This window comes from Streptomyces sp. NPDC021012 (assembly GCF_044333355.1).
Lineage (GTDB): Bacteria > Actinomycetota > Actinomycetes > Streptomycetales > Streptomycetaceae > Streptomyces.
The window spans coordinates 1-54551 of record NZ_JBIRQU010000017.1; the positions used below are offsets into that span (position 1 = coordinate 1).

Below are 54551 nucleotides of genomic sequence, written 5' to 3' on the forward strand. Positions count from 1 at the left end.
GGTGCGGGTCCAGGCCCGGAACGCGGAGGCGCCGCTAAGGGCGCCGTCCCGTGTGCCCACCCGTCCCGCCCCAGCGGGACGATTGCCCACACGGGGGGGGGCGGGTGCGGGCCCCAGACGGGCGCGGGCCCACACGGGCGGCGTGGGCGAAGCCCCGGGCGGAGCGCACCGCCCCGCGCGGGCGCGGCCCCGCACGGGCAGCGGGTGCGGGCCCCACACGAGGGGGGCGAAGCCCCAGGCGAAGCCCCACGCGAAGCACGCCGCCCCGCCGGGCGCGGGCCACAGGAGGCGGGGCGAAGCCCCACGCGGGCGCGCTGCCCGGCCGGGCGCGGGCCCCACGCGGGTGGGGGGCGAAGCCTCATACGGGCGCAGGTGTTGAGCCCTGCTGGTGGGCCCCTTTCCGGGTGTGGAAAAGGGGCCGCCCGACGGCCGGGGGAACGGACGTCGGGCGGCCCCTGCGGGTCACGGTTCAGGCGGTGACCTTCTCGCCCTGCGGGGCGGGGGCGGCGGCGGGCGCCTTGTCGCTCTTCATGAGGAGGAGGGTGACGACACCGCCGACGGCGGCGACGATCGCGGCGCCGATGAAGGCGGAGGAGAAGCCGTCGGTCAGCTTCGGGAGGTTGCCGAGCTGGTCGGCGCCCTGGGACATGGCGACGGCGGTGAGCGCGGCGAGGCCGAGCGCGGAGCCGACGTTGTAGGTGGTGTTGACGATGCCGGAGGCGAGACCGGCCTGCTCCTGCGGGGCGTTGGCCATCGCGCTCATCATCGTCGGGATGTAGGCGAGGGACATGCCGAGCGCGGCGACGAGCGAGGCCGGCAGGACGTCGACGAGGAAGGTGCCGGTGGGCTCGACGGCGGAGAGCCAGACCAGTCCGGCCGCGAGGACGAGCAGACCGCCCGCGATGAGCGGCTTGGCGCCGACCTTCATCATGAGCCGGGCCGTGATGGCCGTCATGAAGATCATGAGGAGCACGGTCATCGGGAGGAGTGCGGCACCGGACTCGAAGGCGCCGTAGCCGAGGACCTGCTGGAGGTACAGGTTGAGGAAGTACCACATCGGGATCCAGGCGGCACCGAGCAGCGTCATGGCCAGGTTGGCGGAGCCGAGGCGCGGGACGCGCCAGACGCCGAGCGGCATGAGGGGCTCCCGGATGCTCTTCTGGACGACGAAGAAGAGGATCAGGAGGACGACGGCGCCGGCCAGTTCGAGGATGGTGGCGGTGGCGCCCCAGCCGACCTCGGGGGCGCGGACGACGGCGAAGACGGCGAGCGCGAGACCGGCGGTGACGGCGACGGCGCCGAGGATGTCGACGGAGCCGCGGCGGGACCCGACGTCCGGGAGGAGCTTGGTGGCGGCGAGGGTCGCGAGGCCGATCGGGATGTAGACGATGAAGACCCACTGCCAGCTCACCCACTCGGTGAAGACACCGCCGAGGAAGACGCCCGCGGTGCCGCCGGCGGGGGCCGCGGCGCCGTAGAGCGCCATCGCCTTGCCGAGCTCCTTCGGGTCGTGCATGAAGAGCATCATGAGCAGGGTCATGGCGGAGGGCGCGATGAGCGCGCCGCCGACGCCCTGGACGGCGCGGCCGACGATCTCGACCCAGGCGGTCTGCGCGGCGGCGGCCACGACGGAACCGGCGATCATGACGGCCCAGCCGGAGACGAAGATCCTGCGGGCTCCGACGAGGTCGGAGAGGCGTCCACCGAGGAGCAGCAGGCCGCCGAAGACGATCACGTACGCGTTGAAGATCCACTGGAGCTCGCTCTGCGAGAAGCCCAGGTCCTTCTGCATCTCGGGGAGCGCGACCCCGATGATCGAGGTGTCCATGATGACCATGAACTGAGCGGCCGCGAGCACGACAAGTGCCCACCAGCGCCGGGGATTGACGGTTGACATCGCCCTGACCCTTCACTTGCTGCTGCATACCCCTGGGGGGTACATGTGCGGAGCACCGTAACATACCCATGGGGGGTATGTAAGAGTGAGAGGGGGGCGCGGACGGAAGCGCGGCCGGGGACGCGTGGGAAGTACTCCCTCCACACCCCCGGCCGGGCAGAATGCCCCCATGACCGCAGACCAGGACCCCGCGACCGCAGAGCTGCTCCGACGCTGGAACACCACCCTGATCGCCGCCCGCGCCGGCCGCGAGGGCCCCGACCCCGCCCCGTACGGCCGGAACCTGCTGTCCCGCTGGGCCGAACCGCAGCGCCGCTACCACACGGTCGACCACCTCCGGGCGGTCCTGGACCGCATCGACGAGCTCGCCGACCAGGGCGGGGAGGGCGGCGAGCTGGAACTCGTGCGGCTCGCCGCCTGGTTCCACGACGCCGTCTACCGGCCGGACCGCTCGGAGAACGAGGAGCGCTCGGCGGCCCTGGCCGAGAAGGCCCTCACCGAAGCGGGCCTCACCCAGCACGAGGTGACCGAGGTGGCCCGCCTGGTCCGCCTCACCACCACGCACGACCCGGCTCCGGGCGATCTCAACGGCGAGACGCTCTGCGATGCCGACCTGGCGATCCTGGCCACCGACCTCGATACGTACCGGGGGTATGCGGCGGCGGTCCGCGAGGAGTACGGCTTCGTCCCGGAACCGGCCTTCCGCGAGGGCCGCGCCGCCGTCCTCCGCCAGCTCCTCGGCCTCCCCCGCCTCTTCCGCACCCCGTACGGGGCGGCCGTCTGGGAGGGACGGGCCCGGGAGAACCTGGAGCGGGAGCTGGCGGAGCTGACCGCCGGAGGGTGACCGTCTCGTATCCCGAGAAGGCCCGCGCCCATGGAATGACAGGCACAAACCACAGGTTGACGCATGTCATGCCGTCTCCCTCAGCCGAGCACCCGACCACCACCCCCTCCGCCCCTTCCTCCACCCCGGACGCGATACCCCCCACCCGTATGCCCCTGGCCGTCTACATCCTCGGCCTGTCCGTCTTCGCCCTCGGCACCAGCGAGTTCATGCTCTCCGGGCTCCTGCCGCCCATCGCGGAGGACATGAACGTCTCCATCCCCCGGGCCGGACTGCTCATCTCCGCCTTCGCGATCGGCATGGTCGTCGGGGCGCCGCTCCTGGCCGTGGCGACGCTCCGCCTCCCCCGCAAGACGACGCTGGTCACGCTCATCACCGTCTTCGGCCTCGGCCAGATCGCGGGCGCGCTGGCCCCGAACTACGCGGTCCTCTTCGCGTCCCGGATCGTCAGCGCGCTGGCCTGCGCGGGCTTCTGGGCGGTCGGCGCGGCCGTCGCCATCGCGATGGTGCCGGTCGGCTCGCGCGCCAAGGCGATGGCGGTCATGATCGGCGGCCTGTCCATCGCCAACGTCCTCGGCGTCCCGGCCGGCGCGTTCCTCGGCGAACACCTCGGCTGGCGCTCGGCGTTCTGGGCGGTCGGCGCGGCCTCCGCGATCGCCCTCGTGGGCGTGGTGACCCGCATCCCGCACATCCCGCTCCCCGAGACCAAGCCCCGGCTCAAGCGCGAACTCACCATCTACCGCGACCGGCAGGTCCTCCTCGCCGTCGTGATCACCGCCCTCGCCGCCGGCGGCGTCTTCTGCGCCTTCTCCTACCTCGCCCCGCTCCTCACCGACGTCTCCGGCCTCGACGAGAGCTGGGTCTCGGCCGTCCTCGGCCTCTTCGGCATCGGCGCGCTCGTCGGCACGACGATCGGCGGCCGCGTCGCGGACGCCCACCTCTTCGGAGTACTGCTCAGCGGCATCGCCGCGTCGACGGTCTTCCTGGTGGCCCTGGCTCTCCTCGCCCCGAGCCCGGTCGCGACGATCGTCCTGACCTTCCTCCTCGGCGTCTCCGCCTTCTACACCGCCCCGGCCCTCAACGCCCGCATGTTCAACGTCGCCGGCGCCGCCCCCACCCTCGCCGGCGCCACCACCACCGCCGCCTTCAACCTCGGCAACACCGGCGGCCCCTGGCTCGGCGGCACCGTCATCGACGCCGACCTCGGCTACGCCTCCACCGCCTGGGCAGGCGCCGCCATGACGGCCCTGGGCCTGGCCACGGCAGCGGTCGCCCTCAAGCTCCACAGGTCCACCTCCCGCGTGGTCGCTTCGGGCGCCCCCCCCCCGGCAGAAGGAACAGCCCGCCGAAGCGCCCTGCTGAGGCACGAAGGAAATCAGATGCGGGTCGCCACCGCGCCGCCTAGGGTGGCGCGGTGGCGACGCGGATGATCATCCTCAATGGCGGGTCCAGCTCGGGAAAGACCGGGATCACACGGTGCCTGCAGGCCGTACTGCCGGACCCCTGGCTGGTGTTCGGGATCGACTCGTTCGTCGACGCCCTTCCCCCGATAATGCGGGACTCCGACGGCGGCATCGCCTTCGACCCCGACGGCACGGTCAACGTCGGCGCGGACTTCCAGGCCCTTGAGGCCGCCTGGGCCGCCGGGATCGTCGCGATGGCCCGGGCCGGCGCCCGGATCGTCGTCGACGACGTCTTCCTCGGCGGGGCCGCCTCCCAGCAGCGCTGGCGCGAGGCCCTCGGCGACCTGCCCGTGCTGTGGGTCGGCGTCCGGTGCGACAGCGCGGTCGCCGAGGGACGCGAGATCGCCCGGGGCGACCGCGTCTCCGGCATGGCCGCCCGGCAGGCCCTGCTCGTGCACGAGGGCGTCACGTACGACATCGAGGTGGACACCACCCGCACCGAGTCCCTGGAGTGCGCCCGCGCCATCGCCGGCAAGCTGGGCTGAGACCCGCGGCACGGGCCCGGCTCGCCCGGCGCTCAGGCGACCGGCCAGTCCTCCGGGCGCCCCTTCGGCCGTCGCAGTCCCGCCTTCGTGAGGTGGCGGAGCAACTCCTTCGAGCCGACCTCGATCGCGCCCGCGGCGACCGCGTCGCCGTACCGGTCGGAGGGGATGTCGTAGTGGTCGCGCTCGAAGGCGCGGGGAGGGGCGCCTATGGAGGCGGCGAAGGCATGCAGCTCCTCGAACGAGACGTCGCTGACCAGGTGCGACCACATGCGGCCGTGGCCCGGCCAGGTCGGGGGGTCGATGTAGAGGCTCACGCGAGGTCTCCGCTCACTTCAGGCCGCCCACCGGGGCCACCACCACGCCCTGCTTGCCGCAGACCCAGTGCGGGTCGGGCCCGAGCTCGGGCTCCACGTCGAGGGCGTGCGGGTCCCCCGAGGCGCAGACCGGGCAGAGCGGCCAGCGTCCGTACCGTTCGAGCAGGGCGTCCTGTACGTCCTGGGCGACGAGCCCCGCCACGTACGACACCCCCTCGGGCCACTGCTCGACCCACCAGCGCCGGTGGGTCACCGCGTCCTCCACCATCGACACCACCTCTGCGGCGGCGACCTCCCGGGCCACCAGGTCGGCCAGTACCAGCGCGCGAGCGGCGTGCAGCGCCTGCTCCACGGGGTCGATGTCGTCCATAGGACTCATTGTCACCCGACTGACGCAAAGGCCGAAGGTCCCGGCCCGATCCGGGACCGGGGACCCGGGAGCGAAGAAGGCCTACGGGGTCTTGTCGCCCCCCGTTGCCGAAAGTATCTTTCAGGTGTGACCAATGATGTGAAGGAAAGTTTCACCAGCGACGCGCCGCCCGCCCCCGCCGCCCTCGCCGCCAAGGTGCGCACCCTCGCGCCGTCCATGACCCGCTCCATGCAGCGGGTCGCCGAGGCCGTCGCCGGAGACCCGGCCGGCTGCGCCGCGCTCACGGTCACCGGCCTCGCCGAGCTCACCGGCACCAGCGAGGCGACGGTCGTCCGGACCGCCCGGCTCCTCGGCTACCCCGGCTACCGCGACCTGCGGCTCGCCCTCGCCGGTCTGGCCGCCCAGCAGCAGTCCGGCCGCGCACCGGCCGTCACCGCCGACATCGCCGTCGACGATCCCGTGGCCGACGTCGTCGCCAAGCTGGCCTACGACGAGCAGCAGACCCTCGCCGACACCGCCGCCGCGCTCGACACCGTCCAGCTCGGCGCCGCCGTCGCCGCCCTCGCCACCGCCCGCCGCATCGACATCTACGGCATCGGCGCCTCCGGCCTCGTCGCCCAGGACCTCGGGCAGAAGCTGCTCCGGATCGGCCTGATCGCGCACGCCCACAGCGATCCGCACCTCGCCGTCACCAACGCCGTGCAGCTCCGCTCCGGCGACGTCGCCATCGCCATCACCCACTCCGGCTCCACCGGCGACGTCATAGAACCGCTCCGGGTGGCTTTCGACCACGGCGCGACCACGGTCGCGATCACCGGCCGCCCGGACGGGCCCGTCACCCAGTACGCCGACCACGTCCTCACCACCTCCACCGCCCGCGAGAGCGAGCTGCGCCCCGCGGCCATGTCGTCCCGCACCAGCCAACTCCTGGTCGTGGACTGCCTGTTCACCTGCGTCACGCAGCGCACGTACGAGACGGCGGCCCCGGCCCTCGCCGCCTCGTACGAGGCCCTCGCGCACCGCCACTCGCCCCGCACCCGCTGACCGAACCCGCCGAGAACCGGCGCCGAAGACGCCGCCGTACCGAAAGAGTCCCCGTGTCCACCTCGTACTCCGAACTCCGCGCCCAGCTGGCCACCCTCACCACCGAGGCCTTCCGCCCCGAGCTCGCCGAGATCGACCGGCTCCCCACCCTGGACATCGCCCGCCTCATGAACGGCGAGGACCGGACCGTCCCCGAGGCCGTCGCCCGGCAGCTCCCCGCGATCGCCGCCGCGATTGACGCCACCGCCGAGCGGATGGCCCGCGGCGGCCGGCTGGTCTACATGGGCGCCGGCACCGCGGGCCGCCTCGGCGTCCTCGACGCCAGCGAATGCCCGCCGACCTTCAACACCGACCCCTCGCAGGTCGTCGGCCTCATCGCGGGCGGCCCGACCGCCATGGTCAAGGCCGTCGAAGGCGCGGAGGACTCGCGCGAGCTCGCCGCCGCGGACCTCGACGCCCTCGGCCTCACCGCCGACGACACCGTCGTCGGCGTCTCCGCCTCCGGCCGCACCCCGTACGCCATCGGCGCCGTCGAGCACGCCCGCGCCCTCGGCGCGCTCACCATCGGCCTCTCCTGCAACGAGGACAGCGCCCTCGCCGCCGCCGCCGAGCACGGCATCGAGGTCGTCCCCGGCCCCGAACTCCTCACCGGCTCGACCCGGTTGAAGGCGGGAACGGCACAGAAGCTCGTCCTCAACATGATCTCGACCATCACGATGATCCGCCTCGGCAAGACCTACGGGAACCTGATGGTCGACGTCCGCGCCTCCAACGACAAGCTCCAGGCCCGCTCCCGGCGCATCGTCGCCCTGGCCACCGGCGCCCCGGACGAGCAGATCGAGACCGCGCTCGCCGCCGCCGACGGCGAGGTCAAGAACGCCATCCTCATGATCCTCGCCGACATCGACGCCCCCGCGGCGGCCGCGCGCCTGACCGCCTCCCAGGGCCACCTGCGCGCGGCGCTGCATGCGTAGGCCGTCGCGTCACCGGCAGAGCACGTCCTCCGCCGGCCGCACGCCCTCCGTCAGGAAGCGGGTCACCGCACGGTCGCCGCATGCGTTCCCGTTGCCGAGGTAGACCGCGTGGCCGCCCCTGTCGACCGAGACGAGGCGCGCCCGGTCGCCGAAGGCCTCGCGCATCCTGAGCCCGGCGGAGTGCGGGGTGGAGGGGTCGCGCAGGTTCTGGATCATGAGGACGTTGGACGGGCCCCGGTCGGTGATCCGGGTCGGCTTCTCCACCGCGCCGCCCTTCCAGAAGGCGCAGGGCGTGATGTTCGCGGGCATACCGGCGGTCAGCGGGTGGCGCGCGCGGTCGGCGGCGACGGCCCGCTCGTACGCCGGTACGGAGCGGGGCCAGTCCACGTCGTTGCAGATCACGCCCACGCTGACGGTCGCCGCCTCGTCGGGCATCGGCCCGGCCAGCTCCGGCGGCAGCACGGGCACGCCGGCCGGGTCGAGGGCCTGGGACATCAGGCGGGCGAAGGCCGGGAAGGACGCGTCGGAGTACAGCGCCTGCTGGAGCGCCTGCCGCAGCACCGTGCCCGTCAGCGGCACACCGGGGGTCGTCGTCGTACGCGGCTCGCGGTCGAGCCGTGCGGCGAGGTCGAGGAACAACGGCCGCACGTCCTCGGCCCGTTCGGCGATCCGCCCGTCGCGGGCGGCCCAGGCCGCGAAGTCCGGGAAGCGGTCCTCGGCACCGCGCGCCATGCCCGCGAGCCACCCCTGCGCGACGCGCTTCGGGTCGGGGTCGGCACTGCTGTCGAGGACCCATCGGTCGGTGCGCTCCGGGAACTCCTGGGCGTAGACGGCGGCCACGTACGTCCCGTACGACACGGCCCACGCCGACAGCTTCCGCTCACCGAGCGCCTGCCGCAGCCGGTCGAGGTCCCGCACCTGGTTGGCGGTGGTGAGCCCACGCACCATCGCGCCCCCGTTCCGGGCACAGGCCTCGGCCATCCGCCGCGAGCGGGCCACGTTCTCGCCGATGCCCCCGTCCGCGGCGGGCCAGGACCGCAGGGTCACCAGGCGCCGGTCGTCCTCGTCGAAGCCGCACCGGGCCTTCGCCGAGCCGCCGACCCCGCGCGGGTCGAAGGCGACGAGGTCGTACGCGCCCTCCGTCTCCTTCGCGAGGGCGGCCCCCTTCTGCCCGAGCCGCTGCACCCCGGAACTCCCCGGCCCGCCCGGGATCACCATCAGCGTCCCGCGCCGCGCCTCGGGCCGGGCGCTCCGCAGCCGGGCGACGGCCAGCCCGATCCGCTCGCCCTCCGGGTCCGCGTAGTCGAGCGGCACGGAGAGCGTGGCGCACTGCTGCCCCGGCAGCGGCTTCACGGCGGGGTCGCAGTCGCCCCACACCAGCCCGGTCGCGGCGGCGGGTGCGGCCCCGCCCCCGACGAGTCCGACACCGGCCACCGCGGCGACGGAGAGAGCGAGCATCAGGGCCTTGCGTCCACGGTTCGTTGTCATGCGCACAGCCTCGCGGACCGGGCCTCCGGTCCCCATCCGGCAGGCGGGCGGATCGGAGGTGGGGGCAACCCCCGTACACCCGGGCGGAATCGAGGCCCATCCAGTCGTGGGCCCGGGAGGGCGATCCGCTGGCGCCGACGCCGCCCCCGGGAGATCATCCCCGCCATGACCACCACCACGGACAAGACCACCGCCCCCCACGCCTCCGACTCCGGCACCTGGACCCTCGGCGGGGACCTCGCCGTCAACCGTGTCGGGTTCGGCGCCATGCGGCTGCCCCAGCACGGCGAGGCGCTCGTCGCGAACGCCGTGCCGAGGGACCGCGACCACGCGATAGCCGTACTCCGCAAGGCGGTCGACCTCGGCGTCAACCACATCGACACGGCCGCCTTCTACTTCTCGCCGCTGCGCTCCGCGAACGAGCTGATCAACAGCGCCCTCGGCGGCCCCTACCCCGACGACCTCGTCATCACCACCAAGGTCGGTCCGGCCCGGGACGCCTCCGGCGCCTGGAGCGAGCACGCCCGCACCCCCGCCGCGCTGCGCGCCCAGGTCGAGGAGAACCTGCGGCAGCTCGGCCGCGACCACCTCGACGTCGTCAACCTCCGTGTCGTCGGCACCGATTCGGTCGCCGAGCGCTTCGGCGCGCTCGCCGAGCTCCGCGAGGCGGGCCTCATCCGCCACCTCGGCCTCTCCAACATCACCCCGGCGCACCTCGCCGAGGCGCGGGAGATCGCGCCGGTGGTCTGCGTGCAGAACATGTACGGGATCGGAGTCCGCCCCGAGTACGACGAGTTCGTCCGCCACTGCGGCACGCAGGGCATCGCGTTCGTGCCCTTCTACGCGATCGCCGCCGCCGGACGCGAGACGGGGGCGACCGCCCCGGAGAGCGAGGAGGTCCTCGCCGTCGCCGCGGCCCACGACGCCACCCCCGCCCAGGTCCGCATCGCCTGGACCCTCCACCAGGGCCCCCACCTCCTCGCCATCCCCGGCACCGGCGACCCCGCCCACCTGACCGCCAACGTCGCCGCCGGAGCCCTCCGCCTCACCCCCGAGGAGCTGGGGCTCCTCGACCGCCTCCACCGGAACGCCGAGGCCTAGACTCCGCCCCATGACGACCGCTCCGAAGTCCCTCGCCTCCGACCTCGCCCCCACCGGCACCCTCCGCGCCTCGATCAACCTCGGGAACCCCGTGCTCGCGCAGGGCACTCCCGAGGCCCCGGCCGGGATCACCGTGGACCTCGCACGGGAAATCGCGGCCCGGCTCGGCGTCGGCGTCGAGCTGCTCTGCTTCGACGCGGCGCGGAAGTCCTTCGACGCGATGGCGGACGGCCGCGCCGACCTCTGCTTCCTCGCCGTGGACCCGGCCCGGGAGACGGAGGTCGCGTTCACCGCCCCGTACGTCGTCATCGAGGGCGTGTACGCCGTACCGCGCGACTCGGCTCTCACCACCGTCGAGGAGGTGGACGCGCCGGGCGTCCGGATCGGCGTCAAGAAGGGCTCCGCCTACGACCTGTTCCTCTCCCGGAACCTCGCCCACGCGACCGTGGTGCGCGGCGAGGAGGGCGTCGACGTCTTCCGGACCGAGGGCCTCGAGGTCGGCGCGGGCATCCGCCAGCCCCTCACCGCGTACGCCGCCGCGCACCCGGACGTGCGCCTGGTCGAAGGCCGGTTCATGGAGATCCGACAGGCCGTCGGGACGACGATCGGCCGCCGCCCCGAGACCGTCGCCTTCCTCCGCGACACGGTCGAGGAACTGAAGGCGAACGGCTTCGTCGCGGAGTCGCTGCGGCGGTCGGGGCAGGAGGAGGAGCTGGTGGCGCCGGGGGCCTGACGACCTTTCGGGGATGCCCGAGAACCACCCTGGCCCCGCAGGCCCTCCCGGCGGCCGGACCGTACGCTCACGCGCGTCGAAGGCGCCAGAAACCTGCCTGGGCGACCCCCTGGAAGGCCCCTTCCCGGGCCTTGGAGCGGTCTTCCGGGGGTCACCGCACCGCCCCCCGCCCCAGGAGGTCGCTCCCCTCTCCGCAGGCGCCCGGGGCCCCGTACAGAGAATCCACACACCGGCTCTGACCTGGGCTTTTGCTGCAACTCCCCTTATTCTTGAGGGACTCGGAGGGGAGATCCGCATGGACGCCACAGACCGCAGCATCCGCACGATCGACGACGTACTCGCCCTGCTCGACGGCCTGTTCGCGCCGGGGGCCGACCGGTGGACGGAGGGTGGGGCCGGGTGGTGGGACGGGTTCTACGCGGACCGGGACAAGCCCGTGCCGTTCTTCGTCGCGAAGCCCGACGAGAACCTGGTCTCGTACGTCGAGCGGGGCCTGCTCCCGGCCGGCGGCAAGGTCCTGGACCTCGGGTGCGGGCCCGGACGGAACGCGCTGTACCTCGCGTCGGCCGGGTACGAGGTGACCGGCATCGACCTCTCGCCCACGGCCGTCGCATGGGCGGAGGAGCGGGCCGCCGCGGCGGGCGCCGGGAACGTCCGGTTCGTGTGCGGGGACGCCTTCACGGCCGCCCTCGACGGGCCGTACGACCTGGTCTACGACTCCGGCTGCTTCCACCACCTGCCCCCGCACCGCCGGATCAGCTACCTCGCCCTCCTCGACCGCGTCCTCGCGCCCGGCGGCCACCTCGCCCTCACCGCGTTCGCGGCCGGCGAGGGCGGCATGGGCTCCGAACTCCCGGACGCCGACTTCTACCGCGAGGGCCGGCTGCACGGCGGGCTCGCGTACACCGACGCCTCGCTCCGCACGATCTTCACCGACCTGACAGAGATCGAGCTCCGCCGCATGCACGGCCGGGCCGCCGACTCCCCGGCCTTCGGCGAGTCCTTCCTCTGGACGGGGCTCTTCCGGCGCTGACACCGCTTGCCACCGGCTCAGCGCATCCCCGCCAGATGCTCCGCCAGCCTGTCGTACTGCTCCCTCACCCCCGCCTCCATGCCCGCCGCCAGCGCCTGGTCCCTGGCCTCGTTCGAGGGCCAGAGGGAGGTGCTGGTCAGGGCCGTGCCGCCGTCGGGGGTGGCGTCGAAGGTGAGGGTGACGCGGACCGGTTCGGCGTCCGGCATCTGCTCGAAGAGCTCCGTGTAGTCGAGCCGTTCCACCGGGACGACGTCCTCGTACGTGCCGGAGAAGACGATCTGCTGGCCGTCGGGCCCGGTCTGGCCCCAGCGCCAGGCGCCCCCGGCCCGCAGGTCGATGTCGACGACGGAGGTGGTCAGCCCGGCCGCCCCGTACCACTGCCGCACGTGCTCGGGCCGCGTCCAGGCCTCCCAGACCCGGGCCGGCGGGGCGTCGAAGGTGCGGGTGATGACCAGTTCGCGGTCGGCCGGCGTCGTCAGGAGGATGACCATCGCTGCGAATCCCTTCACGAAGGGGCCATTCCAGGATCACCCCGGCGTCCCGCCCCGGCATCCCCGTAAACCGAATGAACACGTTCAACAGGTGAGCGCTAAAGTTCTGCCCACGCGGCCGCCCGGCTGAGGGCACGGCCGCGATCTCAGACCTGTGGGGGGTCCCTTTGCCGCGCTCAACGCGCCGGCTTCCGCACGCCTTCGTCCGTGCGGCCGCCGTCTTCGCTCTCTCCGCGGGCGTCCTCACGCCCGCCGTCATCCACGCCCCGGCCGCGCACGCGGACGCGGCCAACACCGCCGACACCACGCTCGACGACGGGCGCTACAGCGTCGGGCTGCTCGGCGACGCGCTCTGGGTCAAGGTCAGCGTGCTGGCCTCCACCGCCCCGGACGCCCCGGTCCTCGCCTCCACGGAGGAACTGACCCTGCGCTACGGGAACTGGACCACCGACGCGCCCATCACCCTCCCCGGGGGAACCGCCCTCGGGGACTACCCGGTCCGGATCGACTACCGGCGCCCCGGCGGCACCACCACGTACCGGGCGGGCGCCGCCTACAGCCACAAGCCGCACGTCGGCGTCGACAAGATCACCGCCGACCGCGCGACCACCAGCTACGAGCATCCCCAGGTGGTCCTCTCCGGCACCACCACCAGCTGGAACCCGGCCACCGGCGAGCGCTCCACCGCGCCCGAGGGCACCCGGGTGCAGTTCTGGTTCCAGACCTACGGCATCGCCGGATACGTCGACCGCACGGGCACCGCGACCGTCCGCGCCGACGGCACCTTCTCGGTGACGGTCGACCCCCAGGGCCGGCTCACCGGCGGCACGGCGACCGTCGTCCCGAGCCCCGGCATCGACCCGGACGAGCCCAACCGCGGCGTGCCGGACGTGCCCGTCGAGCAGACGCGGTACCGGATCACCGCCGACGGCGACAAGTACCGCGTCCGCGCCGGCACGGACCTCCGCGTCACCGGACTCGTCGAACGGTTCACGAACGACGGCTGGAAGCCCTTCGCCGGCGCGCCCGTCGTCGCCACCGGGACCCAGCCCGGGTGGTCCGAGGCCAACGCGGTCAACGTGCTCGGCTCGGCCACCTCCTCGGCGACCGGCACCTTCTCGCTGCCCGCGCGGGTCCAGTACTCGACCGACTACGTCTACGCCTCGCTGCGGCCCTCCCCGTACTTCGCGGGCGACCCCCGGCCCTACGACAAGATCGACGTCGTCGTCCCGCAGCAGTTCACCTTCTCGCCGTACAACGCCACCCTCGACGAGTTCGGCAGGCTCGACGTCACGGGCAGCCTCAGCAGCGGCTACTCCTGCTACGAGACCCAGCCCGTGACGCTCCAGGCCTCCCTGGACGGCGGACGCAGCTGGTTCAACCTGCGCTCCGGCCGGACCGACACGGGCTGCTCGTACACGTTCACGCTCCAGGGCTACGAGTCCGCGCTCTACCGGGTGCAGCACCCGGAGACGAACCAGTTCGTCGCCAAGACCGGCCCGAGCCTCAAGCGGGGCCGCACGCCCACCCGCTTCTCCGCCTTCACCATCAGCCCCACCCGGCCCACGGTGAACGGCAAGATGACCGTCTCCGGCACCGTCCAGCGCAAGGTCGGCGGCGTCTGGAAGCCGCTCGCCGGAGCCAAGCTGACCCTGGTCTACAAGCCCAAGAACAGCAGCCAGTGGTACTGGGTGTCGCAGAGCATCACCACCAACAGCTACGGCAACTTCAGCTACCGCGCCACCGCCTACGACGACGGCTCCTGGGCGCTCTACCTCAACACCACGGGCAGCTACTTCTACAGCGAGACGAATGCGAAGTACATCGATGCGCGCTGACCTCCGCCTCTCCCTGACGGCCGCCGTCGCGGCCGTGGCCCTGGCCGCTCCGGCCGCCCCCGCCCTCGCCGAGGAGACCCCGGCGGGCAGCCCGCTCGTCGGCATCGGCCGCGCCGTCACCGACGACACCCAGCGCGGCGTCTTCGAGGTGACCGCCTGGACCGACGCCCCGCAGGCCAAGGTCACCGCCGTCTCGGCCCGGGTCCGGCAGGGCGACACCGTCGTCGCCGACATCCCGGCGCTCGTCCCCGGCGACTCCTGGGACCCCAGGCTCGCCAACACCTTCCGGCTGCCCGCCGAGGCGACCCTGAAGCTGGTCGAGGACGGCGGCACCATCCCGTCCCTCGGGACGTACGCCATCGACGTCACCGCCACCGACTCCCTCGGCAACAAGCTCACCCGCGCCGACGCGGGCCGACTCGACTTCCGGCTTCGGCCGGAGCTCGTCTCCTTCGGCGTGGGCGTCCCCGCCTGGGACGACCGCAACGCCCGCCCCCAGGGCAAGCTGAGCGCCGTCCAGCCCGGCTCCGGGGACGTCGTGCCGCTCCCCGACCGCACGGTCACCGTCCGGCGCGACGGCGCGGCCGCCGGCGAGGCCCCCCGGGCCCTCGTCACCTCCGCCGCCGGCGACTTCACCGGCGAGCCGTACGCCGTCGCCGGCCCCGGCGACGCCTTCACGGCCTCGTTCACCGAGGACAGCGCCGAGGTGCACGGCAGCGCGAGCGCCTCGCGCTCGGTCGCGGAGGCGTACAAGCCGCTCCGCGCGACGGCCACCGCCACCGCCGACAGGAAGCGGGCGCTCAACGGCGAGACCGTCACCGTCAGCGGACGTCTGACCGACGCGGCCGCCGCGGGCGCGCCGCTCGCCGACCAGCCCGTCCGCGTGGCCTTCGGCCCGCAGGTCGCGAACGTGCGCACGGGTGCGGACGGCCGGTTCACCGCGAAGCTCCCCGCCTTCGCCGGCTCCGGCCAGTACGAGTGGGAGGTCACCTCCGGGGACCCGTTCCTGGTGTTCGACCGGCTCTCGGGCCCGCTCGCCGTCCCCCTGGAGTCCCGCCTCGACCTGCGCAGCGCCTCGCTGTCCGCCGACGGCACCCTCACGGTGTCCGTCCATCTCCGCGCGCTGTACGTGCCGGACGCGTCCATGTACGACCAGGACGTGCAGCTGGAGCAGTCCGTCGACGGCGGCTGGAAGCGCGTCCCCCTCCGGGAGGCGTCCTACTCCTGGGACAGCATCACGCTCGCCGCGGGCAGCCGGGGCGGCTGGTTCCGGGTCCGCCACCTGACGAGCGACGAGCTCGCCGAGGCCGTCTCGCCCTCCTTCCGGCTCGTCCGCTTCGACACCCGGATCGTCTCCCTGAACGCCGGCCCCGAGCCGGTCACCAAGGGCGGGTACGTGACCGTCACCGGCGGACTCCAGCACTACTGGGACGGCGCCTGGCGGGCGTACGGGAACGCTCCGGTGGTCCTGCAGTTCCAGCCGAAGGGCTCGACGGCCTGGAAGCAGATGGCGACGGGCCGGTCCGCCGCCAACGGCAGCGTCTCCCTGAAGGTGAAGGCGAGCGCCGACGGCACCTGGCGGATCCGCCACTACGCCGCCGACTCCCGGCACTTCCACTCCCCGGCCTCCGCGGGCGGGGACTACGTCGACGTGCGCTGATCACCTCTGCTGAGGCAGGAACGCCCGAGGGCGGCACCCCCTGGTGGGGGTGCCGCCCTCGTTCGCGTGCGCGAGCTGCGCGTTCAGCGATGAACCGCCGATCCTCGGGAGGATCAGAAGTCCATGTCACCGCCCGGCATGCCGCCGCCGGCCGGCGCGGCGGCCTTCTCCGGCTTGTCGGCGATGACGGCCTCGGTGGTGAGGAACAGCGCGGCGATCGACGCGGCGTTCTGCAGCGCGGAGCGCGTGACCTTCGCCGGGTCGATGATGCCCTCGGCGATGAGGTCGACGTACTCGTTGGTCGCGGCGTTCAGGCCGTGGCCGACGGGCAGGTTGCGGACCTTCTCCGCCACGACGCCGCCCTCGAGGCCGGCGTTGACCGCGATCTGCTTCAGCGGGGCCTCAAGGGCCAGCTTGACGATGTTGGCACCGGTGGCCTCGTCGCCCGACAGGTCCGCCTCGAGCTTCTCGAAGACGTTGGAGGCCTGGAGCAGGGCCACGCCACCGCCGGCGACGATGCCCTCCTCGACGGCCGCCTTCGCGTTGCGAACGGCGTCCTCGATGCGGTGCTTGCGCTCCTTGAGCTCGACCTCGGTCGCGGCACCGGCCTTGATGACGGCCACGCCGCCGGCCAGCTTCGCGAGGCGCTCCTGGAGCTTCTCGCGGTCGTAGTCCGAGTCGGAGTTCTCGATCTCGGCGCGGATCTGGTTCACGCGACCGGCGACCTGGTCGCTGTCACCGGCACCGTCGACGATGGTGGTCTCGTCCTTGGTGATGACGACCTTGCGGGCGCGGCCGAGCAGGTCCAGGCCCGCGTTCTCGAGCTTGAGGCCGACCTCCTCGGAGATGACCGTGCCGCCCGTGAGGATGGCGATGTCGTTCAGCATGGCCTTGCGGCGGTCGCCGAAGCCCGGGGCCTTGACCGCGACGGACTTGAAGGTGCCGCGGATCTTGTTGACGACCAGGGTCGACAGGGCCTCGCCCTCGACGTCCTCGGCGATGATCAGCAGCGGCTTGCCCGACTGCATGACCTTCTCCAGGAGCGGAAGGAGGTCCTTCACGGAGGAGATCTTGGAGTTGACGATCAGGAGGTACGGGTCGTCGAGCGACGCCTCCATGCGCTCCATGTCGGTGGCGAAGTACGCCGAGATGTAGCCCTTGTCGAAGCGCATGCCCTCGGTGAGCTCGAGCTCCAGACCGAAGGTCTGCGACTCCTCGACGGTGATGACGCCTTCCTTGCCGACCTTGTCCATCGCCTCGGCGATGAGCTCGCCGATCTGGGTGTCGGCGGCGGAGATGGAGGCCGTGGAAGCGATCTGCTCCTTGGTCTCGACATCCTTCGCCTGCTCGAGCAGGGCGCCGGAGACGGCCTCGACGGCCTTCTCGATGCCGCGCTTGAGGGCCATCGGGTTGGCACCCGCGGCGACGTTGCGGAGGCCCTCGCGGACGAGCGCCTGGGCGAGGACGGTGGCGGTGGTCGTACCGTCGCCGGCGACGTCGTCCGTCTTCTTGGCGACTTCCTTGACCAGCTCGGCGCCGATCTTCTCGTACGGGTCCTCGAGCTCGATCTCCTTGGCGATGGAGACACCATCGTTGGTGATCGTGGGGGCACCCCACTTCTTCTCGAGGACGACGTTGCGGCCCTTGGGGCCGAGGGTGACCTTGACGGCGTCAGCGAGCTGGTTCATGCCGCGCTCGAGACCGCGCCGGGCCTCCTCGTCGAACGCGATGATCTTGGCCATGTGAAGTGGTCCTCCCGGACATGGGGTGGATAACGCTCCAGGACCGCGCCGACGCCCGCGACGGACGGCCTGCGTGCCCTGTGGTTCCTTGCCCCACCTGGCCGCGGACCTCGTCTGCCCGATCCTCGTAAGCACTCTCACCTTCCGAGTGCTAACGCCAATGATTAGCACTCGCCCTATGAGAGTGCAAGCGACTCTCGGGTTTCGGGAGGGGATCCGGACAGGGCGGGAACGCACGAGGGGTCCGCATCCCCTCAGGGATGCGGACCCCTCGACGGCGTTGCGTCGGTGGCCGATCGCGCCGCGCTCAGACGGCGAGCTTGACCATGTCCGCCTGCGGACCCTTCTGGCCCTGCGAGATCTCGAACTCGACCCGCTGGCCCTCTTCGAGACTGCGGTAGCCATCCATCTGGATCGCGCTGTAGTGGACGAAAACATCCGCACCACCGTCTACCGCGATGAAGCCGTAGCCCTTCTCCGCGTTGAACCACTTGACGGTGCCCTGAGCCATGCCTAACTCCCCTATTACTGGCCCTTGCGCGGGACCGCACCTCGCGGACCCGGGTCAGACCCTGCGCCGGAACGCGTCGACCGCCGCTGAATGTATCTGCCCAACTGCCCTCTGCAACAGGTCATTCGACCGAGAATTCTGGGCACGCCGGAAAGGGGAATTGGGGAGGATCCCCTGGATGACGGGGCAAGTCGGGCCCGGCAAAACGCGCAGAACGTACACAACGCACCGGTACTTTGGCTGCTTCTTGTCACGTGCGGGCGCATTCTCATATGCGTTTGGCACGAGCAGCGGAGGGGACTTCCCCAACTCTACCGCGCTCAACCATGCAGAATTGCCCCTTCCGCTTATAGCGCGGAAGGGGCAATTCGTACTGACCGGTAAGGATCGGTGAAGGGTCAGCAGCAGCCGGCACTGTGCCGAACGGTCAGCCTCCGGCGACGGCCGGGATGATCGAGACGCCCGCGCCGGCCGGGGTGGCCGTCTCCAGGCCCTGCTCGAAGCGCACGTCGTCGTCGTTCACGTAGACGTTGACGAAGCGGCGCAGCTTGCCCTGGTCGTCCAGGACGCGGGCGGCGATGCCCGTGTGGTTCTTCTCCAGGTCCGCGATGACCTCGGCGAGGGTCGCGCCCTCGGCCTGGACCTCGGACTGCCCGCCCGTGTAGGTGCGGAGGATGGTGGGGATGCGGACGTTCACGGCCATGTCTTCGTTACCTTTCAGAGCGCCAGGCCGGCGTCGCGGAACGCGTCCAGGCTCGGGCGGATGGTGGCGGTCGCCTGAGAGGTGTCGGCCACCGCGTCCAGGGTCTTGAGTCCGTCGCCGGTGTTGAGGACGACGGTGGTGAGGTCCGGGTCGATGAGACCGGCCTCGACGAGCTTCTTGGTGACGCCGACGGTCACGCCGCCCGCGGTCTCCGCGAAGACGCCCTCGGTCCGCGCGAGGAGCTTGATGGCCTCGACGACCTGCTCGTCGTTCACGTCCTCCACGGCGCCGCCGGTGCGGCGGGCGATGTCGAGGACGTACGGGCCGTCGGCCGGGTTGCCGATGGCGAGGGACTTGGCGATGGTGTTCGGCTTCTGGGGCCGCACGACGTCGTGGCCGGCCTTGAAGGCCGCCGACACCGGGGAGCAGCCCTCGGCCTGGGCGCCGAAGATCTTGTACGGCTTGTCCTCGACGAGGCCCAGCTTGATGAGCTCCTGGAGACCCTTGTCGATCTTCGTCAGCTGCGAGCCCGAGGCGATCGGGATGACGAGCTGGTCGGGGATGACCCAGCCGAGCTGCTCGCAGATCTCGTACGCGAGCGTCTTGGAGCCCTCGCCGTAGTACGGGCGGAGGTTGACGTTCACGAAGCCCCAGCCCTCGCCGAGCGGGTCGCCGATGAGCTCCGAGCAGAAGCGGTTGACGTCGTCGTAGTTGCCCTCGATGGCGACGAGGTCACCGCCGTAGACACCGGCCATGACGACCTTGCCCTGCTCCAGGTCGTGCGGGATGAACACGCAGGAGCGGAAGCCGGCGCGGGCGGCGGCGGCGCCGACGGCGCCGGCCAGGTTGCCGGTGGAGGAGCAGGAGAGGGTGGTGAAGCCGAAGGCGCGGGCGGCTTCGAGCGCCTGGGCGACGACCCGGTCCTTGAAGGAGTGCGTCGGGTTGCCGGAGTCGTCCTTGACGAAGAGCTTGCCGGGGGCGACGCCCAGCTCGCGGGCCAGGTTGTCCGCCTTGACGAGCGGGGTCCAGCCGGGGTTCAGGTTGGGCTTCTCGGCGACGTCCGCGGGGACGGGCAGGAGCGGGGCGTAGCGCCAGATGTTGGCGGGGCCGGCCTCGATCCGCTTGCGCAGCTCCTCCGGGTCGCCGGCGGGGAGGTCGTACGCGACTTCGAGCGGTCCGAAACAGAGTTCGCAGGCGAAGATCGGGCCGAGCGGGAAGACTTCACCGCATTCGCGACAGGAGAGCCCGGACGCGGGACCGAGGTCGACGGTGGTTGCGGGTGCGACGGTCTGAACAGCCATGGAGGCGAGGCCCTTTCTCCTCATCTTTCCCATGACGAATTTTTCGCCATGAGACGGATTTGGCACCTTCCCTAGCCGGGGACCTCGCGCAAACAAGCTGCGTCCGTCAGGACACCACTAGGGGTGGTGGCCGGGAGACGGGTGGGCGAGACAAACCGACTGGAGGGTTGCCGGGGCTTCAACGGGCCGTTTCCCTCTGCCCCTCTGGATGAGCGGTATTCGATTGTGAGACGCGGGCGGCACCCCGACATGCATCGGGCATCCGCGTTGTTCAAGACTGTAACCGAAGGCCTCGAAGGTGGAGACCGACGTCCGATCCGCGAGATGGAGATCACGTTGCTGGAGGAAGTGGAGCGCTGGCTGGCCCGGCGGTCCTGGTCCGTGTCCGACCGCCCGCTGGACCGGGTGCTCGCCGCCAAGCGGGGGACGACGGTCAGCGTCGTCCTGCCCGCGCTGAACGAGGAGGCGACGGTCGGGGACATCGTCTCCGTGATCCGTCGCGAGCTGATGACCGAGTCCGTCCCCCTCGTCGACGAGCTGGTGGTGATCGACTCGGGCTCCACCGACCGCACGGCGGAGGTGGCGGCGGCGGCCGGCGCCCGGGTGGTCGCGCGGGACGCGATCCTCCCCCGCATACCGGCGGTCCCCGGCAAGGGCGAGGTGCTCTGGCGGTCACTGATGGTGACGAGCGGGGACGTCGTCTGCTTCGTCGACGCGGACCTGCGGGACTTCTCGGCGGACTTCGTGACGGGGATCGTGGGCCCGCTGCTCACGGACCCGGACGTCGACTTCGTGAAGGCGATGTACGACCGCCCCTTCGGAGACACTCCTGGTCAGGGCGGCCGCGTCACGGAACTGGTGGCCCGCCCCCTCCTCAACCTCCACTGGCCGCAGCTGGCCGGCTTCGTCCAGCCGCTGGGCGGCGAGTACGCGGCCCGCCGCTCCCTCCTCGAACGCCTCCCCTTCCCCGTCGGTTACGGAGTGGAACTGGGGCTGCTCGTGGACGCCCTGCACACGGTGGGCCTGGACGCCCTGGCACAGGTGGACGTGGGCGTGCGCAAGCACCGCCACCAGGACGGGCAGGCCCTCGGCCGGATGGCGGCGGCGATCTACCGGACGGCGCAGCTGCGGCTCTCCCGGGGCCATCTCGTACGGCCGCGCCTCACCCAGTTCGAGCGGGGCGAGCGGGGCTTCGAGCCGCGGACGTACGCGGTGGACACGGAGGAGCGGCCGCCGATCGCCGAGATCGCGGAGTACGCGCACCGCCGCGTGGCGTGACGGTCCGGCGCGGCCACGCACGGTGGCCGGATCGGCCTGTCTCGTATACGTACGTTTGAGCGTTTCCGGGACGGGCTAGGTTCGCCACATGGCAACTGTGCTGGTGGCATCCAACCGGGGCCCCGTCTCGTACGTGCGCGGCGAGGACGGTTCGCTGGAAGCCCGCAAGGGCGGCGGCGGCCTGGCGTCGGCCCTGAGCACCATCGACTCCCGGGACACCCTCTGGGTGTGCGCGGCGCTGAGCGAGGGCGACCGGGAGGCGGTGAGACGCGGGACGGCCGAGCCGGGCGTGCGGATGCTGGACATCGACCCGACGACGTACACCGACGCGTACAACGGCATCGCGAACTCGGTGCTGTGGTTCCTCCACCACCACCTGTACGACATCCCGCGCGAGCCCGTCTTCGACGCGGACTTCCACCGCCGCTGGGAGTCGTACCGCGCCTACAACCGCGCCTTCGCCGAGGCCCTGGCGGCGGAGGCGGCGGAGGGCGCGGCGGTCCTCGTGCAGGACTACCACCTGGCCCTCGTCCCGGGCCTGCTCAGGGACCTCCGCCCGGACCTGCGCATCGCCCACTTCACGCACACCCCCTGGGCCTCCCCCGCGTACCTGGGGATGCTCCCCACCGACGTCCGCGAGGAGCTCCTCCGGGGGATGCTCGGCGCGGACCGCCTCGGCTTCCACACCGAGGCCTGGGCCTCGGCGTTCCAGGCCTGCGCGGGCGACCTGGGCCCGGGACGCACCCAGGTGGCCGCCTACCCCCTGGGCGTGGACGGCGAGGAGCTGCGGGCCCTGGCGTACCGCCCGGAGGTGGACGACCGCCTGGCGCGCCTGCGCGACGAGGTCGGCGACCGGAAGAGCATCGTCCGAGTGGACCGCACGGAACTCTCGAAGAACATCCTGCGAGGCCTCCAGGCCTACCGGGAACTCCTCACCACCCACCCCGAATGGCGCGACCGGGTGGTCCACCTGGCCTCGGCGTACCCCTCGCGCCAGGACCTGGAGGCCTACCGCGCGTACACGGCGGCGGTGAGGTCCCTGGCGGCGGAGATCAACGCGGAGTTCGGCACGGCGGACTGGCAGCCGGTCCTGGTCTCGGTGGAGGACGACTTCACCCGCTCCCTGGCCGCCTACCGCCTGGCGGACGTGGCCCTGGTGAACCCGGTGCGCGACGGCATGAACCTGGTGGCGAAGGAGATACCGGTCGTCTCGGAGACGGGCTGCGCCCTGGTCCTCTCCCGCGAGGCGGGGGCGTACGAGGAGCTCCACGAGGACGCCCTCGTGGTGAACCCCTTCGACGTCACGGAGACGGCCGAGGCCCTGCACACGGCCCTGACGATGCCCCCGTCCGAACGCGCTGACCGCACGAAGCGCCTGGCGGCCACGGCCACGTCCCTCCCGCCCCAGCGCTGGTTCCTGGCCCAACTGGAAGCGCTCGGGAACCAGGGCAACCGGTGAAGCGCGGCCCGGCCGTCACGACCGGGCCGCGCTCCACCGCCACAGCTACGGCTACTGGCCTACGGGGTGACGAGGGTCGGGTTCTTCACGACCTTCGCGCAGATCGCGTACGCCTCCAGCTTGCCCGGGTTGTTGGGGTCGGTGTTCGTCGCGAACGCCCACCAGCCCTCGTTCTTGACGGGGACGCTCGCGCCGACCGCGTACCGGTCGGCGTACGAGTTCCCCGCGGTCACCATGGCGCCGCCGCCGGTCCGCGTCTCCCCGGCCGGACACTCGGCCTGCGCCACCGCGCGGCCCGGGTACCCGCCGCTCGCGACCGGGATGGTCACCTCGGCGCTCTCCACGACACGCACCACGTCATCGGCAACCGCAGCACCGGCCGCCGCGAACGCCATCGCCGCGGCCGCGGCCACGACGAGAGACTTCTTCAGCGCAGGGATCCGCTTTCACTCGATCGGAAGGACAAACCCGCGAACCGTCGCGAGCCGCCCCAAGATCTATCCGCGCCCATCTCCCCACCCGCCCCGACCGTGCCCGCGGGTTCTTCGGATTCACCGCAGAAACGATCATTCTTAGGACATGCGGCCCCTTGGAGGGACGTTCAGAGGTACCCCCACCCACTGGGGCACCGGTCTGGCGCGGCGCGTCCACGACGAGCTGCTCGCCGACGCTCACCGCGACGGTCAGACCCGCCCCGCCCCCAACTGCGGCGCGGGCTTCGACCGTTCGTTGTCCGCCGTCGCCTGGAACGCGGCGCGCCACGCCTCGGTGAGGTCGTCCCCGGCGGCGGCGAGGGCGGCGGCGGTGTTGCCGACGCTCGGAACCAGCTTGGCCACCGGGCCGGGCACGGCCTCTGCCAGCGTCCGGAGCGGCAGGCCGTTGTTGGTGGTGATCACGACGTGCCGGGCCACCGTCGATCAGGAACCGGCGACCGTACGAGGCGACCGTCCTCGTAGCGGCCGTCAACGAGTGGCCGTGACCCGCGGATTGACGGGTCTCTAGGAGTGGGGCAGCTGGTCGAGTGGCCGCAGGAAGCGACGTTCGTACCGGCGGATGCACCGGGTCCGACGAGCCAACTCGATCGCCTCCTGGCACTCGGGGTCACGCGCGCTGTCGGCTCGGTACTGCTCGTACGCGGCGAGGCTGGGGAAGGAGAAGAGCGCGTAGGCGATGTCGCTGTCGCCCTCGCTGGGCAGGAAATAGCCGTGGTGCGTGCCCCCGAACCGGCCGACGAGGACGACCCACCGGCGGCCGTACTCTTCGAAGTCCTCGATGCGGTCGGGATCGATCTCGTACTTCAGGTGAACGGTGATCATGCGACGACATGATGCCCGAGCTGCGGCACACGGCCAGGGGTGGGTGGCACCGAGGCACTTTCGATGCGCGCGCTAGTTGTCGAACCAGACGACGAGCCGCACGTACTGGGAGCCGTGCACGTCGGCGAGGGCCTTCATGGTCGCCCAGACCGGGTCCCACATGCCGTCCTCGTGCACCGCCTCCCGGCGCGTCATGCGCCCGAGCCGCTCGCTGTCCCGGTACTCGCGGACGCGCGCGTCGGGGGTGGGGGCCGCCTCGTCCCAGTCGACGGCGGTCAGCTCCTCCCAGCCGATCCAGGATGCGCTGTGGAAGAGGGTGGGGTCGCTCTCGTAGTCGCGCCGAACCTCGGAGGTCACGTCGGGCGGCAGCCCGCGCCCTTCGGCCAGCGGCCGGAAGCCCGCGCGGTTGCGGACGCCGAACAGGCAGCCGAAGGCGTCGTAGCTCCGTCCGCCGTACAGCAGGTCCAGGTCGATGGCGGCATGCCAGCCGGAGTCCTCCTCGTCGAGGGTGCCGTACGTGACCCGGCACTCGATGAACCCGTGGATGTCCGCTCCCATGCGGCGGATCCTCGCCGAGTCTCAGGAAGTGGCGCCACTGGATTCCCGGCGCTCCCTGCCCCACGCCGCCAGCGGCTCAAGGGCCTCGTTGAGACGCGTGCCCGCCTTCGTGAGGGCGTACTCGACGCGGGGCGGGACCTCGTCGTAGGAGACGCGGTCGACGATGCCGTCCGTTTCCATCTCGCGGAGGTGGGAGGCGAGGACCTTCTCCGTGATGCCCGGGACGAGGCGGCGGAGTTCGCCGAAGCGGCGGTGGGGGTGTTCGTGGAGGGCCCAGAGGATGAGGACCTTCCATTTGCCGCCGATGACCTCCATCGCGGTGTCGATCCCGCAGATGTGACCGTCGGGCGCACCCGGTCGGTTCAGTGTCGCCACTCGCCCCACCCTTCTGACCTGTTCGCTCACCTCAGGGTAACCACCCACTTGAAAGTGGGTACTTGAGCAGGTCAGAGGCCTGGAGCAGGCTCTTCGACATGACGCAGAACAGCACGCCGCAGCCCCCCGTCACCCTTCTCGGCCTCGGTGCCATGGGCACCGCCCTCGCCCGTGCCTGGCTCGCCGCCGGGCATCCGCTCACCGTCTGGAACCGCACCCCCGCCCGCGCCGAAGCCGTGGTGGGCGCCAAGGCCGCCGGCAGTGCGGCCGAGGCCGTCGCGGCCGGTCGCCTCGTCGTGGTGTGCCTCCTCGACGACGAGTCCGTCGGCGCGGCCCTGGACGGCGTCGACCTGGCCGGCAAGGACCTCGTCAACCTCACCACCACGACTCCCGCGCAGGCCCGGGCACGGGCGGAGTGGGCGGAGGCGCGGGGGGCGCGTTATCTGGACGGCGGGATCATGGCCGTACCGCCGATGGTCGGGGTTCCGGAGGCCGGGGGGTACGTCTTCTACAGCGGGTCGCGGGAGCTGTTCGAGCTGCACCGGGCCACCCTCGCCGTGCCCGTGGGCACCAAGTACGTCGGTGAGGACGCCGGGTTCGCCGCCCTGCACGACGTCGCCCTGCTCAGCGGCATGTACGGGATGTTCGCCGGGGCCGCGCACGCGTTCGCGCTGATCCGGCGGGAGGACATCGATCCGGTGGCGTTCGCGCCGCTGCTGGCCGACTGGCTCGCCGCGATGGCGCAGGGGGTGCACGGGACCGCCGCCCAGCTGCGCTCCGGCGACTACACGGAGGGCGTGGTCTCGAACCTCGCCATGCAGGTGGCCGGGACGCCGACCTTCCTCGCCACGGCCGAAGGGCAGGGAGTCAGCGCGGAGTTGATCCGGCCGTACTTCGAGCTGATGCGCCGCCGGCTCGATGCCGGAAGCGGCGAGGAGGACCTGACGGGCGTGGTGGACCTGCTGCTCCGTTAGGGTCGCGCGCATGACGCGCCTCAAGGTCGAGATGTCCGTACCCCGCACTCATCTGGAGGCCGTTCTCGACGCCCTCCACTCCGCCGGAGCCGGGGAGGTCGGCGAGTACGCCCGGTGTTCCAGTACGTGGCAGGTGACCGGCACCTGGCAGCCGCTGCCCGGCGCGCGGCCGTACGACGGCGAGGTGGGGGTCACGCGGCGGGCCGAGGAGTGCCGGGTCGAGTCCGTCTGTGACGCGCGGCAGGCCCGCGACGTCCTCCGGGCCGTGCGGGAGGCCCATCCGTACGAGGAGCCCGTCATCCACTTCCTCCCTCTGTACGAGCCGTACGAGCCCTGATCGCGCGTGCGGTACGGGCGGCCCTCAGGCCCCCCGTACCGCCCCCGCCAGTTCCGTCAGGAACTCCACCACGCCCGCCGGGCCCGCCACCGACAGGTCGGCGCGGTCGGCCAGCTCCTGGACCTCCGTGGAGCCGCTGCACACCAGGACGCCGGGGGTGCCGTCGGAGCGGAGCTTCTCGACCGCCGCGAAGGCCGGGAGGTCGCCCAGGTCGTCGCCCGCGTAGAGGACGGATCCGGCGCCCACCTCCCGTACGTACTTCGCGAGGGCCACGCCCTTGTCCATGCCCGGGGGCCGCAGCTCCAGGACCATGCGGCCGGGCTCCAGGACGAGGCCGTGGGCGACGGCCAGCTCGCCCAGCGGACCCTTGAGGGCCTCGAAGGCGCCCTCCGGGTCCCGGGCCCGACGGGTGTGGACGGCGAGCGCGCGGCCCTTCTCCTCGATCCAGACGCCCGACCAGGCCCCGGCCCGGTCCAGGAAGCCGGGGAGCTCGGCGCGGACGGAGGCCACGCCGGGGTGCAGGGCGGCGGCCCGGACGGTGCCGGTGACGGCGTCCCAGCGCTCGGCACCGTAGTGGCCGAGGACGACGAGGTGCTCCAGGCCCGGGACCCCGGCGAAGCCGCCGTAGCGGACGGCGACCCCGGCGGGGCGGCCGGTCACGACGGCGATCGAGGCGACCTGGGGGGCCAGGGCGGCGAGCGCGGCCACGGCACCGGGGTGGGCGCGGGCCTGCTCGGGGTCGGGGACGATGTCGGCGAGGGTGCCGTCGAAGTCGAGGGCGACGACGGCCTTCGCAGGGCGCGCGAGGAGCGCGTCCAGGCCGTCGCGGCCGGCGGGTGTGGTCGGGTGCGGAAGGCTACTGACCATGTTCCCGACCCTACCGACGTCCGTCCGTCCCGTCAGCGTGGCCGGGGTCACCCCTCACGGGGTCACCCTTCCCGTCGCCTCTGCTTCTCCTCCCGGACCCGGCGCAGCCGGTTGACGGTCACCGGGTCGTGGGCCAGGGCGCGCGGGTCGTCGAGGAGGGCGTTGAGGAGCTGGTAGTAGCGGGTCGGGGAGAGACCGAGCCGCTCGCGGACGGCCCGCTCCTTGGCGCCGGGGCCGGGCCAGGAGCGGCGCTCGACGGCGAGGAGCGCCTGCTCACGCTCCCCGAGCCCGCCACCGCCGTCGTTCGCCGTCTCCTCTTCGGTCATACGACCAACCTATTACTCGGCGCTCTCCGCCGCCGTCGCCGCCCGCCCGATGCGGCCGAGGACCTCGGCGGGACGGCCGTCGGGGGCGACGGCCTTGCCGATGTTCTGCTTGATGTCCCCGCTGACCTGGGCCCAGGAGGTCTTGCCGACGGGCGGGAGCTGCGCGTCGGGGAGGACCTTGAGGAAGACCTGGAGGTTGGCGTGCTCGGGGTCGCTCTCCATGCGGACCTCGGCGGTGACGGTGACCGGCAGCAGGTCGTTGTCCCCGGCGAACTTCAGGACGTTCTCGTCGCTGAAGAGGAAGTCGAGGAAGGCGCCGATCTCCTTGCGGTGACCGTTCTGCTTGAAGCCCATGATCCAGTCGGCGACGCCCATGGCGGTCTTGGGCGCGCCGTCGACGCCGGGGAGGGGGACCTGCCCGACCTGGACGCCCTTCTTCGCGGCTTCCTTGAGGAGCGAGGGGTGGCCGTTGAGCATGCCGACCTCGCCGTTCGCGAAGGAGGCGAAGGCGGCCTTGCGGTTGAGCCGGGCGGGGGCGACGGGGCCGGTGAGGTCCTTGCCGACGAGGTTCTTGCGGAGCCATTCGAAGGTGCGGATGTTGGCTTCGGAGTCGACGGCGTAGCGGTCGGCCGCGTCGGTCCAGCCGCCGCCGCCGCTGAACAGCCACATGAGGGCCTCGGCCTGGGCCTCCTCGGGGCCGAGGGGCAGCGCGAAGGGGGTGGGGACGCCCTTGGCCTTGAGCTTCTCGGCGGCCTCGGCGAGCTCGTCCCAGGTGGTGGGGGGCTTGGCGCCGGCCTTCTCGAAGAGGGCCTTGTTGTAGAAGAGCGGCCGGGTGGAGGCGACGAACGGCATCCCGTACTGGGTGCGCTTGTACTCGCCGGCCTCGGCGAGCGCGCCGAGGAAGTTGGCCTGGACGGGGATGGAGAGGAGTTCGTCGGCGGCGTAGAGCTGGTCGGCGGCCGCGTAGTCGGCGTAGGCGCCGATCTGGGCGATGTCGGGGGCCTGGCCGGCCTTGACCATCTCGGCGACCTTGCGGTCGACGTCGTCCCAGGAGACGACCTCGACCTCGACCTTGACCCCGGGGTGCTTCTGCTCGAAGGCGGCGACGAGGTCGGCCCAGTACTTCTTGGTGGTGTCGCCGCCGGTCAGGTCGTAGTCGGCGGCGACCAGCCTGAGGGTCACGTCGCCCGAGTCGCTGCCCAGGGAGCCGCAGCCGGTGGCCGTCGTGGCCAGTCCGAGGGCGGCGGCGGTGGCCGCGGTCAGTCCAAGGAATCGTCGCCGCTCCACGGCTTCATCCACCTTTTGCTCGTCGTTGAGCTGTCGTTCTGCTGCACTGAGCTGCGTGTTTGCTCTTCTCAGGGCCGTAAGTCTGCCTCGCGCCCGGGCATGAGGTCTACACCACTTGGGTATCACTTCCGCAACTCCGGCGGGACCATGGACCCATGGCCGGCCTCGAATTTGTATCCGAGCGCAACAATCCTGCTCAGTGGACTAGACCTTTTGGGTGGTCCCGCGCCAGACTGTCCCCCGTGAGACACGTCATCGCCCTCGATGTGGGCGGCACCGGTATGAAGGCCGCCCTCGTCGGGACGGACGGCACCCTGCTCCACGAGGCCCGCCGCGCCACCGGGCGCGAGCGCGGCCCCGAGGCCGTCGTGGAGACGATCCTCGGCTTCGCCGAAGAGCTCCGCGCCCTCGGCCAGGAGCGGTACGGAGAGCCCGCCGCGGCCGCCGGAGTCGCCGTCCCCGGCATCGTCGACGCCGAGAACGGCATCGCCGTCTACGCCGCCAACCTCGGCTGGCGCGACGTTCCCATGCGCGAACTCCTCAGCGCCCGCCTCGACGGCGTCCCCGTCGCCCTCGGCCACGACGTCCGCACCGGCGGCCTCGCCGAAGGCCGCATCGGCGCGGGCAACGGCGCCGACCGCTTCCTCTTCGTGCCCCTCGGCACCGGCATCGCCGGAGCCATCGGCATCGGCGACCGCATCGAGGCCGGCGCCCACGGCTACGCCGGCGAGATCGGCCACATCGTCGTCCGCCCCGGCGGTACGGAGTGCGGCTGCGGCCAGCGCGGCTGCCTGGAGCGGTACGCCTCCGCCTCCGCCGTCTCCCTCGCCTGGGCCGAGGCCAGCGGCGACCCCGAGGCCGACGCCGCCGACTGCGCGAAGGCCGTCGAGTCCGGCGACCCCACGGCCGTACGGGTCTGGCAGGACGCCGTCGACGCCCTCGCCGACGGCCTCGTCACCGCGCTCACCCTGCTGGACCCCCGCACCCTCATCATCGGTGGCGGTCTCGCGGAGGCCGGGGAAACCTTGTTCACACCACTCCGGGCCGCCGTGGAGGAACGCGTCACCTTCCAGAAGCTGCCCGCCATCGTCCCGGCAGCCCTCGGGGACACCGCCGGATGCCTGGGCGCGGGCCTCCTCGCCTGGGACCTTCTCGCCGCACAGCACCCCACCGACTCGGAGGTTTCCGCCTGATGGCCGATCACCAGGTTCTCGCCGGCGCACACGTCGTGCTGCCCACCGGAACGGTCGAGAACGGACGCGTGATCGTCGACGGCGGCCGCATCGCGGGCTCCGCCCCCGAGAACGCCCCCGTCCTCGACCTGACCGGCCACTGGCTCGTCCCCGGCTTCGTCGACATGCACAACCACGGCGGCGGCGGCGCCTCCTTCACCTCCGGCACCGTCGACGAGGTCCTCAAGGGCGTCCACACCCACCGGCTGCACGGCACCACCACCGTCGTCGCCTCCTTCGTCACCGGCGACATGGACTTCCTCACCCGGCGCGCCGGACTCCTCTCCGAGCTCGCCGAACAGGGCGAGATCGCCGGCCTCCACTTCGAGGGCCCCTTCATCTCCCCCTGCCGCAAGGGCGCCCACGACGAGACCCTGCTCCGCGACCCCGACCCGGCCGAGGTCCGCAAGCTCGTCGACGCCGCCCGGGGCCAGGCCAAGATGGTCACCCTCGCCACCGAACTGCCCGGCGGCCTCGACTCCGTACGCCTCCTCGCCGAGCACGGCGTGATCGCCGCCATCGGCCACACCGACGCCACGTACGAGCAGACGCGGGCGGCCATCGACGCGGGCGCCACCGTCGCCACCCACCTCTACAACGCGATGCCCGCCCTCGGCCACCGCTCCCCCGGCCCGATCGCCGCCCTCCTGGAGGACGAGCGGATCACCGTCGAGCTCATCAACGACGGCACCCACCTCCACCCCGCCGCCCTGGAGCTCGCCTTCCACCACGCCGGACCCGAGCGCGTCGCCCTCATCACCGACGCCATGGACGCCGCCGGCTTCGGCGACGGCAGCTACATGCTCGGCCCGCTGGCCGTCGAGGTGAAGGACAGCGTCGCCCGCCTCGTCGAGGGCGGCTCCATCGCCGGCTCCACCCTCACCCTGGACCGCGCCTTCAAGCGCGCCGCCACCATCGACGGCCTCCCCGTCGAGTCGGTCGTCCAGGCCATCTCCGCCAACCCGGCCCGCCTGCTCGGCGTGTACGACCGCGTGGGCTCCCTGGAGCCCGGCAAGGACGCCGACATCGTCGTCCTCGACGCGGAGTTCGAGCTCAAGGGCGTCATGCGCAAGGGCGAGTGGATCGTGGACCCGACGGTCTGATCAGGTGTCATTCCTGAGAGCGGTTGGTCGCGGGTCTGGGCCAACCGCCTTTCCTTTGGCATGATCTGTGCGAATCGGAACGCACGTTCCACAGGACTTCACAGGAAGTACGGGGGGCGGACAGGTCGTGATCCTCACGGTCACCCTCAACACGGCGCTGGACCTGACCTACCGGGTCCCCGCCCTCACCCCGCATGCCTCCCACCGGGTCACCCAGGTCATCGAGCGGCCCGGCGGCAAGGGGCTCAACGTCGCCCGCGTCCTCGCCGCCCTCGGACACGAGACGGTCGCCACCGGCTTCGCGGGCGGCGCGACCGGCGCGACGCTGCGGGGCCTGCTCGCGGAGACGCCCGTCCGCGACGAACTCGTGGAGACCGCCGGACCCACCCGCCGTACGGTCGCGGTCGTCGACACCGCCAGCGGGGACACCACCCAGCTCAACGAACCGGGCCCGACCGTCACCCCCGCGGAATGGACCGCCTTCCGCGCCCGCTTCACCACGCTCCTCGACGGAGCCGAAGCGGTCGCCCTCTGCGGCAGCCTCCCGCCGGGCATCCACGTCGGCGCGTACGCGGAACTGATCCGCCTCGCCCGCACGGCCGATGTCCCCGTACTCCTCGACACCAGCGGCGAACCCCTCCGCCGGGGCATCGCCGCCCGCCCCGACCTGGTCAAACCCAACGCCGAGGAACTCGCCCAGCTCACCGGCGCCCGCGAACCCCACCGCGCCACCAACGACGCCCGCCGCCGCGGCGCCCGCGCCGTCGTCTCCTCCCTCGGCCCCGACGGCATGCTCGCCGCCACCCCCGAGGGCCTCTGGCGCGCGACCCCGCCCGCCGCGGTGAAGGGCAACCCCACCGGCGCCGGCGACTCCGCCGTCGCCGGCCTCCTCTCCGGCCTCGTCGACCACACCCCCTGGCCCGACCGCCTCACCCGCGCGGTCGCCCTCTCCGCCGCCACCGTCCTCTCCCCGGTGGCCGGGGAGTTCGACACGACGGCCTACGAGGGGCTGCTGACGCGGGTGAAGGTGACGGCGCAGCCAGCCCTTGACTGACTACGCCGTCCTACCGGGTCCTCAGGCGATGCGCCCGAGCGTCACGCACCTGTCGGCGACCCAGCCCTTCCTCCCGTTGTAGTTGAGGGGGGTCCAGGTGTTGTACGTCTCGCTCTCGTTGTCGCACTTGTAGTAACCGCCGGTAACTCGACCCGTGCACGTAGCCGTCCAGCACGGCACGGAGCCCGAGGGGGAGATTCGGGCGAGCACGGTGGAGTTCGTCGAAGCCGACGCGCGAACGTTCCAGGAAACCTTTCCGTATGCGCCTGACACGGCAGCAGACGCCGAGGGTGTCGTCGTAACAACCAAACCAGCAGCCAGCACACCGACCGACGCCATCTTTGCCAGGGCACGCATCTTCAGGACCTCCCGTATTGTCCAACCCGCCCTCATGGTCAACGAGGGAAGGATCATCAGATGATGATCTTACTTTCGTGGGTGAACATAAGAGAGCGAACGTCATGCCGTACTGCAGGCGGTGCGCCGGCACCTACGACCCCGGGGTCACCTCGAGCCAGTCGAGCAGCACGTTGCACTGATTGCCCTGCTCGCACGAGATCTTGATCTCGTTGTCGCCCTTCTTGAGCTCGACCGGCGCCCAGGTGGTCTGCCAGTTCTTCTCAAGGTTCGTGTCCGAGGAACCGATGAAGTTCTTCAGCCCGATCGGCTGGCTGTTCGCCTTGCCGTTGACCGTCAGGGTGGCGTTGGCGTCGACCGCCGGGATGGCGTACCGGACGGTCAGGCGGTACTTGCCCTCCGTCGGCATGTTCGCCTTCCAGGTCACCGAGGCACCGGGCGTGTTGAAGCCCGACACGTACACGCCGCCGACGCCCTCGGCGCCCTGGACGGTCTTCTCGGTCGTCGCCGAACCGCCCAGCGTCAGCGTCGCCGCGTCCTGCTTGGGGAGCTCGTCCGGGGTCTTCTCGGTGGTCGGCTCGGTGGTGGGCTGCTCGGAGACCGTGGCGGGCGGGGCGCTCGACGGCGTGCCGCCGGCCTGGCCGTCCTTGTCGTTCTTGCCGCCCGAGTTGGAGATCACCGCCGCCGCGATGCCGATCACCACGACCGCGACGACCGCGACCGCGCCGACCAGCAGGCCCTTGGTGTTGGGGCCGCGGCCGGAGCCGCCGCCGCGCTGGGGCGGGATCGGGGCCGTACGGGGGCCGGGCTGGGCGCCGTAGGTCTCGGGGGCCGCGTACTGGGCCTGGGGCTGGCCGTACGGGGACTGCTGCGGCGGCACGTACGGCTGCTGCTGCTGGTGGTGGCCGTACTGGCGCTCGCCGACCGTTCGGACCTGGTTGTACGAGGTCCGGGGCACGCCCGGCTGCGCGGGGGCGGGGCCGGGGTAGCCGTAGCCGCCGCCCTGCGGGGGCTGGGCGCCCGCTGCCTGGCCGTCCGCGTACAGGTAGCCGAACGGATCGTCGTCCTCGGGCTTGCTCGCGCCGTCGTTACCGGCAGCCATCCGGGTCATCCTCTCCATGCTCGCCAGCCGTCGCCGACCGGCCGAGCCTACCTCGAATGGCCCACTCCGGACTCAGCCCGCCCGCCGGTGGACCTTCGCCCGGGAGCGTTTCTCCACGTACATCCGCTGGTCGGCGGAGTTCAGGACCTCTTCCACGGTCATCCCGCACTCGGCCCAGCCGATGCCGAAGCTCGCCCCGACGCGGACCGCCCGCCCGTCCACCCGGATCGGCGGGATGATCGCGTTGCGGAGGCGTACGGCCAGGTCGGCGGCGTCGGCGGCACCGAGGCCGTCGGCGAGGACGACGAACTCGTCACCGCCGAGCCGGGCGACCGTGTCGCCGTCCCGCACGCCGGTGGTGAGCCGGCGCGCGACCTCGATGAGGACGGCGTCCCCGGTGTGGTGCCCGAAGCGGTCGTTGATCGACTTGAAGCCGTCGAGGTCGCAGAAGAGGACCGCGAGCCCCTTGGTGCCGTCGTCGACCTCGCCGCCCGTGGGCGCCACGATGTGGACGTGGTGGTCGTACGCGCCGCCGCCCGCCGGCTCGAAACCGAAGCCGTGCTCGTGCTCGTGCTCGTACGGCTGGGGCTGCGGCTCGTATCCCTCGTACCCCTCGTATCCCTCGCGTCCGGGGTCGTACGCGGGCTCGTTCCCCGGGGCGCCCGGGCGCTCGCAGATCCGGGCGGAGAGCCGGGAGCGCAGCTCGGCGCTGTTGGGGAGGCCGGTGAGGGCGTCGTGCGAGGCGCGGTGGGCGAGCTGGAGCTCGTGCCGCTTGCGCTCCTCGATGTCCTCGACGTGGGTGAGGAGGAAGCGGGGCCCGTCGGCGGTGTCGGCGACGACGGAGTTGCGCAGGGAGACCCAGACGTACGTGCCGTCCCGGCGCCCGAGCCGCAGCTCGGCCCGGCCGCCCTCGGCGGAGGTCCGCAGCAGCGTCCCTATGTCCTCGGGGTGGACGAGGTCGGCGAAGGAGTAGCGCCGCATGACGGAGGCGGGCCGGCCGAGGAGCCGGCACAGGGCGTCGTTGGTGCGGAGGAGGCGGCCGTGCTGGTCGCCGCCCATCTCGGCGATGGCCATGCCGGAGGGCGCGTACTCGAAGGCCTGCCGGAAGGACTCCTCGGAGGCCCGGAGCGCCTGCTGCTCGCGTTCGAGCCGGACCAGGGCGCGCTGCATGTTGGAGCGGAGGCGGGCGTTGCTGATGGCGATGGCCGACTGCGAGGCGTACATCTGGAGCGCCTCCTGGCCCCAGGGGCCGGGGTGCCGGCCGTTGCGCGGGCGGTCGACGGATATGACGCCGAGGAGCTCGCGGCCGGAGCCCGAGGCGTACATCGGGGCGTAGAGCCGGTCGTGCGGGTGCCACTCGTCCTCGAAGCGGGGCGCGGGGCCGTCGGTGTGCCACTGGGGGACGTCGTCCTCCATGAGGACCCAGCCCTCGGTGTGCGGGATGAACCGCAGGTCGCCCCAGGCGACGCCCATGGAGAGGCGCTTCTCCCAGGATTCACGCGGGCCGACACGGCCGGTGATCAGGGCCTCCGCGGCGGAGCTTCCGGCGAAGGCGGCGACGACGAGGTCACCGTCGGGGCGGACGAGGTTGACGCAGGCCAGCTCGTAGTTGAGACCGGCGACCACGCCGTCGGCGACGGTCTGCAGGGTGTCCGCCAGGCTGCGGGCAGTGTTGAGGTCCGTCACGACCTGATGCAGCTGCCGCAGGGTCGAGAGACGGACGTACGGCTCCGACTCGGTCTCCATCGCTCGCTCTCCCCGAGACCTCGACAGCAACTCCAGGGTTCTGATCGGCTACGTGTGCACTGTCACTGCCACTGAATCACAGCGAGCTGCGCACCCGGTACACAGGGTCAACAAATACTGTGCTCTGTGACTCAAGTCACAGCAGATGAGGGCGGGTCGCGAGTGCTTTCCGCATATGACAGGACCTAGGTCCGGCGGCCGTGACCGGTTGGTCCCCCGGCCCGATGCGGGGCGCGGAGCACCGGGACTAGCGTTCGGGTGTGCTACTGAGAACACCCGCCTCGCCCCCCGTGACCGACCTGGCCATCCCTCATGCTGAGGGGGTGAGCAACGAAGAGTTCCGGGCGGCGATGTCCCGCCTCGCGGCGGGCGTGGTCCTGGTGACCGCGCACGACCCCGACGACGGCCCGCGCGGCGAGGACGTCGGCATGACGGCCACCGCCTTCATGTCGGTCTCCCTCGAACCGCCCCTGGTCCTCGTCAGCCTCCGCAACGGCTCCCGCATGGACGACCTGCTCGCCGACGTCCCCGTCTGGGCCGTGTCGGTCCTCGCCGAGGACCAGCGCCACGTCGCCGGCCGCTTCGCCATGAAGAACCGCGTCAGCGACCGCCTCCTCTTCGCCGACCTCCCGTACACGCGCGGCGAGGCGAGCGGCGCCCCCCTCGTCGACGGCGCCCTCTCGGTCCTGGAGTGCCGCACGGAGAACCGCGTCGTCGCCGGCGACCACACCCTCGTCGTGGGCCGCGTCCTGACGGTCGGCCTCCCCTCGTCGGGCGGCGGCCCCCTCACGTACTTCCAGGGGAAGTACCGGCACCTGTCCTAAATGGCGATGCGCGCGGCCCCCGCACCGGCCAGACTCGCGCAATGACCGAGAAGATCACCCGCATCAACCCCGAGCAGCTGCACCAGACCCCCGGCTACCACCACATCACGGTCGTGGAGTCCGGCCGCACCGCCTACCTGGCGGGCCAGTGCCCCCTGGACCGCGACGGCGAACTGGTCGGCCCCCACTCCCTCGACGCCCAGATCGACCAGGTGGTCGCGAACTCCCTCACCGCCCTGTCCGCGGTACACGCCCAACCCCACCACGTGGTGCGGTCCGTGATCTACGTACGCAGCGACGACCAGGCCACCCTGGGAGCCGCCTGGGCCCGCCTCACCGCCTCCCCCCTCGCCCCGGCCTTCACCACCGCCAGCACCCTCCTCGGCGTCGCCCAACTGGGCTTCACCCACCAGCTCGTCGAGGTGGACCTCACGGTGGCACTGCCCGACTGAGGCTCCTCACCAGCTGGGGCGGGTCTAGCTCCAGTCGCGGGACTGCCGGGTCCGCTTCGTCTCCGAGCGCTGCTTCTTCTCGCGGAGGCGGCGTTCGTTGATGCCGCGGGGGATCTTGGTGGGGCGGCGGGGCTTCGGGGGCGGGGCGGTGGCTTCGGCGAGGAGGGCGGCGAGGCGGACGGCGGCGGTTTCGCGGTTGCGCCACTGGGAGCGGTGCTCCGAGGCGCGGACGGTGACGACGCCGTTGACGAGGCGGGAGGCGAGGCGCTCCAGGGCGCGGGCCTTCCAGACCTCGGGGAGGGCGTCGGTGGCCGCGAGGTCGAAGCGGAGCTCGACCTGGGAGTCGCTGGTGTTGACGTGCTGACCGCCCGGCCCCGACGACCGCGAGAAACGCCACTGGAGCTCGGCCTCGGGCAGCGAGACGGAGCCGCGGATGGGATAGGGACCGGACATGCCCTCCATGTTCCCCGGAGAGGGCCGGACGAGTCATCCTGATTTCCGCACGGAGGCGGGCGGGAACCGCCGGCCTCCGATGTGCGTTTCTCCAGGCGAGCGACGACTTCACGACGAAAGGGACTTTCCATGGCTGTGAGCCTGTCCAAGGGCGGCAACGTCTCCCTGACCAAGGAGGCCCCGGGCCTCACCGCCGTCACCGTGGGCCTCGGCTGGGACGTCCGCACCACCACCGGCACCGACTTCGACCTCGACGCCTCGGCGATCGGCGTGGACGGGGCCGGGCGGGTCGCCTCGGACGCCCACTTCGTCTTCTTCAACAACAAGTCGACGCCGGACCAGACCATCGTGCACACCGGTGACAACCGCACCGGCGAGGGCGGCGGCGACGACGAGCAGATCAACGTCAACCTCGCGGCCCTCCCGCCGAACGTCGACAAGATCGTCTTCCCGGTCTCCATCTACGACGCGGTGTCCCGCTCGCAGAACTTCGGCCAGGTCCGCAACGCGTACATCCGCATCGTGAACCAGGCCGGCGGCGCCGAGATCGCCCGCTACGACCTCTCCGAGGACGCCGCCGTCGAGACGGCCATGATCTTCGGCGAGCTGTACCGCAACGGCGCCGAGTGGAAGTTCCGCGCCGTCGGCCAGGGCTACGCCTCGGGCCTTGAGGGCATCGCCCGCGACTTCGGCGTCAACATCTGAGACGTCTGACGGACCGGGAAAGGGTAGGGCCCCGTCGGGGCCCTACCCTTTCCCGCGTGATCGTCGAAGCCCTCCCCCGTACGGAAGCGCACGCCCTCCCCGGCGCGCTGCTCACCGAGCTCACCGCGCTGTACGCGTCGAACCAGGAGTTCCAGCAGCTCAGCGGCGACTTCCCGGACCCCGACGACATCAGGCCCGAGCAGGTCGCCGCCGCTCTCGCCGACGAACTGGCCGAGCCCTCCGCCGAGGTGCTCCTCGCCCGCGCGGAGGGCCGGCTCGTCGCCGTCGCGATCACGCGCGGCCGCCACCCCGACCCGGCGCAGACCGACCCGTGGATCGGGCTGCTGATGGTCCACGCGGACGCGCGGCGCGCCGGGTACGGCCGTCGGCTCGCCGCGTACGTCGAGACCGGCTTCCGCGCCGAGGGCCGCACCGGGCTGCGGCTCGCCGTCCTGGAGAACAACCCGAAGGCGCTGGCCTTCTGGACCTCGCTCGGTTACGAGGAGATCGCCCGCCGCCGGGACCTCGCGCACGGCCGCCCGTGCGTCGTGATGAGGAAGAGCCTGGCGGACTGAGGACCCGTCCGGCTCGGAGTCAGAACGCCCAGGCCGGGTCGTTCGCGATCTTCAGGAGCTCGGCCGTGGGCACGGCGGGCTCGGGGCGGGAGGCGTCACGGCCCTGCCACTCCTGGAGCGTGACCGTCCGCCCGTCCTGGCGCAGCACCCGCACGTACCAGGACGTCCGGCCCTTGCCGCCGGCGCGCACGGTGACCACCTCCGCCCGTGCGCCGTCGGACAGGTGGACCACCTCGCAGCGGTCGCCCGTCGTGGCGGCACCCGGCGCGGGCGCGCCGGGACGGGGTGACACCTTCGGCAGGGCGATCTGGGCGCACAGCGGCACGTCGGGCTCCTTGTCGGTGTACCCGGCGCCGCCCACGAACTGCACCGGGCCGGTGCCGCCGTCCCACTGGACGCGGTAGGTGCGGCCGGGGAAGTCGCCCTCACGGGTGAGGGCCCGGCCGGAGGGGAGGAGGCCGACGAGGGTGTCGGCGAGCCGCCGGCTGTCCCACTTCGTCCGGTGCTCGGTCCCCGACCCGAACCCGTCGGGCCGCAGCGGCTGGGCCGCGGTCTCGGCCGCCGCGGGGACGAGGGGGCCGACGAGCGGGTCGGCGGCGCGGGCCACGTCCGGGCCTTCCGGAGAGGCACCGGTACCGGCTCCGGTCAGGGCCAGGGCGAACACCGCCGCCCCTGCGGTCACGCCCGTCACGGCGAACGCCCCCCGCCGGCGCAGACGGCGGCGCCGGCCGGCCGTGACCAGCTCGTCGACGCCGACGCCCAGCGGCGGCTCGTCGTCGAGACCGGCCCGCAGCAGGGTCTTCATGTCGTGGTCGTTCATCGGATGGTGGCCTTCCTTCGGGTCTGACGCGTCTGATCGGCGGGCTGGGCGGACGCGGCGGGCTCCCCGAACACCTCGGAGCCCTTCTCGTCGCCCAGGAGACCGCGCAGTCGGGCGAGCGCACGCGCGGTGTGGCTCTTGACCGTGCCGGAGGTGCAGCCCAGGGCCGCGGCCGTGGCGGGGATGTCCAGGTCGGCCCAGTACCGCAGCACGACCACGGCCCGCTGCCGCGGCGGGAGTTCCTCAAGGGCGGCGCGCACCTGGAGCCCGAGTGCCTGGTCGGCCGCATGCTCGGCGCGGTCGGGCAGCTCGGAGGCGGGGTGCTCGCGGCGCCAGCGCCGCCGCATGTGGTCGACGCAGGCCCGGGTCAGCACCCGGTGGGCGTACGCCTCCAGGTTCCGTATCCTGCGCCGTCCGCCCCAGACCGCGTACAGCTTCGTCAGCGCCGTCTGTGTGATGTCCTCGGCGTGGTGCCAGTCACCGCACATCAGGTAGGCGGTGCGCCGCAGGTGCGGCAGGCGCGCCTCGGCGAAGCCGCGGAATTCCTCCAGGTCCCCGGTACGCAAATGGGTGCCCTCCGTTCGTCTCTGACCCTTCGACGGAGCGGGCCGTACGCGGGGATGTCACGGAGGGCGTCTTTTTTTCGCCGGGCGGAAGAGCCTGGACCGGGCTAGGGCCGGGACGGCTTCTCGTCGCCGTACAGCCAGACGTCCCACAGGTCGCCGAGGTCGCGGCCCGCGACGCCCTCCGCGTAGGCGGTGAAGTCGGCCGTGGTGGCGGTGGCGTGGCGGTACTTCGCGGGCCAGCCGCGCAGGATCTCGTCGAAGACGCGGTCGCCGACGGTCTCGCGCAGCTTGTACAGGACCATCGCGCCCCGCTGGTACACGGGCGGGTCGAAGAGGTTCTCGGCGGCGGGCGGGGAGGCGGGCGGGAAGGCCCAGTTGGCGTCCTGGGCGAAGGCCGTCTCGTAGCGGGTCCGGGCGGGGACGTGCTCGTACCGCTCCCCGTACAGCCACTCCCCGTACGTGGCGAAGCCCTCGTTCAGCCAGATGTCCTTCCAGCTCGCGGGCGTGACGGAGTCGCCGTACCACTGGTGGGACATCTCGTGGACGAGGGTCGACCGGTCGAAGGAGGCGGCCGGGAAGACGGGCCGGGTCTGGGTCTCCAGGGCGTAGTGGAGGGGCCCGTCGGCGGTGACGGTCGCGCCGGTGGCCGAGAAGGGGTACGGGCCGAAGAGCTTCACCTGGCGGGCGAGGATCTCGGGTACCTCGGCGCGGAGGGCGGCGGTGCGCGCCGCGACGGGCTTCTCGGCGGCGGTCAGGACGGGCACGGAGCCGAGGGCGGTCGCCGTCCCCGTCTCGTACCGGCCGATCGCGACGGTCGCGAGGTAGCTCGCCATCGGTGCGGCCTCGTGCCAGACGGTGGTGACGCGGCCGTCCTCCTCGGTGCGCCGCGCGGTGCGGACGCCGTTGGAGATGCCTTCGAATCCGGCGGGGACGGTGAGGGTGATGTCGTAAGCGGCCTTGTCGGAGGGGTGGTTGTTGCCGGGGAACCAGGTCATGGAGCCGGCCGGTTCGCCGACCGCGACCGCGCCGCCGGCCGTGCGCAGCCAGCCCTCCTTCGAGCCGTCGTCGTCGGTGAGCGGCTCGGGCACGCCGGTGTAGGTGACGGTGGCCTTGAACTCGGTGCCCTCGGGGATCTCGTCGCGCGGGCGGAGGGTCAGTTCGTTCGCGGCCCGGTTGTACGCGGCGGGGGCGCCGTCGACGGTCGCGCCGCGCACGGTGAGGCCGGCGAGGTCGAGGTTGAAGGCGCTGAGGTACTGGGTGGAGCGGGCGGTGATCTCGGCGGTGCCGTCGAGGCGGCCGGTGGCCGGGTCGTAGGCGAGGGTGAGGCCGTAGTGGCTGACGTCGTAGCCGCCGTTGCCGAGCTTGGGGAAGAGCGGGTCGCGCAGTCCGGCGGCCCCGGGGGTGCCGCGGACGCCGCCGCCGACGTCGGTGCAGCCGCCCACCAGCAGTACGAGGGCGGCGAGGGCGACGACTCCGGTCCGGCTGCGCTGTGACACGTACCGAATCTTAAAGGTCTTAAGCGGTCGAAAACGAAAAGGCGGTGGCGCCCGGCGGGGGATCCGGGCGCCACCACCAGCTGAGGGGCCACCACACAGCTGAGGGGGTGTTACTCCGCCAGGGCGGCGACACCGGCCTGGGCGAACTTCTCGTCCAGGTCACCGGACGGGGCGCCGGCGACGCCGATGCCCGCGATCGGGGCGCCCTTGGCGGTGACGGGGGCGCCGCCGGCGAGGAACAGGGTGCCGGGGATGTCCTTCAGCGTCGGCGCGTTGGCCAGGCGGCCGGCGAGGACCGAGGTCGGGGCGTTCCAGGAGACGGCGGTGAACGCCTTGCGCTCGGCCGACTCGTAGGACTGCGGGCCCGCGCCGTCGCCGCGCAGGGTGACGATCGTGTTGCCGTTGCGGTCGACGACCGCGACGGACACGCGCTGGTTCTCCTTCTCCGCGGCGTGCAGGGTCGCCTGGGCGGCCTTGGTGGCGGCCTCGATCGTCAGGTGCGTCGACGTCATGGTGTTGCCGTTGTCCGCGTCGGCCATGACCGCGGCGGGAGCGGCGGCCGGGGCGGCGGCGTTCGCGGAGACCACGCCGAAGGTACCGGCGGCGACGACAGCGGCGGCGGTGGCACCGAAGAGGATCTTCTTCATGACTGACTCCGTAAGAGGTGAGGAGGAGAGGGAGGGGAAGCCTTCGAGCGGTTCGTTCGTCCTTCGCTCTGCCTCGATCCTCCGGCCGGAACCGGGGCCGTACGGTCCACGGTCCGGCTGCCCTCCGCGCGCACACCGGACGACGGGCCTGTCAGCCGATCGGTTGATGCCCCGCTGGTCCGACCGGGCCACCATGGACGAGTACACCCAGGTCAGAAGGCAGGAAGGCGGCACGGTGACCCGGCCCGCGGAACACGACCCCGACGCCCGCTGGCTGGCGCGTGTCATGCACATCGCGTTCTTCCTGCTGCTCGGCGCCTCCCTCGCCCGCTTCCTGCTGCGGCACGACTGGGAGGCCCGCAGCCCCTGGATCATCGCCCTCTCCGGCGCGCTCGCCTCCCTCTACCTGCTCGGGCCGGTCCTCGGCACCCGCGCCACCCCGCGCCGGATCGCCTGGCTGGGCACGGTCGTCGCCGTCTGGGTCGTCCTCGTCGTCCTCGCGCCCAGCTTCGCCTGGTGCGCGGTGCCGCTCTTCTTCACCGGCCTGCGCACCCTCCCGCCGCGCGCCGCGCTCGGCCTGGTCGCCCTGCTCACCGCCTTCGTGGTCTTCGCCCAGGTCCAGCTCTCGCACGGCGGCTGGGACCCGAACCTGATCGTCGCCCCGCCGGCCGTCGCCGCCCTCGCCACCGGTGTCTTCGTGTACGCCGACCGGCAGGCCGCCCGGCAGCGGGCACTCATCGACGACCTCATCCGCACCCGGCGCGAACTCGCCGCGATCGAACGCCGCGAGGGCACCCTCGCCGAGCGCCAACGCCTGTCCATGGAGATCCACGACACCCTCGCGCAGGGCCTGTCCAGCCAGCAGATGCTGCTCCAGGCCGCCGACCGCACCTGGGACGGCGACCCGGGCACGGCCCGCCGCCACGTCCGCACCGCCGAGTCCATCGCCGAGCGGAACCTCGCCGAGGCCCGCCGCTTCGTGCAGGACCTCGCGCCCGCCGACCTCGCCGGGGGCGGCGGCCTGGAGGAGGCCCTGCGGGGGCTCGCCGCCCGCGAGTCGGCGGCCTTCCGGGTCGACGGGATCCCGGTGCCGCTGCCCGAGCGCGTGCAGGCGGCGCTGCTGCGGATCGCCCAGGGCGCCCTGGCGAACATCCGCGAGCACGCCGGCGCCGACTCCGCCGCCCTCACCCTCACCTACCTCGACGACCAGATCGTCCTGGACGTCGCCGACGACGGGCGCGGCTTCGACCCGGCGCTCGCCCGCGCACAGGCCGAGCGCGGCCACGGCCTGCCCGCGATGCGCGTGCGCGCCCGGCAGCTCGGTGGCACCCTGACGGTCGAGTCCACCCCCGGCGAGGGCACGGTGCTCTCCGCCGCGATCCCGCTCTCCCTGGAGTCCTGATGTCCGTACGGATCCTCCTCTGCGACGACCACGTCGTCGTCCGCGCCGGTCTGCTCGCGCTGCTCGGCAGCACCCCCGACATCGAGGTCGTGGGCGAGGCGGGCAGCGGCGAGGAGGCCGTCGCCATGGCGGCGAAGCTGAAGCCGGACGTCGTCCTCATGGACCTCCAGCTCGGCGCGGGCATCGACGGCGTCGAGGCGACCCGGCGGATCGCGCCCACCGGCGTCCACGTCCTCGTCCTCACCACGTACGACACGGACGCCGACATCACCCGGGCCATCGAGGCGGGCGCGACGGGCTACCTCCTGAAGGCCGAGCGGCCCGAGGAGCTGTTCGCCGCGATCCACTCCGCCGCGCAGGGCCGCACGGCCCTCTCCCCGCCGGTCGCCAGCCGCGTCATGGACCGGATGCGCGGCGCCGCCGGGCCGAGTCTCACCGACCGGGAGCGGGACATCCTCGGCCAGCTGGGGCGCGGCCTCGGCAACCGGGAGATCGCGCGGGCCCTGTTCATCAGCGAGGCGACGGTGAAGACGCACCTCGGCCGCATCTACGCCAAGCTCGGCGTCGACACCCGCGCGGGCGCGGTGGCGGTGGCGAAGGAGCGGCGGCTGCTGCCCTAGGGGTACCCCGTACGGCTGGTCCCGGGTGCCGTTCCCCGGCACCGGACCCTCTCCACTGCTACTTTGCGTCGTCACTCGACCGCACGGTGTCATGTCTCAGTGGGAGCGCACGTGAAGCTCGCGATCGTCGGCGGCGGCCCCGCCGGCCTCTACCTCTCGATCCTCCTGAAGCGGCAGGACCCGTCGCACGAGATCGCCGTGTACGAGCGGAACCCCGAGGGCTCCACGTACGGCTGGGGCGTGACGTACTGGGCCGGGCTCCTCGACAAGCTGCGCGCGGGCGACCCCGAGTCCGCCGCCGCCGTCGCCGAGGCCTCCGTGACCTGGACCGACGGGGTCGCCATCGTCCGGGACGAGCGGACCGTCCACCGGGGCGACGCGGGCTTCGGGATCGGGCGGCGGCGGATGCTCGCGCTGCTCGCCGACCGGGCCGAGGAGCTCGGCGTACGGGTCGAGTTCGAGCACGACGTCCCCGGCCCCGACGCGCCCGAACTGGAGGGCGCGGACCTGGTCGTCGCCGCCGACGGCGTCAACAGCGCGCTCCGCGAGGCCCACGCGGACCACTTCGGCAGCGAGGTCACGAGCGGCCGCAACCAGTACATCTGGCTCGGCACCACCAAGGTCTTCGACTCGTTCAGCTTCGCCTTCAAGGAGACCGAGCACGGCTGGATCTGGTGCTACGCCTACGGGTTCAGCGGCGAGCGGTCCACCTGCGTCGTCGAGTGCTCCCCGGAGACCTGGACCGGCCTCGGTCTCGACACGCTCGGCGAGGCCGACAGCCTGAACCTCCTGGAGAAGCTCTTCCACGACCTCCTCGACGGGCACGAGCTGATCGGCCGCGAGCGCGCCGACGGCGCCGCCCAGTGGCTGACCTTCCGCACCCTCACCAACCGGGTCTGGCACCGGGGCAACCTCGTCCTCCTCGGCGACGCCGCCCACACCACGCACTACTCGATCGGCGCGGGCACCACCCTCGCCCTGGAGGACGCGCTCGCCCTCGCGGACGCCCTGCGCACCCCCGGCGACCTGGACACCGCCCTCACCGCGTACGGCAAGCGGCGCCGCGCCGAACTCGTCCCGGCGCAGAGCGCGGCCCGCTACAGCGCCCAGTGGTACGAGAACCTGCCCCGGTACATGAGCCTGGAACCGGCCAAGATGTTCGCCCTCCTCGGCCAGCGCCACTCGCCGCTGCTCCCCCACGTCCCGCCGCAGCTGTACTACCGGATCGACCGGGCCGCCGGACAGCTGGAGCCGCTGCGGAAGCTCAAGCGCTGGCTCGGCCCCCGGGTCGCGCGGGCCGTACACGGCCGCTCCTGACCCCGCCCGGGGGCGGCGGTCCTGTCCGGGGGAGGCGGTCCTGTCCGGGGAAGGCGGTCCCTGACCCCGTCCGTGCGCGGCCGCCCCTGACCCCCGTCCGGGGGCGGCCGCGCACCTCCGTCCGCCACCCGAACCTAGGGGCCGGAACCCGCCGCTTCCCCGTCCCGACCGTCCCGGGACGTCCCCGGTACGCCGGTGTTCCCCGGTACGTCGGCGTTCCCCGGTACGCGGGTGTTCCGGTGATCCGCGTTCACACGTCCCGGCGGTGGACCGCGAGAAGGGCCACCGCCACCGCGCCCACCGCCCAGGCCCCGTACACCGTCCACGCCCCGCCCGCCGACCACGGATGGTCCACCGGAACCGGCGACGCCCCGATCTCCGTCAGCCGCTTCCAGGCGCCCTGCGGCAGCAGGTGCAGGAACGTCGCGCCCCAGCGGTTCCGCTCGTCCATCAGGGCCGGCAGCAGGAGCAGCACCCCGGTCAGGGAGACGATCGTCGTCGCGGTGTGCCGCAGCAGCGCCCCCAGGCCGAAGCCGGCGGGATCGACCAGCGCGCGCACGGGACGGGCCAGACGCCCGGCCGGATCAGCCGCCGCGCGCACGGGACGGGCCCGGGGCCCTGACGCCGTCGGCCGCCGTGTGTACGGGACCGGGCCGGGACCGTGACACCATCGGTCCCGTGCTCGACATCGGCTACTCCCTCTCGCGTCGCTTCCCCGACCCGCCGCAGACCGACTACCGGCGCGCGGACGTCCACGCCCTGCGCCACGACCTGTTCTGCGGGGACGTGTACCTCGCCGACACCGAGGCGGACCGCGAGGTGTCCACGGCCTGGGGCTGGGTGCCCGTGCTCGACTTCGCGTGGGCGCTGTGCGACATCGTCGAGCAGCTCGACCAGGACCCGCGCGGCAGCCGCGCCGCGCAGCCGCAGTACGCGGAGCTCGACTTCACCGAATCCACCGACCGGATGCTCTTCGAGCGCCGCTTCGGCTGGGTGGACGTCGAGGCCGACTGGATGCCTGGCGACGAACCTCCGGTCACCTTCAACCACGCGGAACTGCGGCGCGAGGCGCGGGACTTCCTGCACGACCTGATCGCGGACCTCACGGACATGCACGAAGGCCTCTCCGACAACCCCACCATCTGGACCCTCCAGTCCCGCTTCCCCCGCGTCCCGTAAGCCCCGTCACGGGCGGTGCCCCGCCCCGCCCCGTTGCGGGCCGCGCCCCCGCCGCCCCCCCCGTTGTGGGCAATCGTTCCGCTGGGGCGGAACGGGTGGGCACAACGGACCCGCGCCCTGCCGGCGCCAGAGGCTTACGCGCCCTGACCCGCACCACGTCGTGCGCCGTGCATGGGGTGCGGGTCCAGGCTCGGAACGCGGAGGCGCCGCTAGAGGGCGCCGTCCCGTGTGCCCACCCGTCCCGCCCCAGCGGGACGATTGCCCACACGGGGGTGAACGAAGCGCACCGCCCCGCCGGGCACGGGCCCCACACGGGCCAGCGGGTGCGGGCCCCGCACGAGGGGGGCGAAGCCCCAGGCGGGTGCGGGCCCCGCCGGGCGCGGGTGCGGGCCCCGCACGGCGAGGTGAGCCAAGCGCGCCGCCCCTCAGTCCTCCACCCGCACCCCCAGCCGCGCGGCAAGCACCGGCGCCAGGTCCAGGAGCTGCATGGAGGAGATGACCGCGCCGGAGAGGGACTCGACGCCCGCGGCGATCTCCAGGCGCTGGACACCGCGGAGGTCGACGTCGGTGAGGCGCGCACCGGTGAAGTCCGCGCCGGTGAGCACGCAGTCGAGGAACTCGACGCGCTGGAGGACCGCGCCCCCGAAGTCCGGTTCGCTCAGGACGCAGCCCTCGAAGACGACGTCCTTCAGTTTCGAGGCCCGCAGGTTGAGGTAGTCGATCTTGCCGCCCCGGACGACAGTTCTCTCCAGGACCGCCCCGTGGAGCTGCGTCCCGCCGAGCCGCGCCTCCACGACCTCCACGTCCCGCAGCTGCGCCCCGGCGAGCTCCGTGCCCACGCCCCGTACCCCCGTGAGGACCGAGTCGAGGAACCGGGCGCCCGTGAGCCGCGCCCCGTCGAGCGCGCACTCGCGCAGCGCGCAGTCCAGGAACCGGGCTCCCTCGCCCGACTGGTGTGTCAGGTCGAGCCCGGTCAGTGCGAGGCCGTCGTAGTCCCCGTCCGGTTCGAGACCGCCCTCGTACGGCTCCAGGGGAGGCAGCCGCACCTCCGGCCGCCGCGCCCCCGCCACCTTCTTCTGCTGTTGCCGATGCTGGTTCCGACTCGTCGCCATGCCCCCATCGTGACGTACGCCACTGACAGCGCCCGCCATGTCACATCCGCCGCCCCTCCCGCCGTCCCCCGTACGAGACCGACACGAAGGAGACACGGACATGCGGAAGCTCACCATCATCGGCGGCGGTTTCGCCGGACTGACCGCCGCCATCACGGCCGCCGAGGCCGGTACCGAGGTGACCGTCCACGAGGCGCACCGGACGCTCGGCGGCCGGGGCCGCACGGCCGGCGGCCCGTACCGCACCAACGAGGGCCCGCACGCGCTCTACAACGGCGGCCCCCACTGGACCTGGCTGGAGCAGCGCGGTCTCATCCCCCCGCTCGCCGTCCTGCCGACCGCCGAGGCCGTCCGGTTCCGCGTCCACCGCGACGGCGCCGTGCGCCGCACCCCGCCGCTGAGCCTGTTCCGTCAGGCCCGCCGCAGCCCCGAACAGGCCCCCGTCGACCTCGACTTCCGCACCTGGGTCACCGGCCTCGCGGGCGAGCGCACCGCGCGCGTGGCGGCCTCGTACAGCGGGGTCGCGCTCTTCCACCACGACCCCGGCTCCCTCTCCGCCCGTTTCGTGCAGGAGCGGCTGCACCGGGCCGCCGCCCTGCCGCCGGAGGCGCACTACATCCGGGGCGGCTGGGGCGAGCTGATCGAGCGGATGGCCACGCGCGCGCGTGAGCTCGGCGTACGCATCGAGACGTCCTCCCGGGTCGACACCCTGCCGCTCGGCGGCGGTCCCGTGATCGTCGCGACCGCCCTGCCCGCCGCCGCCCGCCTCCTCGGCGACCCGTCGCTGACCTGGGAGAGCGGCCGTACGGTCCTGTTCGACCTGGCGCTGCGGACCCGGAAGGGCGATCCGTTCGTGGTCTCCGACCTGGACGCGCCCGGCTGGGTCGAGCGGTTCACGGCCCAGGACCCCTCGCTGGCCCCGGCCGGGCAGCAGCTGGTCCAGGCGCAGCTGCCGATCGCACCCGACGCGTCGAAGGCGGACGGCGTCGCCCACGGCGAGCGGCTGCTCGACCTCGGCTTCCCCGGCTGGCGCGAGCGGGAGGTGTGGCGGCGGGAGTCCGTCTCCCAGGGCCGTACGGGCGCGGTGGACCGCCCGGGCACGACCTGGCGCGACCGGCCGGCCGTCGACCGGGGCGACGGGGTGTACCTGGTGGGCGACCAGGTGGCGGCGCCGGGCGTGCTGTCGGAGGTGTCGTTCACGAGCGCGGTCGAGGCGGTGTCGCTCGCCCTGCGCGCGGAGCACCTCGACCGCCTTGACCTCAAGCGCGCTTGAGGTCTGAGAGTGGAGCGGTCCACCCGTACGACGACAGGGGAACGCCATGCACGCCATCCGCCTCCACGCCTTCGGCCCCGCCGAGAACCTCGCCTACGAGGAGACGCCCGACCCCGTCCCGGGCCCCGGCCAGGTCCGTGTCCGGGTCGCGGCGGCCGGCGTGCACCTCCTCGACACCGCCCTGCGCGAGGGCGCCACGGGCCCGTTCCCCGCGCCCGCCGAGCTGCCCACGATCCCCGGCCGCGAGGTCGCCGGGACCGTCGACGCCCTCGGCGAGGGCACCGACCCGGCCTGGCTCGGCCGCCGGGTCGTCGCCCACCTCGGCATGAACCCCGGCGGCTACGCCGAACTCGCCGTCACCGACGCCGCCCGCCTCCACGCCCTGCCCGACCACCTCGGCGAGGCGGAGGCCGTCGCCATGATCGGCACCGGCCGCACGACGCTCGGCATCCTGGGGTTCACCGAGCTCGGCCCCGACTCGGTCGCGATCGTCCCGGCCGCCGCCGGCGGCATCGGCACCCTGCTCGTCCAGTACGCCGAGAACGCCGGCGCCACCGTCATCGGCCTCGCCGGCGGCCCCGCGAAGACCGCCCTCGTCGAGGCGAACGGCGCCGACCTGGCCGTCGACTACACGCGGCCGGACTGGCCGGAGAAGGTCCGCGCGTACCTCGAATCCCTGGGCAGGGAAGCCACCGTCGTCTTCGACTCGGTCGGCGGCGACACCGGTCGCGCCGCCGTCGACCTCCTCGGCGAGGGCGGACAGCACCTGGTCTTCGGCTGGTCCGGCGCCGGGCTCCACGACGGCGAACCGCTCACCTTCACCGAGGAGGAGCTCACCGCGCGCGGCATCACCTCGGAGTCCGTCCTCGGCCCCGTCATGATCCAGAAGGCGGGCGGCGACATCCGTACGCTCGAACTCGCCGCGCTCGCCGCCGCGTCCACCGGCACGCTCCGCCCGGCGGTCCACCGCTTCCCGCTCGCGGAGGCGGCGGAGGCCCACCGCGCCCTGGAGAACCGGGGCACGACGGGCAAGGTGGTGCTGATCCCGTAGATCCTGCGAGGACTCAGACCCCGAGGACGTCCCAGGAGTGCGCCTTGAACTCCTTCACGAACTCGGGGTGGTCCTCCCACATCCGGGCGATGGAACGCAGCACGTCCCAGTTGTGCTCCAGGGCCTGGTCGACGACCTGCCGCAGCTCCGGCGCCGTCTCCCGCTTCTCCACGAGACCGTTCACCTGCGACGCGGCCTGCACGGTGTAGCGCAGGGCGCGCAGCGACCGCGAGGTGTCGTCCATGCCGAAGCCGTGGTCGCTGCCGTTGGCGGGGTCGAAGAGGGGCGTGAGGCGTGCCTCGATGAAGTCGGTGATGCGCTGGAACCGCTGCTCAATGTCCATGTCTCCTTCCTACACCGTCACTCCACCCAGCTCCGCCAGGGCCCCGTCCGTCAGCCGGTACACCGACCACTCGTCCTGCGGGCGGGCGCCCAGGGACTCGTAGAAGTCGATCGAGGGCTGGTTCCAGTTCAGTACGGACCACTCCAGGCGCTCGTAGCCGCGCTCCACGCAGATCCGGGCCAGTTCCCGCAGCAGGGCCTTGCCGTGGCCGCCGCCGCGGGCCTCCGGACGGACGTACAGGTCCTCCAGGTAGATGCCGTGGACGCCGCGCCAGGTCGAGAAGTTGAGGAACCAGAGCGCGAAACCGACCGCCTCGCCGGTCTCCGACTCGGCGATGTGCGCGTAGGCGGCGGGACGCTCGCCGAACAGGGCCTCGTGGAGCTGCTCGGGCGTCGCGCGGGCCTCGTCGAGGGCCTTCTCGTACGCGGCGAGGTCGCGGATCAGGGCGTGGATGACGGGGACGTCGGCAGGCGTGGCTGTACGGATCATGCCCCCAGCCTGCCCCGGCTCAGACCCTCCTGGCCAGCAGGATTCGCGCGGCGGCGACCTGCTCGGCGTCGAGCGCGGACTCGCCGTCGGCGACGTCCCACAGCCCGTTCTGCAGGACCCGGCCCAGCGTCCACGCGACCGCCCGCCCCCGGTCCCCGACGACCTCGTCGGCGAGCAGGTCGAACCCCCACAGGAACCCGTCGGGATCGAAGCGGTCCATCAGCGCCGGGAGCAGCTCGAAGCCCGGGTCCCCGGCCAGCGGCTTCGGATCGATCGCCAGCCAGGGTTCCCGCTTCCCCGCGAGCACGTTCCCGAAGTGCAGGTCCCAGTGGAGCAGCCGGTCCCCCGGCTCCCCCGCCACCTCCCGTACGGCCGCCGCGCAGTCCCGCAGCACCGCCGCGTCGTCCGCGCCGAGCCGCGCCACGGCCTCGGGCACCCGGGCGAGCATCCCGGCCGCGGTGTCCCCGAGCGTCCGGATGCCCTCCGGCGCGGGCACGGCCACCAGGCGGGCGAGGAGGCCCGCGACGATCCGGAGCGCCTCGCGGGTGTCGGTGACGGTGGAGAGCGGCCGGGCCTCGTCGAGGCGCTCCAGGAGCATGGTCCCGGTCGGGGCGTCGTGGTCGAGGAGCCGTACGACGCCGGCCCCGTCCCAGAGGCGCAGTCCGGTGGGCTCCCCCTCCGTCTCCTCGTCGAGCAACTGCATCTTCAGCGCTGCCCGCGTACCGTCGGCGACCCGCTCGACGGGCAGCACCAGCGAGACGACCCCGTGCATCGAGGGCCCCGTGACCCGCAGCCCCCACCGCCCGAGGAACTCCTCGGCCAGCGCGGGCAGCCCGGCGACGAACGCGCGCCCGGCGTCACCGTTGTACTTCGCCTGCGACTGCGCCAGTTCCTCCGGTACGTGAATCACCCACCGACCCTAACGACGGTCGCCCCGAAGCGCCTCCGAGAATCCCCCGCGCCCGCTGGACGGCGCGACCTGGCCCGTATCCACGGAACCACCCCCACCGGTAACCTCCCGCCCACGCACCCGGAAGAGGGATACACATGAGCACGGTCAACGGCGGAATATCGTTCTGGTACGCGCAGGAGGGCGCCCCCGCGCCCCGCGAACCGCTCCCCGGCGACACCACCGCGGACGTCTGCATCGTCGGCGGCGGATACACAGGGCTGTGGACCGCCTACTACCTGAAGAAGGCCGTCCCGTTCCTCAACATCACCGTTCTCGAAGCCAAGTTCTGCGGCTATGGCGCCTCGGGGCGCAACGGCGGATGGCTCTACAACGGGATCGCCGGCCGTGACCGGTACGCGAAGCTCCACGGGCACGAGGCCGCCGTCCGCCTCCAGCAGGCGATGAACGCGACCGTCGCCGAGGTCCTCGACGTCTGCGAGGCCGAGAAGATCGACGCCGACCAGCACCGCGGCGGCGTCCTGGAGGTGGCGCTCTCGCCCGCGCAGCTCGTCCGCCTGAAGGCCTTCCACGCCACCGAGCTGGCCTTCGGCGAGACGGACCGCGAGCTGTACGGCGCCAGGGAGACGGCGGACCGCATCCGCGTCGCCGGGGCCGTCGGCTCCTCCTGGACCCCGCACGGCGCCCGCCTGCACCCGCTGAAGCTGGTGAAGGGCCTCGTGGACGCCGTCGAGGCCCTCGGCGTCACGGTCCACGAGTCGACGCCCGTCACGGAGATCAAGCCGAAGCACGCGATCACCCCGTACGGCACGGTCCGCGCCCCGTACGTCCTGCGCTGCACGGAGGGCTTCACCGCCTCCCTCGCCGGCCAGCGCCGCACCTGGCTCCCCATGAACTCCTCGATGATCGCCACCGAGCCCCTCACCGACGCCCAGTGGGAGTCGATCGGCTGGGACGGCCGCGAGGCCCTCGGCGACATGGCCCACGCCTACATGTACGCCCAGCGCACCGCCGACGGCCGCATCGCGCTCGGCGGCCGGGGCGTCCCGTACCGCTTCGGCTCGAAGACCGACAACGACGGCCGCACCCAGCCGCAGACCATCGACGCCCTCCGCGAGATCCTGGTCCGCTTCTTCCCGCAGCTCGCGGGCGTACGGATCGACCACGCCTGGTCCGGCGTCCTCGGCGTCCCCCGCGACTGGTGCGCCACCGTCACCCTCGACCGCTCCACCGGCCTCGGCTGGGCCGGCGGCTACGTCGGCTCCGGCGTCGCCACCGCGAACCTCGCCGCCCGCACCCTCCGCGACCTGATCAAGGAGGACTCCGGCCAGTCGGGCCCCACCGACCTCACGGCCCTCCCCTGGGTCAACCACAGGGTCCGCAAGTGGGAGCCCGAGCCCCTGCGCTGGCTCGGAGTCCAGACCATGTACGCCGCCTTCCGGGGCGCCGACCACCGCGAGGCCACCACCCACACGGCCGAGACGGACCGGGTGGCGGTCCTCGCGAACCGCCTCAGCGGACGCTGAGAAGCACCGGTGAGGGCGCACACCGCGCCCTCACCGACCTTGAACTACTCCACCTCGATGCCGAAGTCCCCCACCAGCTCCTCAAGCCCGCCCCGGTAGCCCTTCCCGCCGAGCACGAAGTCCCAGTCGCCGCCCGCCCGTCGGCGGAACGAGCCGAGGACGAGCGCCGTCTCCCCCGGCCGCCCCTCGGACACCTCCAGGCGGTCGAGCTCGACGCCCGAGTCGTCCCGCAGCCGGATCCCGGCCTCCGTGAACCCGCCCAGATCCGCCTCGGGGTTCACCTCCGGGTCCACGGCCGCCACGAGGACCAGCCGGTCCGCCCGCGCGGGCAGCGCGTCGAAACCGACCCGTACGGCCGCCCGGTCGCCGGGCGCCGCCGCCACCATGGCCACCGAACCGTCGGGCGTCGCCGGGTTGTTGAAGAACACGAACCACTCGTCGCCGAGGACCCGGTTCCCGGCGCAGACCAGCGCGCAGACGTCCAGCGCGGCGGAGCCCGACCACACCATGCCGAGCAGGTTGAAGTCCTCGGAGGCCTCGGCAGGAGAGGAGGCGGGGACGGAGGCCGGGGCGGACGCCTGCGCCGCCTCCCGCGCGGGCCCTCCCAGCCGGCCCCGCAGTCCGTGCTGGTGCAGCAGGTCCACCAGCTCCGTCCCCGAGATCAGCGTCAGCGGCTTGCCGTTGGCGAAGGTGTACGAGCCGGGCCCGAACTTCGAGGTGGTCACCAGGACCCCCTTGTTGGCCCCGACGTCCTGCACGGTCCCGTACAGATCCCGTACCGCGCTCGGCGGCACCGTGTTCCGGTACCGCTTCACCTGCACCGCGATCGATCCGCCGCTGATCGGATCGGGATCGAGCGCCTTGACGTCGACCCCGCCGTCACCGGACCGCTGCGTGGTCACCGCCTGGAGCCCCCGCGCCCGGAACAGCTCGGCGACGAGGCTCTCGAACTCGATCGGGTCCATGGTGAGCAGGTCGGGCTCCTCGCCGTCGCCCTGCACCACCACGTCCGAGCCCACCTGGTCGGGCTCCCGCAGCGGCACGACCGCCACCCGCTCGTCGGGCTTGGCGGAGAGCCGCCCGCCGAGGGCCCCGGTCAGGCACTCCACGGCGCCGACGAGTTCCAGGTTCAGCCGGTCGAACGCCGGCCGCTCCACCACGACCGAGGCCACGCACACCCGCCCGGCGAGCCCGGTGGCGGGATCGACCCCGCCCACGTACCCGTTCAGCGCGACCCCTTCGAGCGCCCCGAACCGGTCCGCCGCGAACAGCTCCCGCACCGCGAGCAGCACGCTCTGCGCCAGCACGTCCCGGTACAGCGCCCGCCGCTGCGTCACCGGCCGCGGCACCTCCTTCTCCTGGTCGGTGCTCGGCAGGTACTTGACGCCCTTCGCCTCGGGAACGACCTCGTACCCGGGCAGGTCCCAG

The 54551-nt window shown here is 72.7% G+C and carries 59 protein-coding genes and 1 riboswitch (1 of these 60 running past the window's edge); of the genes, 29 read left to right on the forward strand and 30 right to left on the reverse strand.

Annotated features, from left to right (window positions below; all coding sequences use genetic code 11):
- Positions 1-469 precede the first annotated feature (469 nt).
- Complete coding sequence (locus tag ACH4TP_RS35105) at positions 470-1897, reverse strand: MFS transporter (RefSeq protein ID WP_398440187.1); 1428 nt, start codon at positions 1895-1897, stop codon at positions 470-472.
- A 169-nt stretch (positions 1898-2066) separates the two neighbouring features.
- Between ACH4TP_RS35105 and ACH4TP_RS35110 the strand changes: the two genes are divergently transcribed.
- From ACH4TP_RS35110 to cpt, 3 genes are all read left to right on the forward strand, one after another.
- The gene (locus tag ACH4TP_RS35110; protein WP_398440188.1) at positions 2067-2741 is read left to right on the forward strand and encodes a hypothetical protein; all 675 of its coding nucleotides are present in this window, start codon (positions 2067-2069) and stop codon (positions 2739-2741) included.
- Between the two features lie 149 nt (positions 2742-2890).
- Positions 2891-4171 carry a Cmx/CmrA family chloramphenicol efflux MFS transporter gene (locus tag ACH4TP_RS35115; RefSeq protein ID WP_398440240.1) on the forward strand — a complete coding sequence of 427 codons (1281 nt, stop codon included), beginning with the start codon at positions 2891-2893 and terminating at the stop codon, positions 4169-4171.
- Positions 4168-4689, forward strand: a complete 522-nt coding sequence (gene cpt / locus ACH4TP_RS35120; RefSeq protein ID WP_398178897.1) for a chloramphenicol phosphotransferase CPT — start codon at positions 4168-4170, stop codon at positions 4687-4689. Before ACH4TP_RS35115 ends, cpt begins: the two co-directional genes overlap by 4 nt.
- Before the next feature lie 32 nt (positions 4690-4721).
- Here cpt and ACH4TP_RS35125 read toward each other — a convergent pair whose 3' ends face one another.
- Together ACH4TP_RS35125 and ACH4TP_RS35130 are read right to left on the reverse strand one after the other, a co-directional pair.
- The gene (locus ACH4TP_RS35125) at positions 4722-5003 is read right to left on the reverse strand and encodes a DUF4031 domain-containing protein (RefSeq protein WP_389236762.1); all 282 of its coding nucleotides are present in this window, start codon (positions 5001-5003) and stop codon (positions 4722-4724) included.
- Positions 5004-5016: 13 nt separating this feature from the next.
- Entirely contained in the window at positions 5017-5373 is a 357-nt protein-coding gene (locus ACH4TP_RS35130; RefSeq protein WP_388856726.1) for a hypothetical protein, read from the reverse strand.
- 126 nt (positions 5374-5499) lie between these two features.
- Between ACH4TP_RS35130 and ACH4TP_RS35135 the strand changes: the two genes are divergently transcribed.
- Together ACH4TP_RS35135 and murQ are read left to right on the forward strand one after the other, a co-directional pair.
- Positions 5500-6417, forward strand: coding sequence for a MurR/RpiR family transcriptional regulator (locus ACH4TP_RS35135; protein ID WP_389236764.1), 918 nt, complete (start codon positions 5500-5502; stop codon positions 6415-6417).
- Positions 6418-6470: 53 nt separating this feature from the next.
- A complete protein-coding gene (murQ, locus tag ACH4TP_RS35140) occupies positions 6471-7391 on the forward strand; it encodes an N-acetylmuramic acid 6-phosphate etherase (protein WP_389236766.1) in 921 nt (306 codons plus the stop codon).
- A gap of 9 nt (positions 7392-7400) precedes the next feature.
- Here the strand turns inward: murQ and ACH4TP_RS35145 are convergent, their stop codons facing one another.
- Positions 7401-8879: an alpha/beta hydrolase gene (locus ACH4TP_RS35145; RefSeq protein ID WP_398178810.1), complete on the reverse strand. Its 1479-nt coding sequence runs from the start codon at positions 8877-8879 to the stop codon at positions 7401-7403.
- Between the two features lie 165 nt (positions 8880-9044).
- Between ACH4TP_RS35145 and ACH4TP_RS35150 the strand changes: the two genes are divergently transcribed.
- The 3 genes from ACH4TP_RS35150 (at position 9045) to ACH4TP_RS35160 (ending at position 11746) form a co-directional block, all read left to right on the forward strand.
- Positions 9045-9980 (forward strand): aldo/keto reductase, encoded by a 936-nt coding sequence (locus tag ACH4TP_RS35150; protein WP_389236770.1) that lies wholly within the window; start codon positions 9045-9047, stop codon positions 9978-9980.
- Between the two features lie 10 nt (positions 9981-9990).
- Positions 9991-10713 (forward strand): transporter substrate-binding domain-containing protein, encoded by a 723-nt coding sequence (locus ACH4TP_RS35155; protein WP_398440189.1) that lies wholly within the window; start codon positions 9991-9993, stop codon positions 10711-10713.
- A 295-nt stretch (positions 10714-11008) separates the two neighbouring features.
- A complete protein-coding gene (locus ACH4TP_RS35160; protein WP_398440190.1) occupies positions 11009-11746 on the forward strand; it encodes a class I SAM-dependent methyltransferase in 738 nt (245 codons plus the stop codon).
- 17 nt (positions 11747-11763) lie between these two features.
- On the opposite strand, the gene ACH4TP_RS35165 is transcribed toward ACH4TP_RS35160, so the two are convergent.
- On the reverse strand, positions 11764-12237 hold the full coding sequence (locus ACH4TP_RS35165) for an SRPBCC family protein (RefSeq protein ID WP_398178798.1): 474 nt from the start codon (positions 12235-12237) through the stop codon (positions 11764-11766).
- Between the two features lie 167 nt (positions 12238-12404).
- Here ACH4TP_RS35165 and ACH4TP_RS35170 point away from each other — a divergent pair, with 167 nt between their 5' ends.
- On the forward strand, positions 12405-14075 hold the full coding sequence (locus ACH4TP_RS35170) for a hypothetical protein (protein ID WP_398178795.1): 1671 nt from the start codon (positions 12405-12407) through the stop codon (positions 14073-14075).
- Positions 14065-15735, forward strand: a complete 1671-nt coding sequence (locus ACH4TP_RS35175; protein ID WP_398440191.1) for a hypothetical protein — start codon at positions 14065-14067, stop codon at positions 15733-15735. Before ACH4TP_RS35170 ends, ACH4TP_RS35175 begins: the two co-directional genes overlap by 11 nt.
- Positions 15736-15848: 113 nt before the next feature.
- Here the strand turns inward: ACH4TP_RS35175 and groL are convergent, their stop codons facing one another.
- The 4 genes from groL to thrC form a co-directional block, all read right to left on the reverse strand.
- Positions 15849-17477 (reverse strand): chaperonin GroEL, encoded by a 1629-nt coding sequence (gene groL, locus ACH4TP_RS35180; protein ID WP_030693129.1) that lies wholly within the window; start codon positions 17475-17477, stop codon positions 15849-15851.
- Between the two features lie 307 nt (positions 17478-17784).
- Positions 17785-17988, reverse strand: coding sequence for a cold-shock protein (locus tag ACH4TP_RS35185; RefSeq protein ID WP_015035246.1), 204 nt, complete (start codon positions 17986-17988; stop codon positions 17785-17787).
- A 427-nt stretch (positions 17989-18415) separates the two neighbouring features.
- Positions 18416-18691, reverse strand: coding sequence for a MoaD/ThiS family protein (locus ACH4TP_RS35190; protein WP_055642141.1), 276 nt, complete (start codon positions 18689-18691; stop codon positions 18416-18418).
- Between the two features lie 14 nt (positions 18692-18705).
- Positions 18706-19992, reverse strand: a complete 1287-nt coding sequence (thrC, locus tag ACH4TP_RS35195) for a threonine synthase (RefSeq protein WP_389236783.1) — start codon at positions 19990-19992, stop codon at positions 18706-18708.
- A 17-nt stretch (positions 19993-20009) separates the two neighbouring features.
- A riboswitch (SAM riboswitch) is annotated at positions 20010-20207 on the reverse strand.
- A gap of 121 nt (positions 20208-20328) precedes the next feature.
- Between thrC and ACH4TP_RS35200 the strand changes: the two genes are divergently transcribed.
- Both ACH4TP_RS35200 and ACH4TP_RS35205 read left to right on the forward strand, forming a co-directional pair.
- Positions 20329-21270, forward strand: a complete 942-nt coding sequence (locus tag ACH4TP_RS35200) for a glucosyl-3-phosphoglycerate synthase (RefSeq protein ID WP_398178894.1) — start codon at positions 20329-20331, stop codon at positions 21268-21270.
- 88 nt (positions 21271-21358) lie between these two features.
- The gene (locus tag ACH4TP_RS35205; RefSeq protein WP_398440192.1) at positions 21359-22729 is read left to right on the forward strand and encodes a trehalose-6-phosphate synthase; all 1371 of its coding nucleotides are present in this window, start codon (positions 21359-21361) and stop codon (positions 22727-22729) included.
- A 59-nt stretch (positions 22730-22788) separates the two neighbouring features.
- On the opposite strand, the gene ACH4TP_RS35210 is transcribed toward ACH4TP_RS35205, so the two are convergent.
- From ACH4TP_RS35210 to ACH4TP_RS35230, 5 genes are all read right to left on the reverse strand, one after another.
- Positions 22789-23142 carry a hypothetical protein gene (locus ACH4TP_RS35210; RefSeq protein ID WP_398440193.1) on the reverse strand — a complete coding sequence of 118 codons (354 nt, stop codon included), beginning with the start codon at positions 23140-23142 and terminating at the stop codon, positions 22789-22791.
- A 270-nt stretch (positions 23143-23412) separates the two neighbouring features.
- Entirely contained in the window at positions 23413-23625 is a 213-nt protein-coding gene (locus ACH4TP_RS35215) for a hypothetical protein (RefSeq protein WP_398440194.1), read from the reverse strand.
- Between the two features lie 102 nt (positions 23626-23727).
- The gene (locus ACH4TP_RS35220; RefSeq protein WP_398192390.1) at positions 23728-24045 is read right to left on the reverse strand and encodes an NIPSNAP family protein; all 318 of its coding nucleotides are present in this window, start codon (positions 24043-24045) and stop codon (positions 23728-23730) included.
- A 72-nt stretch (positions 24046-24117) separates the two neighbouring features.
- Positions 24118-24603 carry a hypothetical protein gene (locus ACH4TP_RS35225; RefSeq protein ID WP_398440195.1) on the reverse strand — a complete coding sequence of 162 codons (486 nt, stop codon included), beginning with the start codon at positions 24601-24603 and terminating at the stop codon, positions 24118-24120.
- A 21-nt stretch (positions 24604-24624) separates the two neighbouring features.
- Positions 24625-24978, reverse strand: a complete 354-nt coding sequence (locus ACH4TP_RS35230; RefSeq protein WP_398192394.1) for a winged helix-turn-helix transcriptional regulator — start codon at positions 24976-24978, stop codon at positions 24625-24627.
- A gap of 98 nt (positions 24979-25076) precedes the next feature.
- Between ACH4TP_RS35230 and ACH4TP_RS35235 the strand changes: the two genes are divergently transcribed.
- Entirely contained in the window at positions 25077-25952 is an 876-nt protein-coding gene (locus ACH4TP_RS35235; protein WP_398440196.1) for an NAD(P)-dependent oxidoreductase, read from the forward strand.
- A 10-nt stretch (positions 25953-25962) separates the two neighbouring features.
- Positions 25963-26289 (forward strand): hypothetical protein, encoded by a 327-nt coding sequence (locus tag ACH4TP_RS35240; RefSeq protein WP_398192398.1) that lies wholly within the window; start codon positions 25963-25965, stop codon positions 26287-26289.
- A 24-nt stretch (positions 26290-26313) separates the two neighbouring features.
- On the opposite strand, the gene otsB is transcribed toward ACH4TP_RS35240, so the two are convergent.
- The 3 genes from otsB to ACH4TP_RS35255 form a co-directional block, all read right to left on the reverse strand.
- Positions 26314-27156, reverse strand: coding sequence for a trehalose-phosphatase (gene otsB, locus ACH4TP_RS35245; RefSeq protein ID WP_398192399.1), 843 nt, complete (start codon positions 27154-27156; stop codon positions 26314-26316).
- Between the two features lie 62 nt (positions 27157-27218).
- Positions 27219-27482 (reverse strand): DUF3263 domain-containing protein, encoded by a 264-nt coding sequence (locus ACH4TP_RS35250; RefSeq protein ID WP_389236803.1) that lies wholly within the window; start codon positions 27480-27482, stop codon positions 27219-27221.
- 12 nt (positions 27483-27494) lie between these two features.
- Positions 27495-28781, reverse strand: coding sequence for an ABC transporter substrate-binding protein (locus ACH4TP_RS35255; protein WP_398440197.1), 1287 nt, complete (start codon positions 28779-28781; stop codon positions 27495-27497).
- A gap of 230 nt (positions 28782-29011) precedes the next feature.
- Between ACH4TP_RS35255 and ACH4TP_RS35260 the strand changes: the two genes are divergently transcribed.
- From ACH4TP_RS35260 to ACH4TP_RS35275, 4 genes are all read left to right on the forward strand, one after another.
- Positions 29012-29962: an ROK family protein gene (locus tag ACH4TP_RS35260; protein WP_389236807.1), complete on the forward strand. Its 951-nt coding sequence runs from the start codon at positions 29012-29014 to the stop codon at positions 29960-29962.
- Positions 29962-31104: an N-acetylglucosamine-6-phosphate deacetylase gene (nagA, locus tag ACH4TP_RS35265; RefSeq protein WP_398192403.1), complete on the forward strand. Its 1143-nt coding sequence runs from the start codon at positions 29962-29964 to the stop codon at positions 31102-31104. The genes ACH4TP_RS35260 and nagA overlap by 1 nt, the downstream gene beginning before the upstream one ends.
- A gap of 127 nt (positions 31105-31231) precedes the next feature.
- Positions 31232-32158: a 1-phosphofructokinase family hexose kinase gene (locus tag ACH4TP_RS35270; RefSeq protein ID WP_398440198.1), complete on the forward strand. Its 927-nt coding sequence runs from the start codon at positions 31232-31234 to the stop codon at positions 32156-32158.
- A 154-nt stretch (positions 32159-32312) separates the two neighbouring features.
- The gene (locus tag ACH4TP_RS35275; protein WP_398440199.1) at positions 32313-32579 is read left to right on the forward strand and encodes a hypothetical protein; all 267 of its coding nucleotides are present in this window, start codon (positions 32313-32315) and stop codon (positions 32577-32579) included.
- A gap of 69 nt (positions 32580-32648) precedes the next feature.
- Here the strand turns inward: ACH4TP_RS35275 and ACH4TP_RS35280 are convergent, their stop codons facing one another.
- Together ACH4TP_RS35280 and cdgB are read right to left on the reverse strand one after the other, a co-directional pair.
- The gene (locus ACH4TP_RS35280; RefSeq protein WP_398440200.1) at positions 32649-33617 is read right to left on the reverse strand and encodes a CBM35 domain-containing protein; all 969 of its coding nucleotides are present in this window, start codon (positions 33615-33617) and stop codon (positions 32649-32651) included.
- A gap of 72 nt (positions 33618-33689) precedes the next feature.
- Positions 33690-35363 (reverse strand): diguanylate cyclase CdgB, encoded by a 1674-nt coding sequence (gene cdgB, locus ACH4TP_RS35285; protein ID WP_398192409.1) that lies wholly within the window; start codon positions 35361-35363, stop codon positions 33690-33692.
- Positions 35364-35623: 260 nt separating this feature from the next.
- Here cdgB and ACH4TP_RS35290 point away from each other — a divergent pair, with 260 nt between their 5' ends.
- Together ACH4TP_RS35290 and ACH4TP_RS35295 are read left to right on the forward strand one after the other, a co-directional pair.
- Positions 35624-36187 (forward strand): flavin reductase family protein, encoded by a 564-nt coding sequence (locus ACH4TP_RS35290; protein ID WP_398192411.1) that lies wholly within the window; start codon positions 35624-35626, stop codon positions 36185-36187.
- 41 nt (positions 36188-36228) lie between these two features.
- Positions 36229-36639, forward strand: coding sequence for a RidA family protein (locus ACH4TP_RS35295; RefSeq protein WP_398192413.1), 411 nt, complete (start codon positions 36229-36231; stop codon positions 36637-36639).
- 24 nt (positions 36640-36663) lie between these two features.
- Here ACH4TP_RS35295 and arfB read toward each other — a convergent pair whose 3' ends face one another.
- Positions 36664-37101 carry an alternative ribosome rescue aminoacyl-tRNA hydrolase ArfB gene (arfB, locus tag ACH4TP_RS35300; RefSeq protein ID WP_078908429.1) on the reverse strand — a complete coding sequence of 146 codons (438 nt, stop codon included), beginning with the start codon at positions 37099-37101 and terminating at the stop codon, positions 36664-36666.
- Positions 37102-37221: 120 nt separating this feature from the next.
- Here arfB and ACH4TP_RS35305 point away from each other — a divergent pair, with 120 nt between their 5' ends.
- Positions 37222-37797 carry a TerD family protein gene (locus tag ACH4TP_RS35305; RefSeq protein ID WP_388856825.1) on the forward strand — a complete coding sequence of 192 codons (576 nt, stop codon included), beginning with the start codon at positions 37222-37224 and terminating at the stop codon, positions 37795-37797.
- A 56-nt stretch (positions 37798-37853) separates the two neighbouring features.
- Complete coding sequence (locus ACH4TP_RS35310; protein ID WP_398192415.1) at positions 37854-38372, forward strand: GNAT family N-acetyltransferase; 519 nt, start codon at positions 37854-37856, stop codon at positions 38370-38372.
- A gap of 19 nt (positions 38373-38391) precedes the next feature.
- Here the strand turns inward: ACH4TP_RS35310 and ACH4TP_RS35315 are convergent, their stop codons facing one another.
- The 4 genes from ACH4TP_RS35315 to ACH4TP_RS35330 form a co-directional block, all read right to left on the reverse strand.
- Positions 38392-39192 (reverse strand): hypothetical protein, encoded by an 801-nt coding sequence (locus ACH4TP_RS35315; RefSeq protein ID WP_398440201.1) that lies wholly within the window; start codon positions 39190-39192, stop codon positions 38392-38394.
- Positions 39189-39758: a SigE family RNA polymerase sigma factor gene (locus ACH4TP_RS35320; protein ID WP_398440202.1), complete on the reverse strand. Its 570-nt coding sequence runs from the start codon at positions 39756-39758 to the stop codon at positions 39189-39191. Before ACH4TP_RS35320 ends, ACH4TP_RS35315 begins: the two co-directional genes overlap by 4 nt.
- Before the next feature lie 104 nt (positions 39759-39862).
- Positions 39863-41254 carry a M1 family metallopeptidase gene (locus ACH4TP_RS35325; protein WP_398192421.1) on the reverse strand — a complete coding sequence of 464 codons (1392 nt, stop codon included), beginning with the start codon at positions 41252-41254 and terminating at the stop codon, positions 39863-39865.
- 110 nt (positions 41255-41364) lie between these two features.
- Positions 41365-41901 carry a heme-binding protein gene (locus ACH4TP_RS35330; protein ID WP_389236829.1) on the reverse strand — a complete coding sequence of 179 codons (537 nt, stop codon included), beginning with the start codon at positions 41899-41901 and terminating at the stop codon, positions 41365-41367.
- A gap of 286 nt (positions 41902-42187) precedes the next feature.
- Between ACH4TP_RS35330 and ACH4TP_RS35335 the strand changes: the two genes are divergently transcribed.
- The 3 genes from ACH4TP_RS35335 (at position 42188) to ACH4TP_RS35345 (ending at position 45240) form a co-directional block, all read left to right on the forward strand.
- Positions 42188-43303: a sensor histidine kinase gene (locus ACH4TP_RS35335; protein WP_398440241.1), complete on the forward strand. Its 1116-nt coding sequence runs from the start codon at positions 42188-42190 to the stop codon at positions 43301-43303.
- Complete coding sequence (locus ACH4TP_RS35340; RefSeq protein WP_015035223.1) at positions 43303-43923, forward strand: response regulator transcription factor; 621 nt, start codon at positions 43303-43305, stop codon at positions 43921-43923. The genes ACH4TP_RS35335 and ACH4TP_RS35340 overlap by 1 nt, the downstream gene beginning before the upstream one ends.
- Positions 43924-44034: 111 nt before the next feature.
- Entirely contained in the window at positions 44035-45240 is a 1206-nt protein-coding gene (locus ACH4TP_RS35345) for an FAD-dependent monooxygenase (RefSeq protein WP_398192423.1), read from the forward strand.
- 250 nt (positions 45241-45490) lie between these two features.
- On the opposite strand, the gene ACH4TP_RS35350 is transcribed toward ACH4TP_RS35345, so the two are convergent.
- Complete coding sequence (locus tag ACH4TP_RS35350) at positions 45491-45799, reverse strand: hypothetical protein (RefSeq protein ID WP_398440203.1); 309 nt, start codon at positions 45797-45799, stop codon at positions 45491-45493.
- 119 nt (positions 45800-45918) lie between these two features.
- On the opposite strand from ACH4TP_RS35350, the gene ACH4TP_RS35355 reads away from it, so the two are divergent.
- Positions 45919-46419: a hypothetical protein gene (locus ACH4TP_RS35355; RefSeq protein WP_389236839.1), complete on the forward strand. Its 501-nt coding sequence runs from the start codon at positions 45919-45921 to the stop codon at positions 46417-46419.
- Between the two features lie 425 nt (positions 46420-46844).
- Here the strand turns inward: ACH4TP_RS35355 and ACH4TP_RS35360 are convergent, their stop codons facing one another.
- On the reverse strand, positions 46845-47531 hold the full coding sequence (locus ACH4TP_RS35360; protein ID WP_398440204.1) for a pentapeptide repeat-containing protein: 687 nt from the start codon (positions 47529-47531) through the stop codon (positions 46845-46847).
- Between the two features lie 100 nt (positions 47532-47631).
- Between ACH4TP_RS35360 and ACH4TP_RS35365 the strand changes: the two genes are divergently transcribed.
- Entirely contained in the window at positions 47632-48804 is a 1173-nt protein-coding gene (locus ACH4TP_RS35365; RefSeq protein ID WP_398440205.1) for an FAD-dependent oxidoreductase, read from the forward strand.
- Between the two features lie 46 nt (positions 48805-48850).
- Positions 48851-49855, forward strand: a complete 1005-nt coding sequence (locus ACH4TP_RS35370) for a zinc-binding dehydrogenase (protein ID WP_398440206.1) — start codon at positions 48851-48853, stop codon at positions 49853-49855.
- A gap of 13 nt (positions 49856-49868) precedes the next feature.
- On the opposite strand, the gene ACH4TP_RS35375 is transcribed toward ACH4TP_RS35370, so the two are convergent.
- Genes ACH4TP_RS35375 through ACH4TP_RS35385 form a run of 3 tightly spaced genes read right to left on the reverse strand, consistent with a single transcriptional unit; the run spans position 49869 to position 51597 of the window.
- Positions 49869-50198: a hypothetical protein gene (locus tag ACH4TP_RS35375; protein WP_041130456.1), complete on the reverse strand. Its 330-nt coding sequence runs from the start codon at positions 50196-50198 to the stop codon at positions 49869-49871.
- Positions 50199-50207: 9 nt separating this feature from the next.
- Positions 50208-50687 carry a GNAT family N-acetyltransferase gene (locus ACH4TP_RS35380; protein ID WP_389236847.1) on the reverse strand — a complete coding sequence of 160 codons (480 nt, stop codon included), beginning with the start codon at positions 50685-50687 and terminating at the stop codon, positions 50208-50210.
- Between the two features lie 19 nt (positions 50688-50706).
- Positions 50707-51597 (reverse strand): aminoglycoside phosphotransferase family protein, encoded by an 891-nt coding sequence (locus tag ACH4TP_RS35385; RefSeq protein ID WP_398440207.1) that lies wholly within the window; start codon positions 51595-51597, stop codon positions 50707-50709.
- A gap of 137 nt (positions 51598-51734) precedes the next feature.
- Here ACH4TP_RS35385 and ACH4TP_RS35390 point away from each other — a divergent pair, with 137 nt between their 5' ends.
- Positions 51735-53123: an NAD(P)/FAD-dependent oxidoreductase gene (locus tag ACH4TP_RS35390; protein WP_398192443.1), complete on the forward strand. Its 1389-nt coding sequence runs from the start codon at positions 51735-51737 to the stop codon at positions 53121-53123.
- Positions 53124-53167: 44 nt separating this feature from the next.
- Here ACH4TP_RS35390 and ACH4TP_RS35395 read toward each other — a convergent pair whose 3' ends face one another.
- Positions 53168-54551, reverse strand: the 3' portion of a protein-coding gene (locus ACH4TP_RS35395) for a restriction endonuclease (RefSeq protein WP_398440208.1). 722 nt of this gene lie beyond the right edge of the window; 1384 of the gene's 2106 nt are visible here — the last part of the coding sequence; its start codon lies off the right edge, out of view; it ends in the stop codon at positions 53168-53170.

Bases quoted from the DNA above. Each gene is read 5' to 3' on its own strand.
- ACH4TP_RS35105 (WP_398440187.1), bottom strand. From the start codon at position 1,897: ATGTCAACCGTCAATCCCCGGCGCTGGTGGGCACTTGTCGTGCTCGCG.
- ACH4TP_RS35110 (WP_398440188.1), top strand. From the start codon at position 2,067: ATGACCGCAGACCAGGACCCCGCGACCGCAGAGCTGCTCCGACGCTGG.
- ACH4TP_RS35115 (WP_398440240.1), top strand. From the start codon at position 2,891: ATGCCCCTGGCCGTCTACATCCTCGGCCTGTCCGTCTTCGCCCTCGGC.
- cpt (WP_398178897.1), top strand. From the start codon at position 4,168: ATGATCATCCTCAATGGCGGGTCCAGCTCGGGAAAGACCGGGATCACA.
- ACH4TP_RS35130 (WP_388856726.1), bottom strand. From the start codon at position 5,373: ATGGACGACATCGACCCCGTGGAGCAGGCGCTGCACGCCGCTCGCGCG.
- ACH4TP_RS35145 (WP_398178810.1), bottom strand. From the start codon at position 8,879: ATGACAACGAACCGTGGACGCAAGGCCCTGATGCTCGCTCTCTCCGTC.
- ACH4TP_RS35150 (WP_389236770.1), top strand. From the start codon at position 9,045: ATGACCACCACCACGGACAAGACCACCGCCCCCCACGCCTCCGACTCC.
- ACH4TP_RS35155 (WP_398440189.1), top strand. From the start codon at position 9,991: ATGACGACCGCTCCGAAGTCCCTCGCCTCCGACCTCGCCCCCACCGGC.
- ACH4TP_RS35160 (WP_398440190.1), top strand. From the start codon at position 11,009: ATGGACGCCACAGACCGCAGCATCCGCACGATCGACGACGTACTCGCC.
- ACH4TP_RS35165 (WP_398178798.1), bottom strand. From the start codon at position 12,237: ATGGTCATCCTCCTGACGACGCCGGCCGACCGCGAACTGGTCATCACC.
- ACH4TP_RS35175 (WP_398440191.1), top strand. From the start codon at position 14,065: ATGCGCGCTGACCTCCGCCTCTCCCTGACGGCCGCCGTCGCGGCCGTG.
- groL (WP_030693129.1), bottom strand. From the start codon at position 17,477: ATGGCCAAGATCATCGCGTTCGACGAGGAGGCCCGGCGCGGTCTCGAG.
- ACH4TP_RS35185 (WP_015035246.1), bottom strand. From the start codon at position 17,988: ATGGCTCAGGGCACCGTCAAGTGGTTCAACGCGGAGAAGGGCTACGGC.
- ACH4TP_RS35190 (WP_055642141.1), bottom strand. From the start codon at position 18,691: ATGGCCGTGAACGTCCGCATCCCCACCATCCTCCGCACCTACACGGGC.
- thrC (WP_389236783.1), bottom strand. From the start codon at position 19,992: ATGGCTGTTCAGACCGTCGCACCCGCAACCACCGTCGACCTCGGTCCC.
- ACH4TP_RS35205 (WP_398440192.1), top strand. From the start codon at position 21,359: ATGGCAACTGTGCTGGTGGCATCCAACCGGGGCCCCGTCTCGTACGTG.
- ACH4TP_RS35220 (WP_398192390.1), bottom strand. From the start codon at position 24,045: ATGATCACCGTTCACCTGAAGTACGAGATCGATCCCGACCGCATCGAG.
- ACH4TP_RS35225 (WP_398440195.1), bottom strand. From the start codon at position 24,603: ATGGGAGCGGACATCCACGGGTTCATCGAGTGCCGGGTCACGTACGGC.
- ACH4TP_RS35235 (WP_398440196.1), top strand. From the start codon at position 25,077: ATGACGCAGAACAGCACGCCGCAGCCCCCCGTCACCCTTCTCGGCCTC.
- ACH4TP_RS35240 (WP_398192398.1), top strand. From the start codon at position 25,963: ATGACGCGCCTCAAGGTCGAGATGTCCGTACCCCGCACTCATCTGGAG.
- otsB (WP_398192399.1), bottom strand. From the start codon at position 27,156: ATGGTCAGTAGCCTTCCGCACCCGACCACACCCGCCGGCCGCGACGGC.
- ACH4TP_RS35250 (WP_389236803.1), bottom strand. From the start codon at position 27,482: ATGACCGAAGAGGAGACGGCGAACGACGGCGGTGGCGGGCTCGGGGAG.
- nagA (WP_398192403.1), top strand. From the start codon at position 29,962: ATGGCCGATCACCAGGTTCTCGCCGGCGCACACGTCGTGCTGCCCACC.
- ACH4TP_RS35280 (WP_398440200.1), bottom strand. From the start codon at position 33,617: ATGGCTGCCGGTAACGACGGCGCGAGCAAGCCCGAGGACGACGATCCG.
- cdgB (WP_398192409.1), bottom strand. From the start codon at position 35,363: ATGGAGACCGAGTCGGAGCCGTACGTCCGTCTCTCGACCCTGCGGCAG.
- ACH4TP_RS35295 (WP_398192413.1), top strand. From the start codon at position 36,229: ATGACCGAGAAGATCACCCGCATCAACCCCGAGCAGCTGCACCAGACC.
- arfB (WP_078908429.1), bottom strand. From the start codon at position 37,101: ATGGAGGGCATGTCCGGTCCCTATCCCATCCGCGGCTCCGTCTCGCTG.
- ACH4TP_RS35305 (WP_388856825.1), top strand. From the start codon at position 37,222: ATGGCTGTGAGCCTGTCCAAGGGCGGCAACGTCTCCCTGACCAAGGAG.
- ACH4TP_RS35315 (WP_398440201.1), bottom strand. From the start codon at position 39,192: ATGAACGACCACGACATGAAGACCCTGCTGCGGGCCGGTCTCGACGAC.
- ACH4TP_RS35330 (WP_389236829.1), bottom strand. From the start codon at position 41,901: ATGAAGAAGATCCTCTTCGGTGCCACCGCCGCCGCTGTCGTCGCCGCC.
- ACH4TP_RS35335 (WP_398440241.1), top strand. From the start codon at position 42,188: ATGCACATCGCGTTCTTCCTGCTGCTCGGCGCCTCCCTCGCCCGCTTC.
- ACH4TP_RS35340 (WP_015035223.1), top strand. From the start codon at position 43,303: ATGTCCGTACGGATCCTCCTCTGCGACGACCACGTCGTCGTCCGCGCC.
- ACH4TP_RS35360 (WP_398440204.1), bottom strand. From the start codon at position 47,531: ATGGCGACGAGTCGGAACCAGCATCGGCAACAGCAGAAGAAGGTGGCG.
- ACH4TP_RS35365 (WP_398440205.1), top strand. From the start codon at position 47,632: ATGCGGAAGCTCACCATCATCGGCGGCGGTTTCGCCGGACTGACCGCC.
- ACH4TP_RS35370 (WP_398440206.1), top strand. From the start codon at position 48,851: ATGCACGCCATCCGCCTCCACGCCTTCGGCCCCGCCGAGAACCTCGCC.
- ACH4TP_RS35375 (WP_041130456.1), bottom strand. From the start codon at position 50,198: ATGGACATTGAGCAGCGGTTCCAGCGCATCACCGACTTCATCGAGGCA.
- ACH4TP_RS35380 (WP_389236847.1), bottom strand. From the start codon at position 50,687: ATGATCCGTACAGCCACGCCTGCCGACGTCCCCGTCATCCACGCCCTG.
- ACH4TP_RS35390 (WP_398192443.1), top strand. From the start codon at position 51,735: ATGAGCACGGTCAACGGCGGAATATCGTTCTGGTACGCGCAGGAGGGC.